46 protein-coding genes, 1 tRNA gene and 1 riboswitch are annotated in these 57,671 nt (G+C 73.9%); of the genes, 15 read left to right on the top strand and 32 right to left on the bottom strand.

Features of this window, described 5'->3' with window-relative positions:
- Positions 1–256 precede the first annotated feature (256 nt).
- Positions 257–700: a DUF4304 domain-containing protein gene (locus tag AB0P35_RS16635; protein ID WP_363511263.1), complete on the top strand. Its 444-nt coding sequence runs from the start codon at positions 257–259 to the stop codon at positions 698–700.
- A gap of 251 nt (positions 701–951) precedes the next feature.
- The gene (locus AB0P35_RS16640) at positions 952–1,359 is read left to right on the top strand and encodes a spore-associated protein A (RefSeq protein ID WP_363511265.1); all 408 of its coding nucleotides are present in this window, start codon (positions 952–954) and stop codon (positions 1,357–1,359) included.
- A gap of 186 nt (positions 1,360–1,545) precedes the next feature.
- On the opposite strand, the gene AB0P35_RS16645 is transcribed toward AB0P35_RS16640, so the two are convergent.
- The 3 genes from AB0P35_RS16645 to AB0P35_RS16655 form a co-directional block, all read right to left on the bottom strand.
- Entirely contained in the window at positions 1,546–2,808 is a 1,263-nt protein-coding gene (locus AB0P35_RS16645) for an Ig-like domain-containing protein (protein ID WP_363511267.1), read from the bottom strand.
- A 222-nt stretch (positions 2,809–3,030) separates the two neighbouring features.
- Entirely contained in the window at positions 3,031–3,357 is a 327-nt protein-coding gene (locus tag AB0P35_RS16650) for a hypothetical protein (protein WP_095873395.1), read from the bottom strand.
- 533 nt (positions 3,358–3,890) lie between these two features.
- The gene (locus AB0P35_RS16655) at positions 3,891–5,291 is read right to left on the bottom strand and encodes a cystathionine beta-synthase (protein WP_363511269.1); all 1,401 of its coding nucleotides are present in this window, start codon (positions 5,289–5,291) and stop codon (positions 3,891–3,893) included.
- Positions 5,292–5,436: 145 nt separating this feature from the next.
- Between AB0P35_RS16655 and AB0P35_RS16660 the strand changes: the two genes are divergently transcribed.
- The 3 genes from AB0P35_RS16660 to AB0P35_RS16670 all read left to right on the top strand — a co-directional run bounded on the left by AB0P35_RS16660 (position 5,437) and on the right by AB0P35_RS16670 (position 9,038).
- Complete coding sequence (locus tag AB0P35_RS16660; protein ID WP_363511271.1) at positions 5,437–6,516, top strand: SGNH/GDSL hydrolase family protein; 1,080 nt, start codon at positions 5,437–5,439, stop codon at positions 6,514–6,516.
- Between the two features lie 82 nt (positions 6,517–6,598).
- Positions 6,599–7,819, top strand: coding sequence for an acetyl-CoA C-acetyltransferase (locus AB0P35_RS16665; protein WP_363511273.1), 1,221 nt, complete (start codon positions 6,599–6,601; stop codon positions 7,817–7,819).
- A gap of 304 nt (positions 7,820–8,123) precedes the next feature.
- Positions 8,124–9,038 (top strand): hypothetical protein, encoded by a 915-nt coding sequence (locus AB0P35_RS16670; RefSeq protein WP_363511275.1) that lies wholly within the window; start codon positions 8,124–8,126, stop codon positions 9,036–9,038.
- A 79-nt stretch (positions 9,039–9,117) separates the two neighbouring features.
- On the opposite strand, the gene AB0P35_RS16675 is transcribed toward AB0P35_RS16670, so the two are convergent.
- From AB0P35_RS16675 to AB0P35_RS16685, 3 genes are all read right to left on the bottom strand, one after another.
- Positions 9,118–9,456, bottom strand: a complete 339-nt coding sequence (locus tag AB0P35_RS16675) for a hypothetical protein (protein WP_363511277.1) — start codon at positions 9,454–9,456, stop codon at positions 9,118–9,120.
- A gap of 82 nt (positions 9,457–9,538) precedes the next feature.
- Positions 9,539–10,426: a Bax inhibitor-1/YccA family protein gene (locus AB0P35_RS16680; RefSeq protein ID WP_363511279.1), complete on the bottom strand. Its 888-nt coding sequence runs from the start codon at positions 10,424–10,426 to the stop codon at positions 9,539–9,541.
- Between the two features lie 109 nt (positions 10,427–10,535).
- Positions 10,536–10,620 (bottom strand) — tRNA-Leu (locus tag AB0P35_RS16685).
- A gap of 308 nt (positions 10,621–10,928) precedes the next feature.
- Here AB0P35_RS16685 and AB0P35_RS16690 point away from each other — a divergent pair.
- Both AB0P35_RS16690 and AB0P35_RS16695 read left to right on the top strand, forming a co-directional pair.
- On the top strand, positions 10,929–11,702 hold the full coding sequence (locus AB0P35_RS16690; protein WP_363511281.1) for an ABC transporter ATP-binding protein: 774 nt from the start codon (positions 10,929–10,931) through the stop codon (positions 11,700–11,702).
- Between the two features lie 50 nt (positions 11,703–11,752).
- Entirely contained in the window at positions 11,753–14,311 is a 2,559-nt protein-coding gene (locus AB0P35_RS16695) for an FtsX-like permease family protein (protein WP_363511283.1), read from the top strand.
- Positions 14,312–14,601: 290 nt separating this feature from the next.
- On the opposite strand, the gene AB0P35_RS16700 is transcribed toward AB0P35_RS16695, so the two are convergent.
- The 7 genes from AB0P35_RS16700 to AB0P35_RS16730 form a co-directional block, all read right to left on the bottom strand.
- Positions 14,602–15,975, bottom strand: a complete 1,374-nt coding sequence (locus tag AB0P35_RS16700; RefSeq protein ID WP_363511285.1) for an FAD-dependent oxidoreductase — start codon at positions 15,973–15,975, stop codon at positions 14,602–14,604.
- Positions 15,976–16,403: 428 nt separating this feature from the next.
- Positions 16,404–17,345, bottom strand: coding sequence for a Ppx/GppA phosphatase family protein (locus tag AB0P35_RS16705; RefSeq protein WP_363511287.1), 942 nt, complete (start codon positions 17,343–17,345; stop codon positions 16,404–16,406).
- Positions 17,342–17,998 (bottom strand): DUF501 domain-containing protein, encoded by a 657-nt coding sequence (locus AB0P35_RS16710; RefSeq protein WP_363511289.1) that lies wholly within the window; start codon positions 17,996–17,998, stop codon positions 17,342–17,344. Before AB0P35_RS16710 ends, AB0P35_RS16705 begins: the two co-directional genes overlap by 4 nt.
- Positions 17,995–18,429: a septum formation initiator family protein gene (locus AB0P35_RS16715; protein ID WP_095873407.1), complete on the bottom strand. Its 435-nt coding sequence runs from the start codon at positions 18,427–18,429 to the stop codon at positions 17,995–17,997. Before AB0P35_RS16715 ends, AB0P35_RS16710 begins: the two co-directional genes overlap by 4 nt.
- A gap of 98 nt (positions 18,430–18,527) precedes the next feature.
- A complete protein-coding gene (gene eno, locus AB0P35_RS16720; protein WP_030270828.1) occupies positions 18,528–19,814 on the bottom strand; it encodes a phosphopyruvate hydratase in 1,287 nt (428 codons plus the stop codon).
- Between the two features lie 204 nt (positions 19,815–20,018).
- Positions 20,019–20,816: a transglycosylase family protein gene (locus AB0P35_RS16725; RefSeq protein ID WP_363511292.1), complete on the bottom strand. Its 798-nt coding sequence runs from the start codon at positions 20,814–20,816 to the stop codon at positions 20,019–20,021.
- A 4-nt stretch (positions 20,817–20,820) separates the two neighbouring features.
- Positions 20,821–21,007: riboswitch (cyclic di-AMP (ydaO/yuaA leader) on the bottom strand.
- Positions 21,008–21,200: 193 nt separating this feature from the next.
- Positions 21,201–22,481 (bottom strand): cytochrome P450, encoded by a 1,281-nt coding sequence (locus AB0P35_RS16730; protein WP_363511294.1) that lies wholly within the window; start codon positions 22,479–22,481, stop codon positions 21,201–21,203.
- 206 nt (positions 22,482–22,687) lie between these two features.
- Here AB0P35_RS16730 and AB0P35_RS16735 point away from each other — a divergent pair, with 206 nt between their 5' ends.
- Positions 22,688–23,116 (top strand): SDR family NAD(P)-dependent oxidoreductase, encoded by a 429-nt coding sequence (locus tag AB0P35_RS16735; protein WP_363511296.1) that lies wholly within the window; start codon positions 22,688–22,690, stop codon positions 23,114–23,116.
- On the opposite strand, the gene AB0P35_RS16740 is transcribed toward AB0P35_RS16735, so the two are convergent.
- The 5 genes from AB0P35_RS16740 to AB0P35_RS16760 form a co-directional block, all read right to left on the bottom strand.
- Positions 23,074–24,066, bottom strand: a complete 993-nt coding sequence (locus tag AB0P35_RS16740; RefSeq protein ID WP_363511298.1) for a MazG family protein — start codon at positions 24,064–24,066, stop codon at positions 23,074–23,076. The genes AB0P35_RS16735 and AB0P35_RS16740 overlap by 43 nt on opposite strands.
- A 65-nt stretch (positions 24,067–24,131) precedes the next feature.
- Positions 24,132–24,770, bottom strand: a complete 639-nt coding sequence (locus AB0P35_RS16745; RefSeq protein ID WP_363511300.1) for a SurA N-terminal domain-containing protein — start codon at positions 24,768–24,770, stop codon at positions 24,132–24,134.
- 131 nt (positions 24,771–24,901) lie between these two features.
- A complete protein-coding gene (locus tag AB0P35_RS16750; protein WP_363511302.1) occupies positions 24,902–26,641 on the bottom strand; it encodes a serine/threonine-protein kinase in 1,740 nt (579 codons plus the stop codon).
- Positions 26,638–27,279 (bottom strand): hypothetical protein, encoded by a 642-nt coding sequence (locus AB0P35_RS16755; RefSeq protein ID WP_363511304.1) that lies wholly within the window; start codon positions 27,277–27,279, stop codon positions 26,638–26,640. The genes AB0P35_RS16750 and AB0P35_RS16755 overlap by 4 nt, the downstream gene beginning before the upstream one ends.
- Positions 27,280–27,389: 110 nt before the next feature.
- Positions 27,390–29,504 carry an N-6 DNA methylase gene (locus AB0P35_RS16760; protein WP_363511306.1) on the bottom strand — a complete coding sequence of 705 codons (2,115 nt, stop codon included), beginning with the start codon at positions 29,502–29,504 and terminating at the stop codon, positions 27,390–27,392.
- Between the two features lie 234 nt (positions 29,505–29,738).
- Here AB0P35_RS16760 and AB0P35_RS16765 point away from each other — a divergent pair, with 234 nt between their 5' ends.
- Complete coding sequence (locus AB0P35_RS16765) at positions 29,739–30,335, top strand: DUF4352 domain-containing protein (protein ID WP_363511308.1); 597 nt, start codon at positions 29,739–29,741, stop codon at positions 30,333–30,335.
- 85 nt (positions 30,336–30,420) lie between these two features.
- Here the strand turns inward: AB0P35_RS16765 and mfd are convergent, their stop codons facing one another.
- A complete protein-coding gene (gene mfd, locus AB0P35_RS16770; protein ID WP_363511310.1) occupies positions 30,421–34,059 on the bottom strand; it encodes a transcription-repair coupling factor in 3,639 nt (1,212 codons plus the stop codon).
- A gap of 499 nt (positions 34,060–34,558) precedes the next feature.
- Here mfd and AB0P35_RS16775 point away from each other — a divergent pair, with 499 nt between their 5' ends.
- Positions 34,559–35,872 (top strand): nucleotide sugar dehydrogenase, encoded by a 1,314-nt coding sequence (locus tag AB0P35_RS16775; protein WP_363511312.1) that lies wholly within the window; start codon positions 34,559–34,561, stop codon positions 35,870–35,872.
- A 19-nt stretch (positions 35,873–35,891) separates the two neighbouring features.
- Here AB0P35_RS16775 and AB0P35_RS16780 read toward each other — a convergent pair whose 3' ends face one another.
- From AB0P35_RS16780 to AB0P35_RS16815, 8 genes are all read right to left on the bottom strand, one after another.
- Positions 35,892–37,049, bottom strand: coding sequence for a hypothetical protein (locus tag AB0P35_RS16780; RefSeq protein WP_363511314.1), 1,158 nt, complete (start codon positions 37,047–37,049; stop codon positions 35,892–35,894).
- Positions 37,050–37,190: 141 nt separating this feature from the next.
- Positions 37,191–39,584 carry an SUKH-4 family immunity protein gene (locus AB0P35_RS16785; RefSeq protein ID WP_363511316.1) on the bottom strand — a complete coding sequence of 798 codons (2,394 nt, stop codon included), beginning with the start codon at positions 39,582–39,584 and terminating at the stop codon, positions 37,191–37,193.
- Positions 39,585–39,606: 22 nt separating this feature from the next.
- Positions 39,607–40,608 (bottom strand): SMI1/KNR4 family protein, encoded by a 1,002-nt coding sequence (locus AB0P35_RS16790; protein ID WP_363511318.1) that lies wholly within the window; start codon positions 40,606–40,608, stop codon positions 39,607–39,609.
- A gap of 122 nt (positions 40,609–40,730) precedes the next feature.
- Positions 40,731–41,834, bottom strand: a complete 1,104-nt coding sequence (locus AB0P35_RS16795) for a DegT/DnrJ/EryC1/StrS family aminotransferase (RefSeq protein ID WP_363511320.1) — start codon at positions 41,832–41,834, stop codon at positions 40,731–40,733.
- The gene (locus tag AB0P35_RS16800) at positions 41,831–43,402 is read right to left on the bottom strand and encodes an MBL fold metallo-hydrolase (protein ID WP_363511322.1); all 1,572 of its coding nucleotides are present in this window, start codon (positions 43,400–43,402) and stop codon (positions 41,831–41,833) included. Before AB0P35_RS16800 ends, AB0P35_RS16795 begins: the two co-directional genes overlap by 4 nt.
- Entirely contained in the window at positions 43,399–44,544 is a 1,146-nt protein-coding gene (locus AB0P35_RS16805; protein WP_363511324.1) for a DegT/DnrJ/EryC1/StrS family aminotransferase, read from the bottom strand. Before AB0P35_RS16805 ends, AB0P35_RS16800 begins: the two co-directional genes overlap by 4 nt.
- A gap of 35 nt (positions 44,545–44,579) precedes the next feature.
- The gene (locus tag AB0P35_RS16810; RefSeq protein WP_095873422.1) at positions 44,580–45,560 is read right to left on the bottom strand and encodes an NAD-dependent epimerase/dehydratase family protein; all 981 of its coding nucleotides are present in this window, start codon (positions 45,558–45,560) and stop codon (positions 44,580–44,582) included.
- On the bottom strand, positions 45,557–46,756 hold the full coding sequence (locus AB0P35_RS16815) for a Gfo/Idh/MocA family oxidoreductase (protein ID WP_363511326.1): 1,200 nt from the start codon (positions 46,754–46,756) through the stop codon (positions 45,557–45,559). The genes AB0P35_RS16810 and AB0P35_RS16815 overlap by 4 nt, the downstream gene beginning before the upstream one ends.
- 364 nt (positions 46,757–47,120) lie before the next feature.
- Here AB0P35_RS16815 and AB0P35_RS16820 point away from each other — a divergent pair, with 364 nt between their 5' ends.
- The 3 genes from AB0P35_RS16820 (at position 47,121) to AB0P35_RS16830 (ending at position 49,408) form a co-directional block, all read left to right on the top strand.
- Complete coding sequence (locus AB0P35_RS16820) at positions 47,121–47,612, top strand: YwqJ-related putative deaminase (protein ID WP_095873424.1); 492 nt, start codon at positions 47,121–47,123, stop codon at positions 47,610–47,612.
- 37 nt (positions 47,613–47,649) lie between these two features.
- Entirely contained in the window at positions 47,650–48,150 is a 501-nt protein-coding gene (locus AB0P35_RS16825) for an SUKH-3 domain-containing protein (protein WP_095873425.1), read from the top strand.
- A gap of 172 nt (positions 48,151–48,322) precedes the next feature.
- Positions 48,323–49,408: a hypothetical protein gene (locus AB0P35_RS16830; RefSeq protein WP_363511329.1), complete on the top strand. Its 1,086-nt coding sequence runs from the start codon at positions 48,323–48,325 to the stop codon at positions 49,406–49,408.
- A 13-nt stretch (positions 49,409–49,421) separates the two neighbouring features.
- On the opposite strand, the gene AB0P35_RS16835 is transcribed toward AB0P35_RS16830, so the two are convergent.
- A complete protein-coding gene (locus AB0P35_RS16835; RefSeq protein WP_363511331.1) occupies positions 49,422–50,696 on the bottom strand; it encodes a histidine kinase in 1,275 nt (424 codons plus the stop codon).
- A 284-nt stretch (positions 50,697–50,980) separates the two neighbouring features.
- Between AB0P35_RS16835 and ppc the strand changes: the two genes are divergently transcribed.
- A complete protein-coding gene (gene ppc, locus AB0P35_RS16840) occupies positions 50,981–53,716 on the top strand; it encodes a phosphoenolpyruvate carboxylase (RefSeq protein WP_363511437.1) in 2,736 nt (911 codons plus the stop codon).
- Positions 53,717–53,792: 76 nt separating this feature from the next.
- Here ppc and AB0P35_RS16845 read toward each other — a convergent pair whose 3' ends face one another.
- Entirely contained in the window at positions 53,793–54,059 is a 267-nt protein-coding gene (locus AB0P35_RS16845) for a hypothetical protein (protein ID WP_144298623.1), read from the bottom strand.
- Positions 54,060–54,184: 125 nt separating this feature from the next.
- On the bottom strand, positions 54,185–54,772 hold the full coding sequence (gene pth, locus AB0P35_RS16850; protein WP_095875478.1) for an aminoacyl-tRNA hydrolase: 588 nt from the start codon (positions 54,770–54,772) through the stop codon (positions 54,185–54,187).
- Positions 54,773–54,912: 140 nt separating this feature from the next.
- On the opposite strand from pth, the gene AB0P35_RS16855 reads away from it, so the two are divergent.
- Positions 54,913–55,650 (top strand): DNA alkylation repair protein, encoded by a 738-nt coding sequence (locus AB0P35_RS16855; RefSeq protein WP_363511333.1) that lies wholly within the window; start codon positions 54,913–54,915, stop codon positions 55,648–55,650.
- A gap of 81 nt (positions 55,651–55,731) precedes the next feature.
- Here AB0P35_RS16855 and AB0P35_RS16860 read toward each other — a convergent pair whose 3' ends face one another.
- Both AB0P35_RS16860 and AB0P35_RS16865 read right to left on the bottom strand, forming a co-directional pair.
- Positions 55,732–56,322 (bottom strand): 50S ribosomal protein L25/general stress protein Ctc, encoded by a 591-nt coding sequence (locus AB0P35_RS16860; protein ID WP_363511335.1) that lies wholly within the window; start codon positions 56,320–56,322, stop codon positions 55,732–55,734.
- A 257-nt stretch (positions 56,323–56,579) separates the two neighbouring features.
- The gene (locus tag AB0P35_RS16865; RefSeq protein WP_095873431.1) at positions 56,580–57,557 is read right to left on the bottom strand and encodes a ribose-phosphate diphosphokinase; all 978 of its coding nucleotides are present in this window, start codon (positions 57,555–57,557) and stop codon (positions 56,580–56,582) included.
- Between the last annotated feature and the right edge of the window lie 114 nt (positions 57,558–57,671).

A 57,671-nucleotide genomic window follows, 5' to 3' on the forward strand; every position in this document is an offset into this window, starting at 1 on the left:
CTCGGACAACGTGATCGACACGGCAGAAGGCCCAGGATGTGACACTCGAAAAGGGTAGCAACTTACCCTCGTGATTTGCGGCGCAAGACACTAGTGCCCGTAAGGACGGCTTCGCGAAGCTTGGGCACCGGCCCTCCCGGCACCTGACCGACGGCCGGACACGCTCGTACATACGGTCACCTGGTACAGGGCGCTCGAAGGCACCGGCGCCTCCTGCCGATCGGCGTGGCCCGGACGAGCGACTGAGCAGGCGACCGTGACAGCCCAGGAGCTGTACCGGGCGATGCTGCGCGACGGCGTCGCCCCGCGGCTGCGGGCGCTCGGCTGGAAGGGGTCCGGGCTGCGTTTCGAGCTCCCGGACCCGAACGCCTGGGTGCAGCTGGGGTTCCAGTCGTCCCGCTTCAACTCGGCCGAGTCGCTCGACTTCACGGTCAACATCTCGGTGATCGGCCGGGCGGCCTGGGAGAACCACCGCGAGGAGCACCCCGAACTCCCGGCCCGGCCCAACCCGGTCGTCCACTACGGCCGCCGCTTCGAACCGGTACGCATCGGCTACCTGCTCGCCGACCGCCGCGACACCTGGTGGAACATCTCCACCGACCAGCCCGGCGACGCCGTCGATCGGACCGCCGACGGCGTGGTCGCGGCGGTGGCCGACCAGGCCATGCCCGAGATCCGCCGCCGCATCGCCGCCATTTGATCCTGCCCACCGGGGCCGACGGACACCTGTCCGTCGGCCCTTCGGCGTTCTCGGGCGCGGGCCCGGCGGCGCTACGGGGGCGCTACGGGGGCGCTACGGCCGGGCGGCAGCATCGTCGGTGCGGGGCGGGGAGGACGGACCGGCGGGACGCCGGCGAGGTCGAGCCGCACCGCATTCGCACCGCATTGCCCGTACCGACCGACCGGCCGTCCCGTTTCTGAGCGGGCGCGGCCATACGATTGGAGTGGAACGTGCACCAGCGTCTCAAGCGGACCGCCACCCGGGCCGGCGTCATGGCCGCCGTCGCAGCGGCCGCCGTCACCGTCATGCCGACCGCCGCGCACGCTGCGACCTACAACGGCGCCTGCGGCTCCGGCTACGGCGTCATCGACTCGGGCGCCGTCACCGGCGGCACCGTGTTCCTCACGTACAACCGCTCCACCGGCAAGAACTGTGTGGTGACCGTCCGCAACACCGCGGGCGGCGCGAAGTACATGGCCGCCAGGGTCTCGAAGGCCAACGACCCGTGGAACTCGGATGAGGGCCAGTACACCACCTACGCGGGTCCGGTCTACGTCTCGGCCCCCGGCACCTGCATCGACTGGGGCGGCGAGATCGACGGCTCCACGTACTACCGCTACGGCGTGCACTGCGGCTGAGCCGCCCCCTGAACGCGTGTGCCGGCGGGAGCTGCCTCCCGCCGGCACACGCGGCTGTGCGGCCGCCCGGCGGCACGGCGCGGCGCGGTGAGCTGCTCCACCGCCCCCGGCCCACCGGCCCCACCCGGTACGGCCGGCCGCCGTCCGCCCGGGCGGCCGCACGGCACCACCCGCGCGGACGCGGCGTCAGAGCGCGCTGCCGGCCTTCCAGGTGGCCCAGTCCATGTTCCAGCCGTTGAGGCCGTTGGCGGGGTCGACCGGCCGGTCGCCGGAGTTCACCACTTCGACGACGTCGCCGACCAGGGATTCCTTGAAGAACGTGGCGCCGTCGGTCTGCGGATCGCCGGCGCCCTTGACGTCCCGCAGGGCGATGCAGCCGTGGCTGAGGTTCTGCTCGCCGAAGGCGCTCTCCGGCGACCAGTAGTTGCCGTGGATGAAGGTGCCGGAGCTGGTGAGGCGCTGGGCGTGCGGGACGTCGGGGATGTTGTACTCGTCGCCGAGGCCGACGGTCTGGGAGTCCATCTTGGTCTGCAGGTACTGCTCGGAGATGACGAGCTTGCCGCCCCAGGTGCGGGTGGCGGGGGCGCCGCCGATGATCGGGTAGGTGCCGGTGACCACGCCGTCGGTGGTGACGGTGAGGGTGTCGGCCGAGAGGTCGGCGACGCTGGTGCGGCTGCGGCCGACGGTGAAGGCGACGTCCTTGGACTGGGTGCCGTAGACGCCCCTGGCGCCCTCGACGTCCTTGAGCCGCAGGCTGAGGGTGACGACGGTGCCCTTGGCCCAGTACTCCTGCGGCCGGAAGTCGAGCCGGGTGCTGGAGAACCAGTGGCCGACGATCTCGACCCCGGGCCGGGCGGTGACGGTGATCGCCTCCTGGACGGCCCTGCGGTTGGTGATCGGCCGGCTGAAGTTGATCGAGACGGGCATGCCGACGCCGACGGTGGCGCCGTTCTCCGGGGTGAAGTGGCCGACGAAGGTGCTGGCGGGGGCGGCGGTGGCGAACGCCGCGTGCACGTCGGTCTCCAGGGCGTCCCGGTCGGTGGCGACCGCGGCGACGGTGTAGCGGGTGCCGCTGCTGAGCGGGGTGGTGGAGGCCCAGCCGAGCCCGTCGGCGGTGAGGGTGCCGGCGACCGCCCGGCCCCTGTCGTCGGTGGCGGTGACGGAGGTGAGGGTGCCCCCGGTGACGGCGACCTTGATCGGCCGGGTGAAGGGGGCCGCGGTGGCGCCGTTGGCGGGGGTCACGGTTATTCGTGCGGCCGAGGTCTTCGGGGTGTCGGCGCCCTTGGTGGTGGGCCCGCCGGAGGCGTTCCCGGCCGCGCCGCCGCTGCTGCCGCCGGTGTCGCCGTTGCAGGCCGCGACGAGCAGGGCGGGTGCGGCGAGCAGGCCGCCCAGGACGCCGCGCCGGGTCCAGTTGCTGCTCCCCGGCTGCTGGCTCTCGGGTGCCGTCACGTGGTTCTCCCTGCTGCTCGGCCGGCGCGGTCGGGCGCCCGGTACGGATCGTGAGCACGGCACAACGGGGCGAATACACCCGTTCGGCGCACATGCTTCAGACCGTACGAGAGTACTTGTCATACCTCCATATCGGACAAAAGGCCCGGTCCGGAAGGGTCCGGACCGGGCCTTGCCGCCGCGCGACGGTGCCGCGCGGGCGTGGCGAGGGCGTGACGAGGGCTACTCGACGCTGTACTCGTCCCAGCTCTCCTCGTCCGGGTCGAAGTCGGTGTGCGCCGACTCCCAGGTGGCCGAGGTCAGCTCGATGCCGGGGACGTCGCCGAGCAGCGCGACCGGGTCGATGAAGTGGGCGAGCGAGCCGGACGGGTCCACCTCGATGGCCTCGACGGACTGGGCGCGCTCCTCGTCGTCGAGGTACTCGTCGTTCTCGACCTGGGCGAGGGCGGCGGCCTTGAGGGCCTGCTCGTCGGTGATCTCGGCGATGAGTTCGATCTTGAGCCGTACGTAACGCGGTTCGTCCTGCGCGGGCAGGTCAGTGCTGGTCATGGCGGCGAGCCTAGGTCAGCCGACGGACGGACCCAAACCGTGCCTGGCCCGGCGGCGCGAGGAGGCGGGTGCGGGAACACGGAGAGGGCCGGCCCCCAGAGGCTGGGGACCGGCCCTCCCGTCTCCGCCGACGCTCCCCCACCCGGGAGCCGCGGAGACGCGCCTTTCGGCGCGATGGGTGCCGCGGGGGCCGCCGCACCCTGTGGATCGGTCGGAACCGAACAGGGGCGGGACGACGGCAACCCCCGCGGGCGGGACACGGAGGGCCGGGTCAGGGCCGACCGACGTGTCCGTGGTGACTGCGGGACCGGGGAGCCGCTCCCGACCTCCGCTGCCACCATGCTCGGCGTCTTGCCGTTGACCAATACGATGCACGACCGTTGTTAACGGGCTGATGCGCCGAGGTGACGTCGGTGTACCAACAGGTGAGACGACGCCCTTTCACCCGGTCGGCCCGCCGGGCCCGGTGACCGCGGATCAGCGGCCCGAGGCCGGCGACCCGCCGCCAGCGGCCCGGGGTCGGCGGTCCTGGGTCAGTGGCCGGCCCGGCTGGTGAGGAACGCCAGCAGGTCCTGGCGGGTGACGATGCCCTGCGGCTTGCCCTCGACGAGCACGACCACGGCGTCGGCCTTCTCCAGCACCGTCATCAGGTTGGTCACCGACTCGCCGGAGCCGACCACCGGCAGCGGCTTGGACATCACCTTGTCCAGGGTGTCGGTCAGCGTGATCTTCTGCGCGAAGAGGCCCTCCAGCAGCTCCCGCTCGACGATCGAGCCGATCACCTCGCCGGCCATGACGTCCGGGTGGCCGGCGCCGGGCGACACGATCGGCATCTGGGAGACGCCGAAGTCGCGCAGCACCTGGACGGCCTCGGCGACGGTCTCGTTGGGGTGCATGTGGACGAACTGCGGGATGCCCTCGTGCTCGAGGGCGTCCTTGCGGGCCAGCACCTCGCCGATGTGCGCCTCGTCGGTGGCGGTGGGCAGGAAACCGTAGTCGGCCATCCAGTCGTCGTTGAAGATCTTGGAGAGGTAGCCGCGGCCGCCGTCCGGCAGCAGCACGACGACCACGTCGTCCGGGCCGAGCCGCTTGGCGACCTCCAGGGCGGCGACCACGGCCATGCCGCAGGAGCCGCCGACCAGCAGGCCCTCCTCCTTGGCGAGGCGACGGGTCATCTGGAAGGAGTCCTTGTCGGACACGGCCACGATCTCGTCCGCGACGGTGCGGTCGTAGGCGGTGGGCCAGAAGTCCTCGCCGACGCCCTCCACCAGGTACGGGCGGCCGGTGCCGCCGGAGTACACCGAGCCCTCCGGGTCGGCGCCGACCACCTGGACCTTGCCATCGGAGACGTCCTTCAGGTAGCGGCCGGTGCCGGAGATGGTGCCGCCGGTGCCGACGCCCGCGACGAAGTGGGTGATCCTGCCGTCAGTCTGCTCCCACAGCTCCGGGCCGGTGGAGTGGTAGTGCGAGGCCGGGTTGTCCGGGTTGGAGTACTGGTCCGGCTTCCAGGCGTTCGGGGTCTCGCGGACCAGCCGGTCGGAGACGTTGTAGTAGGAGTCCGGGTGCTCGGGGGCGACGGCGGTCGGGCAGACCACGACCTCGGCGCCGTAGGCGCGCAGCGTGTTGATCTTGTCAGTGGACACCTTGTCCGGGCAGACGAAGATGCACTTGTAGCCCTTCTGCTGGGCCACGATCGCCAGGCCGACGCCGGTGTTGCCGGAGGTGGGCTCGACGATGGTGCCGCCGGGCTTGAGCGCGCCCGAGGCCTCCGCGGCCTCGACCATGCGCAGCGCGATCCGGTCCTTCACGCTGCCGCCCGGGTTGAAGTACTCGACCTTGGCCAGCACGGTGGCGGTGATCCCCTCGGTGACCTGGTTGAGCTTCACCAGGGGCGTGTTGCCGACCAGCTCGATGATCGAATTGCTGTACCGCACGGGGGTCCTCCCGATAGTGGCGCGTGTGACTGTGGGTGTCTAAAGGGTATGGCCACGGATGGCCGACGGCCGCCGATAGCGGCGCTGTCCGGACGGGTACTACGGGGTTACGAGGACTCTGGAAGACCGCACAAGGGGGTGCAGGATGCCAGGGGCACAGGCGTCGAGGGCCAGGGTGGCCCGCCGGATCGCGACGGCGGCCGCGTACGGCGGCGGCGGGATCGGACTGCTGGGCGTGGGGCTGGCCGGCTTGCTGCTGACCGAGAGCAGGCTGGCGGTCCGGGCGATCGGGCTGCTGGAGGGCGATCCGCCGCGTGCCGACGGCATCTACGGCGACGCGTTCACCGACTCCGGGGCGATCGCCCCGGCCTCGGACGAGCCGCCCCTGGTGCTGGCCTTCCTCGGCGACTCGACCGCGGCGGGGCTGGGCGTGAACCGCGGCCGGGAGACGCCGGGCGCGCTGCTGGCCTCGGGCCTGGCCTCGGTGGCCGAGCGGCGGGTGCGGTTGGTGAACGTGGCCAGGTCGGGGGCGCGCTCGGCGGACCTGGTCGACCAGGCGGCGCTGGCCGTGCCGCACCGTCCCGCGCTCGCGGTGATCATGATCGGCGCCAACGACGTGACCCGGCACAGCCCGGCGGCGCAGTGCGTGCGGCAGCTGGGCGACGCGGTGCGCATCCTGCGGTCGACCGGCTGCGAGGTGGTGGTCGGCACCTGCCCGGATCTGGGCACGATCAAGCCGGTGCGGCCGCCGCTGCGCTGGGTGGCCCGGCGGCTGAGCCGGCAGCTGGCCGCCGCGCAGACCATCGCGGTGGTCGAGGCGGGCGGGCGGACGGTGTCGCTGGGTTCGCTGCTTGGCCCGGAGTTCGCGACCCGGCCGGAGCTGTTCGCGGCCGACCGCTACCACCCGTCGGCGCAGGGCTACGCGACCGCGGCGATGGCGATGCTGCCCTCGCTGTGTGCGGCGGTGGACCTGTGGCCCGCGGAGGAGGACGCGGCGGTCGAGGCGCCGGCGGCGCAGGCGGTGCTGCCGGTCGAGGTGGCGGCGGCGGCCGCGGCGGGCCGCTCGGGCACCGAGGTCGCGGCGGCCGGCAGCGAGCCGGCGGCCCGGCGCTGGGCGCTGATGCGGCACCGGCTGCGGCTGGGTCTGCCGGGCACGCCGGTGCCCGAGGCCGCGTCAGCCAGCTCACACCCGGGACCGGGTGACGCCGGGGCTACTAAGCGGTAATTTTCCTCCCGAGTGTCATTGGAGGCAGACTTGCGGCCTCAAGTGAATACTCGCTAGCCGGTCACTCAGCGAGGAGCCCACCATGCCCGAAGCCGTCATCGTCAGCGCCGCCCGTTCGCCGATCGGCCGGGCCTTCAAGGGCTCGCTGAAGGACGTCCGGCCGGACGACCTCACCTCCCAGATCATCGGCGCCGCGCTCGCCAGGGTGCCGGAGCTCGACCCGCGGCAGATCGACGACCTGATGCTCGGCTGCGGCCTGCCCGGCGGCGAGCAGGGCCACAACCTCGGCCGGATCGTCGCGGTGCAGATGGGCATGGACTACCTGCCCGGCACCACGATCACCCGCTACTGCGCCTCCTCGCTGCAGACCACCCGCATGGCGCTGCACGCGATCAAGGCCGGCGAGGGCGACATCTTCATCTCGGCCGGCGTCGAGACCGTCTCCCGCAGCATCAACGGCACCTCCGACGGCATGCCGAACACCCCGAACCCGCTCTTCGACGAGGCGCAGGCCCGCACCGCCAAGCGCGCCGCCGAGGGCGGCGGCGAGTGGCACGACCCGCGCGAGGACGGCCTGCTCCCCGACGCCTACGTCGCGATGGGCCAGACCGCGGAGAACCTGGCCGCGCTCAAGGGCATCACCCGCGCCGACCAGGACGAGTTCGGCGTCCGCTCGCAGAACCTCGCCGAGCAGGCCATCGCGGCCGGCTTCTGGCAGCGCGAGATCGTCCCGATCACCACCCCGGACGGCACCGTCGTCTCGCAGGACGACGGCCCGCGCGCCGGCGTCACCCTGGACGCCGTCTCCGGCCTCAAGCCGGTCTTCCGCCCCGACGGCACCGTGACCGCCGGCAACTGCTGCCCGCTGAACGACGGCGCCGCCGCCCTGGTGATCATGTCCGACACCAAGGCCCGCGAGCTCGGCATCACCCCGCTCGCCCGGGTCGTCTCCACCGGTGTCAGCGGCCTCTCCCCCGAGATCATGGGCTACGGCCCGGTCGAGGCCACCAAGCAGGCCCTCGCCCGCGCCGGCATGTCGATCAACGACATCGACCTGGTCGAGATCAACGAGGCCTTCGCCGCCCAGGTGATCCCCTCCTACCGCGACCTCGGCATCGACATCGACCGCCTGAACGTCAACGGCGGCGCCATCGCCATCGGCCACCCCTTCGGCATGACGGGCGCCCGCATCACCACCACCCTGATCAACTCCCTGCAGTGGCACGACAAGCAGTTCGGTCTGGAGACCATGTGCGTCGGCGGCGGCCAGGGCATGGCGATGGTCATCGAGCGGCTGAGCTGAGCTGAGCCGAACACGAGCGACACGCCGTACGCGGCACGGGGAACCACCCGTTCGGAGTGACACTCCGTAATTGAGGGCCGGATCACACGCGAAACGTGGTCCGGCCCTCGATTTTTCATTTCCGGGCCGTTTCGTCGACGGAGCGGAATGGCTCGACTCCGCTCCGTCGACAGGTAGTACCTAACAATTTGGGGACAAGGGCGGAAGTTCCCTATAAATGGGACATCCACCACTGCAGTAACGGCCTCGCATGCGGCAATGTGGACGTGCAACCCCGTTCCACTCCTCGCAAGGAGTACATTCCGTGAGCGTCGTCTACATCTCTCTGCTGCTGATCCTGATCGTCGTCGCCTCCGTCGTGCTGCTCCAGGTCCGGGCGCTCTCGCGCCGGTTGGAGGAGCAGCGGACCGCCCCCGCCGGAACCGCCCTCGACGAGACGGCGATACGCCGGGCGGTCACCGCGGCGCTCGCGGCGGACCGGGAGCGGGAGATCACCGAGGCCCGGGCCTTCTGGGCCGAGCAGGAGGCGCGCGCCGCGGAGGACGCCCCGATGTTCGAGGGTCCCTTCCTGAGTGTCGGGGAGGAATGGCCGCTGTTCTTCCCGCGGCCGACCGGCCCGGAGAGCGCCGCGGACAACGGCACGATGGACCCGGGATTCGGCGAGGCGCTGCGGAGCGCGCTGGAGGACATCATCAACGAGGGCGGCCCGGAGGGGGGCGTGCTCCCCGGCCACCCGTCGCAGGGCGGCACCCCGGTGCCGGCCGAGGCCGGTTCCGACGTCCGCGCCCGCCGTGAGGCCGACCTGATCGCGACCGGCCTGGAGGCCGGCCTGCTGGACGCCGAGGTCGAGGCCGAGCCGGCCGTCGCCCCGGACCCGCGCCGTCACCCCTCGCACCCCGACTTCGTGCCGAGCCAGACCCCGTCCCGGGAGTGGACGGACACCCGGCTCGCCGCGCTGGCCGACGAGAAGATCGCCCTCACCGACGTCCGTCCCGGCCCGCTGGGCACCCTGGACGTGTACGCCTTCGCCGACGGCACCACGCTGTGCGTGGCTCCCGGCGACCGCGAGGCGGCCTACCGCCTGGTCGACGCCGTCTCGGCCGGCGAGGACGTCCGGCTGCTCGGCGGGTCCCGGTTCTCCGGCTCCTACTCGCTGACCTTCTCCACCGACGACGACGCGGTGTACGTGCTGGCCGACCGGGTGGTCGCGAGCATCTGAACCGTCCGACGCGTCACCGGCCGAGGGCCGGTCGGGCGACCCCGCGGGGTTGCCCGACCGGCCCTCGGCCGTTCGCGTCTCAGGCGGTGAGCCGCTCGGTCTCCCGGACGGCGGCCAGCGCGGCGGCGACGGCCTCCGGCCGGCCCTGTGCGGCGAGCACCAGGTCGTGTCCGGCCACGGAGAGCTGGTCGCCGACCGCGAACGGGCCGGCGTCCGGCACCTCGCGCGGCGGCTCGCCCTCCAGTTCCAGGGCGGCCGAGGCCAGGCTGCGGGCCAGCGCCAGCCCGGCCCTCGCCCGGGACGGGTGGCCGGGCACCGCGGCGAGCAGCCGGCTCTGCGGCATCGAACGGAACCGGTCCGCGAGGCGGTCGACGGCGTCGACCAGGTCGGCGGCGGACGGCAGGGGGGCTTCGGACATGCAGCGAGGGTATCGGGCCCGGACAGGCCGAAGCCCCCGGGAGCGGGGCTCTCGGGGGCTTCGGTGCGGGTCCGGGACGAGGTCAGTCGTCGCCGCGGAGGATGGCGATCAGGCGCAGCATCTCCAGGTAGATCCAGACCAGGGAGAGGGTGAGGCCGAAGGCGGCGCGCCAGGCCTCCTGCTGCGGGGCGCCGCCGCGGATCGCGTTCTCGATCTCGGCGAAGTCCAGCGAGAGGAAGAACGCGCCGAGGGCGATGCCGATCAGGCCCACCGCGATGCCGAGCGGGCCGGAGCGCAGGCCGAAGTCGGCGCCGAACATCGAGGCGATCATGTTGACCAGCAGCAGGCCGAGGAAGCCCATCGCGATGGCCAGGCCGATCCGGGTGTACCGGGGGGTGACCCGGATCCGGCCGCTCTTGTAGGCGATCAGCATGGCGCCGAAGACCACCGCGGTGCCGAGCACGGCCTGGACGGCGATGCCGGGCCAGATCGTGTTGAAGACCTTGGTGATCGCGCCGAGGAAGAAGCCCTCCAGGGCGGCGTAGGCGAGGATCAGCGGCGGGCTGACGCTGCGCTTGAAGGTGATGACGAGGCCGACCACGAACGCGGCCAGGGCGGCGCCGGCGGCGAAGCCGTAGCCCTCGTCGGGCAGCGCGAACCACGCGAGGGCGCCGAACGCGACCAGGGTGAGCAGCGTGAGCGTCGTCCGGGCGACCACGTCGTCCATGGTCATCCGGCCGGTCTGCAGCGGGCCCGCGGACGGGGCCTGGTACATCTCGACCAGCTGGTCGTCCGTCAGCTGGGTGCCGTCGGGGCGCGCGTACGGGTTGGCGCCGTAGGGGTTGGCCGCGTAGGGGTTGTTGGCGTACGGGTCGCCGGCCTGGGGCGGCCGGGTGGCGTCGAACCCCGCGTATCCGGTGTCGCGGGTGAAGGACCCCTCCCGCGAGAAGACCGGGTTGCTGCTTCTCATCTCATTCCCTCCGGGGCGGCGCGACGCTGCCCACCGAACCAGGGTAATGGTTTGGCAAAGGAATGCGCGTACGCCGTGAGGAGGATCTCCTCCGGCGCCACAGTGGCGCTGGTGCCCGGGGCCGGACTCGAACCGGCACGGCCTCGCGGCCAAGCAGTTTTAAGCTGCCCGTGTCTGCGTTCCACCACCCGGGCGTGAACCGCGCGCCCGTGTGCGGGCTGCCCCTGAGCCTAGTCGCCCGGGTCCCGGTTTCGCATGTTCCACGGGCCGGAAGTTGTCATGTTTCCTTGCCATCTGACGAACAGTCCGTGATTCGGCCACCTGCCCGGCGATATCCGGCCAGCCGCCGTTCTCAGGGTCGGTGTCATACCGCAGGAGGAGGGCGGGAGTTCCGGATACGCCTGGCGGCGGTCGCCGCAACCGTTCGCCGGAGCGACGGATCCCATGATCACGCACGGGAGGATCGAGTAGACCAGCCGTACCCTCCCCGACAGGAGTTCCCGTGACCACGACGACCGCACCCGCCGTCCGCACCGGCCAGGCGGCCGCCCGAGCCAACGGGCTGAGCAAGGTCTACGGGGAGGGCGAGACCCGCGTGGTCGCCCTCGACAGCGTGAGCGTGGCCTTCGCGCAGGGCGAGTTCACCGCGATCATGGGCCCGTCCGGCTCCGGCAAGTCGACCCTGATGCACTGCATGGCCGGGCTGGACACGGTCTCCTCGGGTTCCGCCACGATCGGCGAGACCGAGCTGGTCGGGCTGCGGGACAAGCAGCTCACCAAGCTTCGCCGGGACAAGATCGGGTTCGTCTTCCAGGCCTTCAACCTGCTGCCCACGCTGACCGCGCTGGAGAACATCACCCTGCCGATGGACATCGCGGGCACCAAGGTCGACCAGCCGTGGCTGGACCGCGTGGTCGACACGGTCGGCCTCTCCGGTCGGCTCACCCACCGCCCGTCGCAGCTCTCCGGCGGCCAGCAGCAGCGGGTGGCCTGCGCCCGCGCGCTGGCCTCCAAGCCGGAGATCATCTTCGCCGACGAGCCCACCGGCAACCTCGACTCCCGCTCCGGCGCGGAGATCCTCTCCTTCCTGCGCAACTCGGTGCGCGAGCTCGGTCAGACCGTCGTCATGGTGACGCACGACCCGGTCGCCGCCTCGTACGCCGACCGGGTGGTGTTCCTCGCCGACGGCCGGATCGTCGACGAGCTGACCGCCCCCACCGCCGACTCCGTCCTGGACCGCATGCGCCGCTTCGACGCCAAGGGCCGCACCAGCTGACACGACGTCCGCCGCCCGCCCGCACCCACACCTCCAGGACTCACACACCCATGTACCGCACCGCACTGCGCAATGTGCTGGCCCACAAGGGCCGACTGCTGATGACGGCGCTCGCCGTCCTGCTGGGCACGGCCTTCGTGGCCGGCACCATGGTCTTCTCCGACACGCTCGGCGAGGGCATGAAGAACAGCCTCTCCAAGAGCTACTCGGACGTCTCCGTCCTGGTCACCGACACGGTCGCGGACTCCCCCTTCCGTGCCAAGGACCGGAGCGGCCCGAACCAGGGCAAGCTCACCGACGACACCGTCGCGAAGATCGCCGCGCTGCCGGGCACCGAGCGGGCCCGCGGCACCGTCGGCGGCTTCGTCGGCGTGGCCGACCGCAAGGGCGACCTGATCGGCCAGGGCTGGGCCTCCCGGGGCGGCAACTTCGCCCCGGACGCCTCCGGCAAGGACTCCCGCTACCCGATGGTCGAGGGCCGGGGCCCGCAGGCCGAGCGGGAGATCGCGCTCGACCGCCGCACCGCCGAGAAGGGCGGCTTCCACGTCGGCGACACCGTCCGGATCGCCTCCACCGGCCCCGCCAGCGAGCGCACCCTGGTCGGCGTCTTCACCACCGACGACCCCGAGATCGAGTCGGGCGGCACGCTGACCCTCTTCGACCGGGCCACCGCGCAGCAGCTGCTGCTCGCGCCCGGCCAGTACAGCACCATCACGGTCACCGCGAAGCCCGGTACCTCGCAGAACGAGCTGCTGCAGAAGATCACCGCCGTGCTGCCCGGTAACGGCCAGATGCAGGCCGAGACCGGCCAGGAGCTGACCGACCGCCAGACGAAGATGATCGCCGACGGCACCACCGGCATGAAGACCGCCCTGCTCGCCTTCGCCGGGATCTCGCTCTTCGTCGGCATCTTCATCATCGCCAACACCTTCACCATGCTGGTCGCCCAGCGCACCCGTGAGCTGGCCCTGCTGCGCGCGGTCGGCGCCGGCCGCGGCCAGGTGACCCGCTCGGTGCTGATCGAGGCGCTGATGATCGGCCTCGTCGCCTCGGCGGCCGGTCTCGCCACCGGCATCGGGATCGGCGCCGGCATGCGCGCGGTGCTCGACGCGCTGGACGCCGGCCTGCCGGCCGGCCCGCTCGTCGTCGCCCCCGCCACCGTCGTGGTCTCCCTGGTGGTCGGTGTCGTGGTGACGACGCTCTCCGCACTGCTGCCCGCCGTCCGCGCCTCGCGGATCGCCCCGGTCGCGGCGATGAGCAGCGGCGACCAGCCCGCCGCGCCGAAGAGCCTGATCGTGCGGAACGTCATCGGCGGCCTGATCGCCGCGGGCGGCCTGGGCCTGGTGGCCGTCGGCGCCGCGGCCGGCGACTCCTCCGGCCGGATCCCGGTCGCGGCCGGCGCGGGCCTCGCCCTGATCGGCATCTTCATCCTGCTGCCGCTGCTGTCCCGTCCGGTGATCGCGCTGGTCGGCCCGCTGCTGCGGGCGACCGCGGGCACCGCCGGCCGGCTGGCCCAGCAGAACGCGGTGCGCAACCCGCGCCGCACCGCCGCCACCGCGGCCGCGCTCACCATCGGCCTGGCCCTGGTCAGCTCGCTGACGGTGCTGGGCGCCTCGGTCGGCGACGCCGTCGACCGCTCGGTGACCAGCAGCATGACGGCGGACTACAGCATCAAGACGGCCAACGGCATCTCGCCGGACCCGAAGCTGGCCGCCGCGGTCGCCAAGGTCCCCGGGGTGTCCGCGGTCAGCCCGATGTCGGACGTCTACTGGAAGCTGGGCTCCACCGAGCGCGCGATCAGCGGTGTCGACGCCGACGCGGTCGACAAGGTGGTCGCCCTCACGCTGGACAGCGGCTCCACGGCCGCGCTGAAGCAGGGGCAGATCCTCGTCCAGGCGGAGACCGCGAAGAGCAACAACCTGTCGGTCGGCTCGACCCTGCCGGTCGAGTACCCGGACGGCGGCACCGCCCAGGTCACCGTCGGCGGCGTGTTCCAGAAGAACGAGCTGCTCTCGCCGGTCGTGATGGCCAACACCGAGGTCTTCAAGCACACCGAGGACCCGTACGTCACCCAGATCCTGGTGAAGACCGCGGACGGCCCGACCGATGCCCTGCGCAAGGCCATCAAGGACGCCACCGGCAGCAACCCGGTGATCGACGTGAAGACCAAGCAGGACATCCGGGACGAGTACAGCAAGATCATCACCTTCATGCTGAACCTGATGTACGGCCTGCTGGCGATGTCCGTGCTGGTGGCGGTGCTCGGCGTGGTGAACACCCTGGCGATGTCCGTCTTCGAGCGCAAGCGGGAGATCGGCATGCTGCGCGCCATCGGCCTGGACCGACGCGGCGTCAAGCGGATGGTCCGGCTGGAGTCGGTGGTCATCTCGATGTTCGGCGCGGTGATCGGCGTGCTGCTCGGCTGCTTCCTGGCCTGGGCGGTCAACGGCACCCTGGAGTCCAGCATGCCGGGGCTCGGCACGGTCGTCCCGTACGGCAAGCTGCTGGTCTTCCTGGCGCTGGCCGGGCTGGTGGGCATGGTGGCGGCGATCTGGCCGGCCCGCCGGGCCTCCCGCCTGGACATCCTGGGCGCCATCAAGACCGACTGACGCACCGCCCGTCCACAGGGCCCCCGGCACCCTCCCGGTGCCGGGGGCCCTCGCCGTTCCCGCAGGAGACCGGGGCACACGGCACAGGACACGGGTCAGGACACACGCAGCGCCCGGCGCGGGACACGACGAAGGCCCCTGCCCGGTTACGGCAGGGGCCTTCGGTCACTTCTGTACTCCGCCCGACTCGCACGGCCGGCTGAGCACCACGGAGGTCGTGGTCCGGCGACGTTGCCGGGCGGAGGGCCTCCGACTCATCCCCGGCCTGCTCGCGCCGGGGCCACAGTCGCTTACTTGCTGGTGGCCAGCTCCTTCTCGACGGCCGGCTTCGCCTGGGCCGGAATCGGCTTGGCGGGGCCGGCGGCCTCCTGGAACGCCTCGAACGGCTTCTCCATCTCGGCGAGGCCGACGGTCTCGCGCTTGAGGAACATCGCCAGCGTCCAGTCGGTGAAGACGCGGACCTTGCGGTTCATGGTCGGCACCCGGCTGCCGTGGTACAGGCGGTGGAACCACCAGGCCGGACGGCCCTTCAGCTTGTACTTGCCGAAGAGGATCGCCACACCCTTGTGCAGGCCGAGGCCGGCGACCGCACCGAGGTTCTTGTGCTTGTACTCCTTCTGCGGGAAGCCCCGCATGCCGGAGATCACGTTGTCGGCGAGGACGAGCGCCTGACGCACCGCGTGCTGGGCGTTCGGCGGGCACCAGGCGCCCTCGCCGACGGCGAGGTCCGGCACCTGGGCGTTGTCGCCGGCGGACCAGACGTAGTCGAAGCCCTGCACCTGGAGGGTGGGCGCGGTGTCCACGTGGCCGCGGGGGCCGAGCGGGAGGCCGAAGTTGGCCAGCACCGGGTTCGGCTTGACGCCGGCCGTCCAGACGATGGTGGAGGCGTCGGCCTCGACACCGTTCTTCAGGACGACGTGCTGGTCGACGCAGGAGTCCATCGAGGTCTCGATGTAGATCTCGATGTTGCGCTCTTCGAGCTTCTCCTTGGTCCACAGACCGAGGTCCGGGCCCATCTCGGGGAGGATGCGGTTGGCCGCCTCGACGAGGATGAAGCGCATGTCGTCGCGGCTGACGGTCTTGTAGATCTTCGCCGCGTCGCGCGCCATGTCCTCGATCTCGGCGATCGTCTCGACACCGGCGAACCCGCCGCCCACGACCACGAAGGTCAGGGCCTTGCGGCGGATGTCCGCGTCCGCGGTCGACTCGGCCTTGTCGAGCTGCGCCATGACGTGGTTGCGGAGGCTGATCGCCTCCTCGACCGTCTTCATGCCGATGCCGTGCTCCGCGAGACCCGGGATCGGGAAGGTGCGGGAGACCGAGCCGGTGGCCACGACCAGGTAGTCGAAGGGCAGCTCGTAGGCGTCGCCGGCCGCGGGCTGGATCGTGGCGACCTTGCGGGCGTGGTCCACGCCGGTGACCGCACCGGTGAGCACCTCCGCCTTCTTGAGGGCGCTGCGCAGCGGTGCGACGAGGTTGCGAGGCGCGACGTTGCCGCCGGCCGCCTCGGGAAGGAAGGGCAGGTACGTCATGTAGGACCGCGGGTCGACGACCGTGACGGTCGCCTCCCCGTAGCGCATCTTCTTGAGGATGCGCATCGCGGCATACAGGCCGACGTAACCACCGCCGACAATGAGGATGCGAGGACGCTCCGTGGTGCTCATATCGGAAAGTATCCACCCCCATCTGACGGGCACTTCGTGAGGCCCGTCACAAGCCTCTGGACACCCCCTGCTACACTGCGCGCCCGCATTTCGAGGGTGTGGCCGTCCGCTCACGCGTCGACGGGGGGTCGGGTGAGCCCGGGGGCGGTTATGGCCGCGCTGAGCAGCAACGATCCCGGTGGCGCCCGAGTTCCCGAGCGGAATTTCGAATCCATCGGCCATCGGTGAGCCCTGCCTGCGATCCGCTGGCTGAACACGGAGGGCGACCTTCGGTCCCACATAACGGACGGAGCGGACACCGGGGTGCGTCGATCAGGCGGTCGGCCATGTGAAGAAATTCACGAAGGTTCTCGCGACACGCCGCCCGGCAGGCGGCCCGGGGCGCCGCGGAGGCGCGCCGGGGCCGCTCGGGTAAGCCCCTCAGCAGGTCAGCGGGCAATACTCCAGGCGATGCCGTCGAGGATGTCGTGCTCGCTGACGACCACCTCGGCGGCGCCGGTGCGCTCCATGATCTCCAGCAGGACCAGGGCGCCGGCCCCGATGACGTCGGCCCGGCCGGGGTGCATCACCGGGATCGCCAGGCGCTCGGCGTGGGTGGCGTGCAGCAGCCGCCCGGCGGTCTCCCGGACCTGCGCCACGCTCAGCCGGGCGTGGTGGATCGTCGCGGAGTCGTACTCCGGGAGGTCGAGGGCGATGCCGGCCACCGTGGTGACGGTGCCGGCCAGGCCGACCAGGGTGGCCGCCTCGGTGAGCGGCACCGTCTCGGCGGCGGTGTCCAGCGCGGCCAGGATGTCGGCCTTGGCACGGGCGATCTGATCGTCCGTCGGCAGCTCGGCGCCGCCGAAGTGCCGCTCGGTCATCCGGACGCAGCCGATGTCCACCGAGCGGGCGGCCTGCACCTCCTCGCCGCCGAGCACGAACTCGGTGGAGCCGCCGCCCAGGTCGAAGACCAGGTACGGGGGCTTGAGGGAGCCGCCGGTGAGCTCCTTGGTGGCGCCGGTGAAGGAGAGCCGGGCCTCCTCGTCGCCGCTGACCACCTCGGGGACGACGCCGAGGATGCCGCGCACGCCCTCGGTGAACTCGGCGGCGTTCTCGGCGTCCCGGGAGGCGCTGGTGGCGACGAAGCGGATCCGCTCCGGGCCCACGCCGTGCGCCGTGATGATCTCCGCGTACTCGCGGCAGGCGGCGAACGTGCGCTCCAGGGCGTCCGGGTGGAGCCGGCCGGTGGAGTCGACGCCCTGGCCGAGCCGGTTGATGACCATCCGGCGGTCGAGGTCGGTGATCTCCCCGGTGGCCGGGTCGAGGTCGGCGATCAGCAGCCGGATCGAGTTGGTGCCGCAGTCGATCGCGGCGACCCGGGTGGCGGTCACTGGCCCTCCTCCTCTTCGCGGGCGCGCTTGGCCGCGCGCTCGGCGGTCTTCTGCTCCTTGGCCGCGATGACCGCGGCGTGGTCCTGCTCCTTGGCACGGTTGCGGGCGACCCGCTCCCCGGCCGCCTCGACCTCGGCCGGGGAGACGCACGGGCCCTTGGCCCACCAGTCCTCCAGCATGCCGATCGCCTCGTCGCCGAACGGGTTGACGCCCGGGCCGGCGGCCAGCGAGTGGCCGACCAGCACGTGCAGGCACTTCACCCGGTCGGGCATGCCGCCGGCGCTCGGGAAGCCCTCCAGCACCTCGATGGCGTCGCGGCGGGCGATGTAGTCCTCGTGGGCGGCCCGGTAGGCGGCGGCGAGCTCCGGGTCCTCGGCGAGGCGGGCGCTCTGATCCTTCATCACACCGTCGGCCTCCAGGGTGCCGATCAGCGAGGCCGCCTTGGGGCAGGTCAGGTAGTACAGCGTGGGGAAGGGCGTGCCGTCGGGCAGCCGGGGTGCCGTCTCGACCACGTCGGGGTTGCCGCAGGGGCAGCGGTGGGCCACCCCGCGCAGCCCGCGCGGGACCCGGCCGAGCTGGGCGGCGATGGCGGCCACGTCGGCGTCCGGCACGGCGCTGTCGGGGGTGGTGGCAGGGTGCTGTTCAGAGGTCATGGCGTGGCGTCTTCGTGAGGAGCGGGCGTCGAGTCGGCCAGGTCGACCGATTCGAGGACGGTGGTGTACCAGGGCTTGGCCGCCCGGACCGGGCCGGTGGGCAGCGCGCCGGCGGAGGCCGGGCCGGGGGGTGCGGACGGGTCGACCGAGACGAACGGGGTCTCACCGGGCATCGCGAAGTGCAGCCGCTCGCGGGCCTGCGCCTTCACGTACTCCGGGTCCTGCCAGCGGGCCTTCGCCCGCCGGAGCTCCTCGACCTGCTGCCGGGCGTGCTCCGCCCGGGCCCGCTGGTCGGCGATCTCCGAGCGCTGCGTCAGGAACTGCCGGGTGGGGTAGGCCAGTATCGCCACCAGCGAGCACAGGACGAGCACGAGCACGGTCGCGCGGCTGGTGAAGCGTGGCCGCCCCGCCAGTCCCGGGATCTTCCACATCGCTCGTACCCCTCCTGCTCGCGCCGGTGCCCCGGCCCCCACCCTACGGGGTGGTTGCCGGGGCACCGGTCCAGCGGCCGTGTGTCAGCCCGCGGGTGTCAGCCCTCGTACTTGTACCGGGGGAAGGCACCGCGGCCGGCGTACTCGGCGGCGTCGTCGAGGATCTCCTCGATGCGCAGCAGCTGGTTGTACTTGGCGACGCGCTCGGAGCGGGCCGGGGCGCCGGTCTTGATCTGGCCGCAGTTGGTGGCGACGGCGAGGTCGGCGATGGTGACGTCCTCGGTCTCGCCGGAGCGGTGCGACATCATGCAGCGGTAGCCGTTGCGCTGGGCCAGCTCGACGGCGTCCAGGGTCTCGGTGAGCGAGCCGATCTGGTTCACCTTCACCAGCAGCGCGTTGGCGGTGCCGGTCTCGATGCCGCGGCGCAGGCGCTCCGGGTTGGTGACGAACAGGTCGTCGCCGACCAGCTGGACCTTGTCGCCCAGCTTGTCGGTCATGGCCTTCCAGCCGTCCCAGTCGGACTCGTCCAGCGGGTCCTCGATGGAGACCAGCGGGTACGCGGCGACCAGCTCGGCGTAGTAGTCGATGAGCTCGGCGGAGGAGATCGCCTTGCCCTCGAAGGTGTAGGCACCGTCGTTGTGGAACTCGGAGGAGGCGACGTCCAGGGCGAGCGCGACGTCCTTGCCCGGGGTGTAGCCGGCCTTCTTGATGGCCTCGACGATCAGGTCGAGGGCCTCGCGGTTGGAGTCCAGGTTCGGCGCGAAGCCGCCCTCGTCGCCGAGGCCGGTGGACAGGCCGCGCTCCTTCAGCACGCCCTTGAGCGTGTGGTAGACCTCGACGCCCCAGCGGACGGCCTCGGAGAAGGACTCCGCGCCGATCGGGGCGATCATGAACTCCTGGATGTCGACGTTGGAGTCCGCGTGCGAGCCGCCGTTGAGGATGTTCATCATCGGGACGGGCAGGACGTGCGCGTTCGGGCCGCCCAGGTAGCGGAACAGCGGCAGGTCGCTGGCCTCGGAGGCGGCGTGCGCGACGGCGAGGGAGACGCCGAGGATCGCGTTGGCGCCGAGCGAGGACTTGTCCGGGGTGGCGTCCAGGTCGAGCATGGCCTGGTCGATCAGGCGCTGCTCGGTGGCGTCGTAACCGACCAGCTCGGGGCCGATCTGCTCGATGACGGCGAGGACGGCCTTCTCCACGCCCTTGCCGAAGTAGCGGTTCTTGTCGCCGTCGCGAAGCTCCAGGGCCTCGAAGGCACCGGTGGAGGCACCGGACGGAACAGCGGCACGACCGGTGCTGCCGTCGTCGAGGCCGACCTCGACCTCGACCGTGGGGTTACCGCGGGAGTCGAGGATTTCGCGGGCTACGACGACATCAATGGACGGCACGAGGCATCTCCTAGCGGAAGCGGATGAGGGTCGTTACGACCAGAGCCTAACCGCACGGGCCCGCCGGGCCGTGCCACGCACGGCCCTGTCTCACCGTGTGACCGGTCTACTCGTCGGTAGTTCACCTGAAGGACCACAGAACCGGCCGCCCGCCCGCGGGTGCCGCCCCACGGGCGGACGGTCCGTTCGTACCGTGCCGGTCCGTCAGACCAGCCGCAGTTGCTGGCCGGGCAGGATCAGGTCCGGATCGGCCCCGACGACCTCCCGGTTGTTCGCATACAGCTGGTCCCAGCCGCCGGGAAGTTCGAGCGCGGCGGCGATGCCGGACAGCGTGTCGCCCTCGCGCACGGTGTACGGCTCGCGGCCGAGCGCGGGCACCGGGACGGCCTGCAGGGTGCGGCCGCCCTCGCCGGCCGCCACACCGTCGTCCGGCTCGGCCGGTTCGGTCGGAACGGGGGGCAGATGGCGCTCGTAGATCTCCTTGTGCGCCGTCCAGTACCACTGGTCGCCCTTCTGGTACCAGTACACGCCGGAGTCGGCGTCGAAGCCGCCGCGGCCCGGGAACTTCGGCGACGGCGCGCCCTGCCCGGTACTACTGCGGGTCTCGCCGGTACTCCCCGCGGAGGTGCGGGTCAGGCCGGCGCGTTTGGAACACACCGGCCACGCGCCGGGGCCCTGGGTGGCCAGCACCTTCTCGGCGACGGCGATCTGCTGACTCTTGCTCGCCTGGTGGGCGAGCGGGGCGTACCGGGCGCCGCCGAACCCCTTCCAGGTACGGGCGGTGAACTGCAGCCCGCCGTAGAAGCCGTTGCCGGTGTTGATCTTCCAGTTGCCGCCGCTCTCGCACTGGGCGACCTTCTCCCAGATCGAGACCGGGGCGGCATGGGCTCCGCCCGCGGTGAGCAGCGGCATGGCGAGGCCGACACCCGCGACACCCGCGACGGCGACCGCCTTCTGGGCGGTCGTCCTGCGGCGGTGGCGGCCAGGTCCGGTGAAGAGCATGGGTTTTCCCTCTCCGAACGCCTGCGAGGTGAGCTGTCGGGTTCGGACCGGGAGGCTTGGCCCGGCCGCGGCCGCAGGAGGGGCCCTGCTGACGCGGCTTCACCCCTAGCCGTGGGGACGGCGACGAACGTGGTTCCCCCGCCCCTGTCCTTGGTCTCGGTCGTGAGGCCCGGGTGCGGCGGACAGGATTCGGCGTTGCCGCACGCGGGGTCCGCGGCTGCGGACTGTTCGGGAGAGTAAGCAGATCGAACGGACGATCACAAGCTCATCTCGCTGATATCACGTGGGAATTACGGAGAGCCTATTATCGCCCACGAACGATGCCGGTATTTCCTGATTGATGAGTGTTCAGATCCGATCACTCCCGATCGGCGCGACACACCGTCAGACCGGGTCGCACCGCCCGGACGGCTCCGCCGCGGTCTCCGGGGTGAAGGCGACCGGGAGCTCGCGCAGGCCGCGCATGATGAGGCCGCCGCGCCAGCGCAGGTCGGCGGGGTCGGCGTCCAGGGCGAGATCGGGGAGGCGGGTCAACAGGGTGGCCAGGGCCGCGCGGCCCTCAAGCCGGGCCAGCGGGGCGCCGATGCAGTAGTGGATGCCGTGGCCGAAGCCCAGGTGCGGGTTGTCGGTGCGGGCGAGGTCCAGGGTGTTCTCGTCGGCGAACCGGGCCGGGTCGCGGTCGGCGGCGGCCAGCACCACCAGCACCGGGTCGCCGACCGGGACGTCCACCCCGCCGATCGTCAGCGGACGGGTGGCGAACCGCCACGTGGCGAGCTCCACCGGTCCGTCGTAGCGCAGCAGCTCCTCGATCCCGGTCTCCAGCAGGCCGCCCTCGCCGCGGGCCAGCGACTCCTGCAGCAGCGCCCGCTGGCCGGGGTTGCGCAGCAGCGCGTACAGGCCGTTGCCGATCAGGTTGACGGTGGTCTCGAACCCGGCGAACAGCAGGATGAAGGCCATCGCGGCGGCCTCGTTCTCGGTCAGGTGCTCGCCGTGGTCGCTGGCCCGGATCAGCCCGGAGATCAGGTCGTCGCCGAGGTCGGCCCGCTTGCGGTGGATCAGCTCCGCCAGGTAGGTCCGCATCCGCTTCACGGCCCGGCCGACACCGCCGCGCTGCCCGCCGTGGTGTCGGATCATCATGCCGGCCCAGTCGCGGAAGTCGTCCTGGTCCTCGGCCGGCACGCCGAGCAGGTCGCAGATCGCGTAGATCGGCAGCGGGAAGGCGAACTCGTGGATCAGGTCGGCGGTGCCCCGCTCGGCGAAGGAGTCGATCAGCCGGTCGGTGAGCTGCTGCACCCGGGGCTCGAACTCCGCCACCCGGCGCGGGGTGAACGCCTTGGACACCAGCCGCCGCAGGCGGGTGTGGTCCGGCGGGTCGATGTTCAGCAGGTGGGTCATCAGGTCGGCCTGGCGCTCCCCCGGGATGCCGACCCGGCCGGAGCGGTGCGCCTGCTCGCTGTGGTGCACCGGGTTCTTGGAGAGCCGGGAGTCGGCGAGCGCCTGCCGGGCGTCCGCGTACCGGGTGACCAGCCAGGCCTCCACCCCGCTCGGCAGCGTGGTGCGGTGCACCGGCGCGTGCTCGCGCAACCAGGCGTACGCGGGGTACGGGTCGGCGGCGAACTCCCAGGTGAAGAGTTCCGGCTGGTCGGGGCGGGAGGTGTCCGGCATGCCCCGACGGTATCCGCTGCCGGCCACCCGATCGGGGGTGCCCGCGGCACGGCCGGATCCGATCGGCCCGAACGGGCGTGAGCCTGGTCACCTGGGGGGTAATCCCTGTTGCGGGGGGTCGCGAGGTGCCTACGATCCTCCGATAGCCGTGGAGGGCGGACGTGCGGAGCCGCCCACGGGGTGTCGTGCTCAGAGAGGAGCAGGCCGTGCGAGTAGCCGGGGCAGTGGTGGTCATCGCCGTACTCAGCGGGGGCGAGGGGGCCGATCTGGCCCGCCGCTTCGCCGCCGCGGGTGCCGCGGGCATGCTCGTGGCCGACCTGCGCCCGGGTGTCGCGGAGGACCTCGCGGCCGAGCTCGACCGCCCCGGCTGCCCGGTCGTCGGCGTGAGCGGCGACGTCCACCAGCCCAGCGACGTCGCCGCCCTGGTCGACACCGCGACCAAGCACCTCGGCCGGATCGACCTGTTCGCGGTGGCCGGCCCGCACGGCGAGCGGATCGTCTCCTTCGCCGACCTGCCCGACCACCTCGCCCCGCTGGCCGAGCTGCTCGAACTGGTCGGCGAGGCGATCAGCGAGGTCGTCCCGCCGCAGCGTCAGTCCGACAGCCCCTCGGCCGTCCGCACCGCCGTCCGGTAGCGGCGCGCGGCACCGCGCAGCGCCGCGTCGACGTCCACCCCGGCGTCATAGGCGCGCTGCGCCACGGCCAGTAGCAGCTCGCCGGCGCTCTGCGCGGTCAGCTCGTCCGGCAGCTCGTACGGGGAGTCCGGCACGGCGGTGAAGCCGGCCCGGCGCACCCGCGAGACCAGCTTGGCCGCGTACGCCAGTGCGGGCAGCCCCGACGGCACCCCGTCCAGCACCGAGTCGCGCTGCTTCTCCGCGGCCTTCAGCTGCTCCCAGTTGGCCTCGACCTGCGCGGAGCCGGCGGCCTCCACGTCGCCGAAGACGTGCGGGTGGCGGTACATCAGCTTCTCGACGATGTCGCCGGCCACGTCGTCGACGGAGAACGGGTCCTCCGGGTGCTCCTCGGCGATCCGGGCGTGGAAGAAGACCTGCAGCAGGACGTCCCCGAGCTCCTCGCGGAGCGTCTCCCGGTCGCCCTCCTCGATCGCCTCGACGAGTTCGTACGCCTCCTCGACCAGGTACTTCACCAGCGACTCGTGGGTCTGCTCGGCGTCCCAGGGGCAGCCGCCGGGCGAGCGCAGCCGGTCCATCACCGAGGCCAGGTCGAGCAGCCGTGCGCCCGGCAGGTCGTACGAGCCGGGCAGCAGCTCGATCTCGGGGGCGGTGCCGGCCTCCTCGACGGCGAGGCGGGCCAGTGCGTCGGTGAGTCCCGGGTCGCCGTCCGGGCTGCCCAGCCAGACCACCGGGGCGGCCCCGGCAAGCAGGCGGGCCAGCGCCGGCGCGGACGTCCGCTCGATGATCTCCGCCTCGACGCCGGCCTGCCGCAGGGCGGGCAGCTGCGGGTGCCCGGGGTCGCCGGCCAGCACCCGGCCGGCCGAGCGCAGGGCCTCCCAGGCCGGCCAGGACAGCAGGCCGGGGGCGACCCGGTGGGTGGTGGTCAGCAGGATCAGCTTCGGAGTCTCCACACCCCGAACCTACCGCCCCGCGGTACCGGCCCTGCGCGGCCCGACCAGGGCTGACGGCCGTGCGGTCAGGCGGCGGGCGCCCGCTGCAGCAGCCAGTCGGTGGCGGCGTCGACCAGGGCGATCTTCTGCGGGTCCCAGCGGCCGTAGCGGGGGTTGACCTCGACCTTGAGTGCCCGGCCGGCCTCGGCGAGGGCCTTGCGCACCGCGGCGTCGCCCTGCTCGGTGCGGGCGTCCTGGCCGGCCGCGGCGGCGATCTTCCGGATGCCGATCTGCTGCCGGTAGAAGACGGGGACGTCCTCGGCGGCCACGCCCTGACGGAGCAGCAGCTGCCGCTCCAGGGCGGCGTCCCCGCCGAGCAGCTGGGCGTCGTTCCGCCGGGCCTCGGCGATCTCCCCCTGGGTGACGGAGAGGCCGCGGTCGGCGAGGGCGCGGGCGATCACCCGGTCGAGGACGAGTTCGGCGACCGTCCGCCGGACCAGGCCGGCCTGCTCGGTGCCGGTGCCGCCCGGGGCGGCCGCGGCGGTGGCGTCCCGCAGCGCGCTCACCTTGGCCTGCACCTCGGCGATCGGGATCCGCTCGTCGCCGACCACCGCCGCCGCTCCCTGGTGGGCCGGGGAGCCGCCGCACGCGGTCAGCACGGCGGCCGCGAGCAGGATCCCGGCGGCCGTCCGGGCCGGGCGGAGGGCGGAGCTGGTGCGGATCACGTGGGGCCTCCCGTGCGGTGGGTGGGGCTATGGCGTCCGGTGGTTCTCCTGACTGGAGTGAACAATAGGGAGCCGCCCGCGGCTTGCCCAGACCCCCGCCGCCGGGCCCCGCACCCGGTGCCCGTCCGGCCTCAGCCCCCGGCGGCGTACGGGTTGCCGGGCACCGGGGTCGGCGGCGGTGTGGCCGGGGCGAACAGCCGCGGGTCGGGCCGGGAGGTGCCGGCGGGCGGGGTGGCGGCGGGCGGCCGCACCGGGGTGCCGCCGGGCAGCGGGGTGGCGGTGCGCAGCCCGCCGATCCGGTCGAGCAGGGCGCGCAGCCGGCGGACGTCGGCGTGGTGCGGGCCGCGGCGGCGCTCGGTGTCCAGCAGGAGTTCGAGCAGGGTGTGCCAGGCGCCGTCGTGGTCGCCGGCGGCGGTGAGCAGCCGGCCGGTGCGCTCGCGGACCTCCAGGGCCTGGTCGGAGTCGGGCGGCAGCGCGGCGGTGAGCCCGCGGTACTCGGCGAGCGCCTCGGTGGTGCGGCCGAGGCGCTCCAGGCATTCGGCGGCGCGCTGGCGGTGGTCGAGCGTCGCGGGGTCGTAGGGGCCGCGTTCGGCGGCGGTGGCGGCGGCGAGCAGCCGGTACTCGGCGAGGGCCTCCCGGGCGCGGCCCTCCTCCAGCAGGGTGCGGGCGTGGATGGTCCGGACGGTCTGCAGCAGCGGGGCGCCGTCGCCGAGCGCGGCGGCGATCCGGGGCAGCAGCCGGGCGGCGAGGTCGACCACCTCGGCGTGCCGGCGGGCGGCGACCAGGTCGGAGAGCCGGGCGCAGGCCGCGGTGAGTTCCTCGTCCGGTTCGGCGGCGCGCGGTGCGACGGCCGCGATCAGCACCGGGGCGGGGTCGGCCGGGGGTGCGGGGGCCGGCAGCGGCAGCCGCAGCCGCGCGGCGGCCGGGGCGGCGGCGCGGGCGGGGAGCGGCTGGTGCGGGTGGCGGTAGGGGCGGGCGGTGTCGGGCAGCGGGCCGTACGGCGGCTGCGGTTCGGCGGCCGGGGCCGGTAGCAGCGGCAGCAGCGCCGCGTACACCTGCTGGGCGTCGGCGGGGCGGTCGGCGGGCTGCTTGGCGAGCAGGTCGAGGACCAGCCGTTCCAGGGCGGGCGGGACGTCCGGGCGCAGCTCGCGCAGCGGGGGCGGTGGCTCGTCGACGTGCCGGCGGAGCACGCCGAGCGCGGTGGGGGCGGTGAACGGGGCGTCGCCGGTGAGCATCTCGTGCAGCAGGCAGCCGAGGGCGTAGAGGTCGCTGCGCGGGTCGACACCGGCGGCGAGGGCCTGCTCGGGAGCCATGTAGGCGGGGCTGCCGATCGGGGTGCCGGTGAGGGTGAGCCGGGTGGCGTCCGGGTCGAGGGCGGTGGCGATGCCGAGGTCGAGCAGGACGGTCCGCCCGTCCGGACGGATCATCACATTGCTGGGCTTCAGATCCCGGTGGACGACCGGGACGGCGTGCACGGCGGCGAGCGCGGAGCAGAGCTGGGCGGCCGCGGCGACCGCGCGGTCGACGGTCAGCGGGCCGTCCTCGGCGAGCAGGTCGGCGAGGCTGACGCCGGGCACCCGCTGCATGACGAGGTAGAGCTCGCCGCTGTCGGTGCCGGCGTCGAAGACGGTGACCAGGCCCGGGTGGTCGAGGGCGGCGCTGATCCGGCTCTCGCGCAGGAAGCGGCGGCGCAGTTCGTCGCCGCGGCTGCGGGTGGCGTCCTCGGGTCCGAGCAGGTCGGTGCGGAGCAGCTTGACCGCGACCCGGCGGTCGAGCCGCTGGTCGTGGCCGGCCCAGACCTGGCCCATGCCGCCGTGCCCGATCTTCTCGGTGAGCCGGTAGCGGCCGTCGACGACCCGGGCGCCGGTCACGGGCGGCCGTCCCCGGCCTGACGGCGCAGCAGTTCACCGAGCTGCTGCAGGTCGTCGCCGCCGGGGGCGGCCCGCACGGTGGGGGTGTGCGGGGCGGACGGCTGCGGCTGCGGGGCCTGCGCCTGCGGGTGGACCTGCGGCTGCGGCTGCGGCTGGGCGTACGGCTGGGGCTGGGGCTGCTGGTAGCCGGGGGCCGGGGCGGGCACGGCGAGCATGGGCGCGGGCGGGGTCTGGGCGCCTGGCGGGTACGCCGTCGGCAGGTAGAGGCCCTGCGGCGGCCAGGGGGCGGCGGGCCGGCCGCGGTTCCAGATCGAGGCGCTGTCCATGATCAGGAAGTGGGCGGGTGCCACGATCCAGAGCACGATCGCGGTCAGGCCGGTGACGTCCGCGTACCAGGTGCCGGTGGTCTCCTTGGGCGAGAGCCCGAGGACGACGTACATGGTGAGCTGGACGAGGCCGAAGACCACCGCGCCGATCACGTCCGCCGCCCGACGGCGGCGCGCCGCGAGCAGGACCGACGGCGCCATGCCGAGCAGACCGAAGGTCAGCAGCGGCATCAGGCAGACGAGAATCCTGTGGAGCAGGCTGAACGGGCCGCCGGCGGTGTGGCCGGGCTGCCCGTACAGGGGGCCGGACATGCGCGCTCCTGTGCGGGGTCGAGGGTGTGTCGCACACCGTACCGTCACACCGGCCGGGCGAGCAGAGCCTTTCCGCCCGTGGCGCCCGACGCCCGTCGGATCCGCCGCTCCTACCGCTCCGTCAGGCCGCCGGCGGCGAGGCCGTCGGTGAGCCCCCGGGCGAGTTCGCGGCCGAGCGCGGCGGCCCGGTCGAGGGCGGCCTCGAAGTCGGCGATCCGGCGGAAGGCCGCGCCGAGCTCGCGCTGGCGCGCGGGCGGGACCCGGGGCAGTTCGACCCGGCGGACGTCCAGCCGGGTGGTGGTGGAGGCGTAGCTGCTGGCCCGGCGGGCGCTACCGGTGGCGCGCAGCACGCCGGCCAGGAAGTCCGGGTCGAGCTGGGCCGGGTCGGGGCGCAGCAGGTGCAGGCGGGGGCCGAGGGCGACCCCGTCCAGCGGGCCGCCGGCCCGCACCACGCGGGCGGTGCCGCCGCCGAGGGCGGGGACGAGGACGTCGCCGGGGCGGGTGGTGAGCGGGGCGTCGACGGCGGCCGCAGTGCCGCCGGGGGCGGCGCCGGCGAGCAGGTCCTGGTCGGTGAGGACGGGGATGTCCGACGGTCCGTCACCGGTCGCGCGGATCGGGACGCCCTGGCCGCTGGAGTGCACCTCCAGCGCCCCCGCGCGGGCGAGTTCGCCGACGGTCACCAGCGGCGGCTCGGCGGTCGACGGGCTGTCGGCGACGGCGGGCAGGGCGCCCGCCGGGTCGGCCGGGCCGGCGAGCAGCTCACCGAGCCGGGCCTGCAGGTGGTGCAGGGCGGCGGCCCCGCCGTCGGGGGCGGCGGCGGGCAGGTGGCGGGCCGGGGAGAGGTCGGTCTCGTCGTCGAGCAGGTCGAGGGCGGGCACCGCGCGGTGGACTCCGGGGCGGTCGACGGGCAGCGGTGCGCCCTCGCGGGCGGCGGTGTCGAAGGCCTGCCAGGTGTCGAGGACGGTGCGGTGCAGGGCGGGCCAGTCGATCCGGTCGCGGCCGCCCTCGGCCGCGGGGTGCGCCGCGGCGGCGTCGAGCAGCAGGACCCGGCGGAAGTCGTCGCCGTGGCGGGGGCCGCGCAGCAGCCACAGGTGCAGCGGGACGCCGTACGGCGGGGCGGTTCCGGCGGGCAGCGCGACGACGGCGCGCAGCGCGCCGGAGCGGACGAGTTCGGCCCGGATCCGGCGGCCGGCCCGGCGCGAGGCGACGGTGGGCGGCAGCAGCAGGGCGGCGAGGCCGCCGGGGCGGGTGTGCGCCAGGCAGTGCAGCACCCAGGCGAGTTCGGACTCCCCGCGCGGCGGGACGAGGCCGCCGGGCCAGCGGGAGTCGTACTGGAGCTCGTCGTGGCCCCAGTCCCGCTCGTTGTAGGGCGGCTGGCAGAGCACGGTGTCGGCGGCGAGGCCGGGGTGGGCGTCGGCGCGCAGCGAGTCGCCGGCGCGCAGGTCGAGGGCGAGCGGGGCGGGGGTGCCGGGCGGGGTGTGCAGGGCGAGCCTGAGCAGGGTGAGGGCGGTGTGCACCGGGTCGAGGTCCTGCCCGTGCCGGGCGGCCGCCGGGCCGGCGGCGAGCAGCAGGGCGCCGAGGCCGCACGCAGGGTCGAGGACGGTACCCCCGGCGCCGCCGGGGCCGGCCAGGTCGGCGAGGAGGGCGGCGGCCTCGGGCGGGGTGGTGGCGGCGGGCCGGGCGGCGGCCTCGGTGTGCCGGGCGAGCAGCTGCTCGAAGGCGCCGGCCGGGCCGTGCTCCTCGGCGAGTCGTACCAGCAGGCGGGCGAGGTCGAGGTAGGTGGCGCCGGCGAGCCGGGGCAGGGCGAGCCGGGCGGCGCCGTCGGGGCCGAGGACGGAGGCCGCGGTCTGTTGCAGCAGGCGGGGCAGTGCGGTGGCGAGCCGGGTGTCGGGTTCCTCGCGCAGGGCGTCCCAGCCGGCCGGGTCGCGGTGCAGCTGGAGCAGGAGGGCGCCGGCGGCGAGGAGCGGGGCGGCGGGGTGGCCGTCGGGGTCGCGGAGGGTCTCCAGCTGACGGCGGACGCGTTCCAGCAGCGGCAGTTCGGCGATCTTTCCCTGGGCGCGGAGCCAGCGCTCGACCTCGTCGAGGCGGAAGGTCGGGCTGGTGTCGGTACCGCCGGCGGGCTGCGGGAAGTCGACGTGGCGGCGGCGCCAGTTGCTGACGGCGGCCCGTCCGACGCCGGCCAGGCGGGCGATCTCGACGGCGGTCACCTCGGGACGGTCCGGCATCGGGGGCTCCTCGGTCGGGCGGCGGCGGGGCGGGTCGCGGGGGTGTTCTCCTGCGGTCCGCGGCGCGTGTGACCGCCCAGCATAGCCATGGGCGCCCCAGCCTCGTTCACACGTGAACAGAGGCGTTTCATGAATCACCGTTGACAGTGTTCACAGTACATGGTGTGATCTGGTCATCGCCGAATCGGCCCGATGCCGCGGCGAATCCACCTGCCACCTTGGGGAGTTCACGTCATGACCCGCAGCACCGTCCGCCGCTCCGCCGCCGTCCTGCTCGCCGCCTCCCTGGTCGCCCTGGGCGCCGCCGCCTGCAACACCGGCGCGTCCTCCGTCTCCACCGAGGCGAAGAAGCCGGCCTCCGGCGCTCCCGCCTCCGCCGCCGGCACGGCCGGTACCGCCAAGCAGGGCGCCGCCGCCCCCGCCAAGGTCGGCGACACCATCGCGCTGAAGGGCTTCGAGAAGACCACCACCGCCGACGTCACCGTGGTCAAGGTCGTCGACAACGCCGAGGGCGAGGACGAGTTCAGCAAGCCGGCCGACGGCAAGCGCTTCGTCGCCGTCCAGTTCCGGATCAAGGCCACCGGCAAGGCCTACAGCGACGCCCCCGCCAACAGCGCCAAGCTGCTGGACGCCCAGGGCCAGTCCTTCTCCACCGGCTTCTACGACACCAAGGCCGGCCAGGGCTTCTCCGGCTCCGTGAACATCGCCCCCGGCGAGAGCGGCCTCGGCTTCCTGACCTTCGAGGTGCCCAAGGACGCCGTGCTCGACAAGGTCCAGTTCACCCTCGACAGCGGCATGGCCGACCAGACCGGCCAGTGGAAGCTCTCCTGACCTGCGCCGCTCCACGTGGAACGAGTGGAACAAAAAGGGCGGCCTCGGGCACAGGGCCCGAGACCGCCGATCGGAGCCGGGGGCGCTACCGCTTCGCGCCCGCCAGGTCGTCGAACATGGTGGTGAGGAACTCCGTGCTCCAGGCCAGGAGTTCACGGCCGAGCAGCGGCTTTCCGCCGATCCGTCCGCCGCTCACCGGGCGGGGCACGAGCAGCTGCGAGGTGGCCGCCTTGATCTGGGTGCGGGGGTAGAGGCGGTTGAGCCGCAGCTGCTGGGACTCGCGGAGCTCCACCGGGCCGAAGCGGACGAAGTTGCCCTGCAGGGTGATGTCGGCGACGCCGCAGCGCCGGGAGTACAACCGGAGGCCCGCCACCATCAGCAGGTTCTCCACCGGCTCGGGCAGCTTGCCGTAGCGGTCGGTGAGCTCCTCCCGGACATGGACGATGTCCTCCTCGGAGTTGACCGCGGCGATCGAGCGGTAGGCCTGCAGGCGCAGCCGCTCGCCGGGCGCGTAGTCGTGCGGCACGTGGGCGTCGACCGGCAGCTCGATCTTCACCTCCAGCGGCTCCTCCTCCGGCGCGCCGCCGCCCTCCAGCGACTCGCGGAACTCGGCCACCGCCTCGCCGACCATCCGCATGTAGAGGTCGAAGCCGACCCCGGCGATGTGGCCGGACTGCTCGCCGCCGAGCAGGTTGCCGGCGCCGCGGATCTCCAGGTCCTTCATGGCGACGTACATGCCGGCGCCCATCTCGGTGTGCTGGGCGATGGTGGCGAGGCGCTCGTGCGCCGTCTCGGTCAGCGGCTTCTCCGGCGGGTACAGCATGTAGGCGTAGCCGCGTTCGCGGCCGCGGCCGACCCGGCCGCGCAGCTGGTGCAGCTGGGAGAGGCCGAAGGTGTCGCCGCGTTCGACGATCAGGGTGTTGGCGTTGGAGATGTCGATGCCGGACTCCACGATCGTCGTGGACACCAGGACGTCGAACTCCTTCTCCCAGAAGTCGACGACGACCTTCTCCAGGTGGGTCTCGCCCATCTGGCCGTGCGCGGTGGCGACCCGGGCCTCGGGCACGAGCTCCTTCAGCCGGGCGGCCGCCTTGTCGATCGACTCGACCCGGTTGTGGATGTAGAACACCTGGCCCTCGCGCAGGAGTTCGCGGCGGACGGCGGCGGCGATCTGCTTCTCGTCGTACGGGCCGACGAAGGTCAGCACCGGGTGCCGCTCCTCCGGCGGGGTGGTGATGGTGGACATCTCGCGGATGCCGGTGACGGCCATCTCCAGGGTGCGCGGGATCGGCGTCGCCGACATGGTCAGCACGTCGACGTTGGCCCGCAGCTTCTTCAGCTGCTCCTTGTGCTCGACGCCGAAGCGCTGCTCCTCGTCGACGATGACCAGGCCGAGGTCCTTGAAGCGGGTCTCCGCGGAGAACAGCCGGTGGGTACCGATGACCACGTCCACCGAGCCTTCGAACAGGCCCTCCAGGACGGCCTTCGCCTCGCTGTCGGTCTGGAAGCGGGAGAGCGCCTTCACGTTGACCGGGAAGTTGGCGTACCGCTCGGCGAAGGTGGAGAAGTGCTGCTGGACGAGGAGCGTGGTGGGCACCAGCACGGCGACCTGCTTGCCGTCCTGCACCGCCTTGAAGGCGGCCCGCACCGCGATCTCGGTCTTGCCGTAGCCGACGTCGCCGCAGATCAGCCGGTCCATCGGGACGGACTTCTCCATGTCCCCCTTGACCTCGCCGATGGTGGTGAGCTGGTCCGGGGTCTCCGCGTACGGGAAGGCGTCCTCCAGCTCGCGCTGCCACGGGGTGTCCGGGCCGAAGGCGTGGCCCGGGGCGGCCATCCGCGCCGAGTACAGCTTGATCAGGTCGGCGGCGATCTCCTTGACCGCCTTCTTCGCCCGCTGCTTGGTCTTCGCCCAGTCCGCGCCGCCGAGCCGGTGCAGGGTGGGCGCCTCGCCGCCGACGTACTTGGTGACCTGGTCGAGCTGGTCGGACGGCACGAACAGCCGGTCGCCGGGGTGGCCGCGCTTGGCCGGCGCGTACTCCAGCACCAGGTACTCGCGGGTGGCGCCCTGCACGGTGCGCTGCACCATCTCGACGTACTTGCCGACGCCGTGCTGCTCGTGCACCACGTAGTCGCCGGCCGCCAGGGCCAGCGGGTCGATGGCGTTGCGGCGCCGGGACGGCATCCGCCGCATGTCCTTGGTGGAGGACTTCTGGCCGGACAGGTCGGTCTCGGTGACGACGGTGAGCTTCAGCGCCTCGTCGACGAAGCCGTGCTCGATCGAGCCGCAGGAGACGTACACGACGTCCCGGGTCGGCGCCTCGGCGAGGTCGGCGACCAGACGCGCGGGGATGCCCTCGCCGGAGAGCACCTCGGCCAGCCGGGAGGCCGGGCCGTGGCCCTCCGTCACCATGACGACCCGCCAGTCGGCGTTCAGCCGCTCCTTGGCGTCGGCGATGGCCCGGGCGGTGTCGCCGCGGTACGCCTCCACGGCGTGCATGCCGAGCGTCAGGGTGTCGGCGTCGCCGCGCCGATCGGCGGCTCCGCCGCGGGCGAGGATGCTGCTGACCGTGGAGTCGCTGGTCGCGAACGGGCTCACCGACCACCAGGGCAGCCCGATCTCCGCCGCGTGCTCACGGACGTCCGCCAGCGACCACAGCGAGGCCGCCGAGACGTCGATCTCCTCGATGTCGATCGGCCGGTCGCCGCCGGCCGCCGCGGCCACCCAGGACGCCTGCAGGAACTCCTGGCTGGTCGCGACCAGGTCGGCCGCCCGGGTGCGGACCCGCTCCGGGTCGCAGACCACCGCGATCGAGCCCTTCGGCAGCACGTCCAGCAGCAGCTCCATGTCGTCCACCAGGACGGGGGCCAGCGACTCCATGCCCTCGACCGCGATGCCCTCGGCGATCCTGTCCAGGATCTCGGCCAGCCCGGGCTGCCGGCCGGCCAGCTCGGCGGCCCGCGCCCGCACCTCGTCGGTGAGCAGCAGCTCCCGGCAGGGCGGCGCCCACAGGCCGTGCTCGGCGATCTCCAGCGAGCGCTGGTCGGCCACCTTGAAGTAGCGGATCTCCTCGACGTCGTCGCCCCAGAACTCCACCCGCAGCGGGTGCTCCTCGGTCGGCGGGAAGACGTCCAGGATGCCGCCGCGCACCGCGAACTCGCCGCGCTTCTCGACCAGTTCGACCCGGGCGTAGGCGGCCGCGGCCAGCCGACGGGCGACCTCGTCCAGGTCGTGCTGCTCGCCGCGCTGGAGGGCCACCGGCTCCAGCTCGGCCAGGCCCTTCACCTGCGGCTGCAGCACCGAGCGGACGGGGGCGACGACCACCTGCACCGGGCCGGCCGTGAGGTCGTCGGCCCGCGGGTGGACGATCCGGCGCAGCACCGCGAGCCGGCGGCCCACGGTGTCCGAGCGCGGGGAGAGCCGCTCGTGCGGCAGGGTCTCCCAGGCCGGGAACTCGGCGACCGCGTCCGGGGGCAGCAGCGAGCGCAGGCTCGCCGCCAGGTCCTCGGCCTCCCGGCCGGTGGCGGTGACGGCCAGCACCGGGCGGCCGCGCTCGCCGGCCTTCGCCGCGAGCGACCGGGCCAGGGCGGCGATCGCGAAGGGCCGTGCGGCCGGTGGTCCCACCAGATCGAGGTGCTGCCTGTGGCCCGTGGCCGCCGCTTCGATCGCCTCGGCGAGGGCGGCGTCCCGTACGACGACATCGAGCAGTCCGGACAGGCTCATGCTTCTTGGCTCCACGGCTGGAGTGGCCCGGCGCCGAGCGGTCGGCCGGGCAACGCGAACGGCCCGGAACGCGGAACGCCCCGGGGGTGTCCAGCCTACGCCGCGCCGCACCCGGACACCCCGCACACCGGCCGGGGTGGACGGCGCACAGCAGGGCAGAACGTCAAGAACTCGACATACTCCTGTCACTGCCCGTCCATGGACGCCGCGCAGGATGGTTCACGTGCCCGCCGCACCCAACCGTGGGGGATGGCTGCAGCGGCGCCGTCGCAGCCCGATGGGGGTCGGGAGTGCGAAGGCCGGACGGCCCTGGGTGGGGGCGGCCGGCAGTTGTGGAGGCCCGGGCCGCCCCTCACGGGGTGGCCCGGGCCTCGCCCTTTCCCGCGTTTGGGCGAAGCCGCCCGCGCACGGGCGCGCTCTCCGTACCCTCGTGTGAAGAAGGTGTGGGTCCGCCCCGCAGAGGGTGTGCGCACCGCCGCGATGGAGGGGGTACTTCGTCATGCGCGTGGTCATCGCAGGGCAGGGCTACGTCGGGCTGCCGCTGGCCGTCCGGGCCGCCGAGCTGGGGCACACGGTGGTCGGGTACGACGTCGACGAGCGGCGCATCAAGCGGCTCGCGGTCGGCGAGTCCTACGTCGAGGACATCCCCGGCGAGCGGCTGCGGCCGCTGCTCGACAGCGGTGCCTACCTGCCCTCCGCCGAACCCTCCGACGTGGCCGCCTTCGACATCGCGGTGATCACCGTACCGACGCCGCTGCGGGACGGCGCCCCCGACCTGTCGTACATCGAGGCCTCCGCCCGGCTGCTCGCCCGGCACCTGCGGCCCGGGGCGACCGTCGTCCTGGAGTCCACCACCTACCCGGGGACGACCGAGGAGCTGCTCGCCCCGCTGCTGGAGGAGGGCTCCGGGCTGCGGGCCGGCGCCGACTTCCACCTCGGCTACTCCCCGGAGCGGATCGACCCCGGCAACCCGCAGTGGAAGCTGGAGAACACCCCGAAGGTCGTCTCCGGCACCACCGCGGAGGGCCTGGCCGCGGTCGACGCCTTCTACGGGCAGCTGGTGGAGCGCACCGTGCCGGTCTCCTCCTGCAAGGAGGCCGAGCTGACCAAGCTGCTGGAGAACACCTTCCGGCACGTGAACATCGCCCTGGTCAACGAGCTGGCGATGTTCGCCCACGACCTCGGCATCGACGTGTGGGAGGCCATCGACGCGGCCTCCACCAAGCCCTTCGGCTACCTGCGCTTCACCCCGGGCCCGGGGGTCGGCGGGCACTGCCTGCCGATCGACCCGTCGTACCTGTCCTGGCGGGTGGAGCGGACCCTCGGCCGGTCCTTCCGCTTCGTCGAGCTGGCGAACGACGTCAACAGCCACATGCCCGACTACGTGGTGCGGCGGCTGACCGAGGCGCTCAACGAGCGCCGCCGCTCGGTGAACGGCTCCCGGGTGCTCGTCCTCGGCCTGGCCTACAAGAAGAACACCGGCGACGCCCGGGAGACCCCGGCGGCCCGGGTCGTCGAGCTGCTGACCCGGATGGGCGCCGAGGTCCGCGCCGCCGACCCGCACGTGGTGGCCGGCGTCCACGTCGCCGAGCCCACGATCCCCGGCCAGCGCACCGCCGCGCCCGACCACGAGGGCGACCCGCTGGCCACCGTGCGCCGCGTCGAGGCCACGCCCGAGGAGCTGGCCGCCGCCGACGCCGTGGTGCTGCTGGCCGACCACGACGAGTTCGACTACACGGAGATCACCGAGCACGCCCGGTACGTCCTGGACTGCCGGCGCAGGCTGACGGGCGCCGCCGTCGAGGTGCTCTGACCGGGGCCGGGCGGGTCGGTCAGCCGCGGCGGGTGACGCGGTTGGGCCGGGTGTCGTGGTCGATGCCGTCGTCCACGATGACGATCTTGGGGACGATCTTCGGCTCGGCCTCGGGCTCCTCGCCGGCCTCCGCCGGGGCCGGGGCCTCGGCGGGCGCGTCCGCCGCGGGCACGTCCTCGGCGGCCGGGGCGGCGGGGGCGTCCAGCGGCTTCTTCAGCAGCAGGTCGAGCGTCAGCTCGGGCTCGTTCGCCTCCTTGGCCGCGGCCTCCAGGGCGGCCGGGCGGCTGCCCGGCTCGATCCGGCCGAGGGCGGTGCCGGTGAGCTCGGCGAGGGTCGTCTTGACGGTGTCGAGGCGCTCCTGCATCTCGGCGTGCCGGCCGGCGAAGTCCTCCTGGTCGCGCTCGCTGTTGGCGCGGATGTTCTCGGCCTTGCGGCGGGCGGCGGAGAGCAGGTCCTCGGAGCGCTTCTGGGCGGCGCCCTCGATGGTGCGGATCTCCGCGAGGATGTCCTCGCGGTGCTGCTCTGCCTCCCGCAGCCGGCGCTCCGCACCGGCGGTGATCTTGGCTTCCTCGGCGTCCGCCCGGGCCTCGGCCTCGGCGAACATCTCGTCGGAGCGGCGCCGCAGCTCGGCCAGCTTGGCCTCGGCGCGCTCCTCGGCCTCGGCGGCGGCGACCCGGGTGCGGGCGGCGTCCGCGGTGGCGGTGTCGCGGGTGGTCCGGGCGTCCTGCTCGGCGGCCGCGACGAGCGCGTCCGCCTCGGCGCGGCTGCGGTCCTCGGTGCCGCGGGCGGCCTGCTCGGCCTCGCCGCGGACGGTCGCGGAGTGGGTCTCGGCGGCGCGGGCTGCGGCCCGGCCTGCCTGCTCGGCGTCCGCCTCGGCCTGCGCGGCGTCCCGCCCGGCGTTGTCCCGGACGGCGGCGGCCTCGTTCTCGGCGATCAGCATGAGGGCGCCCGCCTGGGCGCTGAGCCGTCCGTAGTCGGGCTCGGGCGCGTCCTCCCTGGCCTGGCGGATCTCGGCGAGCCGCTTCTCCATCTCCCGCAGACCGGCCCCGAGCACGCTGAGCCGCTCCCAGGCCTCGTCGCGGTCGGCGGTCAACGCCCGGAGGGTCGCGTCGACCTGCTCCATGGCGTAGCCGCGCCGGGCCACCGTGAAGCCGTGCTGGGAGACGGCGTCGCTCATCGGCTCTTCCCCTTGTGCTGTGGGTGTGCATCTGTTCGCGGACGCCCCAGAGGGCGCCCACTTGACCTATTTTGCGCAGGTACGGTCGAAAGCCCAACAAGGCGAGGCCGGGGGCGGGACCGTCCGGCCCGCCCCCGTCCGCTACATCAGGCCGTCCCAGAGCTGCTCCAGGAGCACCGCCCACCAGCCCTCGGGGGTGTGCAGCGCCGCCGGGTCGACCGCCAGCAGCTGGGCCTGCAGGTCGGCCGTCCAGCGACCGGCCTGCTCGGGCGTCAGCCCGTACCGGAGCCGCCACATCCGGCCGAGGACGGCGAGGCTGCGGACGAACTCCGGCACGCCGGTGTTGACGAAGCGCGGCGGCTCGCCGGTTCCCTCCAGGTCGACCGCGACCACCGCGGCGGTGCCGTACTGGACGCACAGCTGCCGACCGTAGTCGTTGCCGAGCACCAGGTAGCCGCCGAAGTCCGGGCCGGCCGGGCGGCCGCGCTCGGCGGCCAGCTCGGCCAGCGTCGGGATCGGCCGGCCCTCCTGTGCCTGCGCCCAGAAGAACGGCGGGAACTCGCGCGGCAGGCCCGCCCACATCAGCGTCTGTGCGACCGGCTCGGGCACGCCCTGCCGCGAGACGGCGCGCTGCTCGAAACGGAACACCGATGCGCCGAACGCCTGCCCGAGCTCCGCCGCGAGCTGCTGCGGGGCGATCGGCGGCAGCTGCGGGACGGTCCCGGGCGGGGGCAGCGGCGCGGCCACCGGGCGGGGCCGCCGGGGGGCGGCGGCCAGCTGGTGCAGCTGGTCGAGGTGGTCGAACAGCATCGCCATACCGGCCTGCCGGGCCTGCCGGTCCCGGCCGTACGGGACGGTGTGGGTGATCCGCACGTTCGGCCAGGAGGACTTGACCATCCGGGCGCAGTAGCCGCCGGGCAGGTCGCACAGCTCCAGCTCGGTGTGGAACTCCAGCACCTGGTCCGGCGGCACGCCGAGGCGGCGCATCTCCTGCAGTGCCTTCCACTCCGGGTGCGGGGTGCCGGGCTCGCTGGCCATCACCAGCGACTGCTCGGAGCCGTCCGGACGGCGGTAGCTGATCACGGCCTGGGTGCCCGGGCCGATGGTCGGCACACCCGCGGCGGGCGGCGGCACCGGCGCGGCCTGCGGGGCCGGGGCGGGCGGCGCGGGCACGGCCGGCGGGGCGCCCGCCGGGCCGGTGCCCGGGTAGCCGTAGCCGGGCGGCGGCGGGCCCGGGACGGGGGCCATGCCGACCGGCGGCGGAGGCATCGCCGGGCCGGGCGCGGGCGCACCGGCGCCGGGGCCGCCGGGCAGGTCGACGGCGTGCGCCAGCTGGGTGGCGGCGTGCGCCACCCCGGCGTCCGGGGCGGCCGGTGCGGGGGAGGCCGGGCCGCCGCCGGCGGCGAGCGAGGCCGGGGCGGGCGGCGGCGGGACGGACGGGGCCGAACGGCCGGAGCCCGCGGCGGCCGGGCCGGTGCCACCACGCAGCTCGCCCGGCGGGGGCGGCGGCGGGACGGACGGGCCGGAACGGCCGAGCTGGACGCCCTGCGGCGGGGTGCCGGGGGCGCCGGGCAGACCCATCAGCCCGGGCGGGCCGTCGGTGGCCAGCATCGTCGGGGCGTACTCCACGCCCGGGCCGGACGCACCCGGGCCGGACGGGCCGGGGCCGGGCAGCGGGGGCACCGAGTCCGGGGTGGCGAGCATGGTCGGGGCGTGCTCGACGGAGACCGGCGGCACCGGCGTGCCGCCCGAGGGCGTGCCGGGGCCGGGGAAGGGCGGTGCGGCGGTCGGCGCCGCCGGGGGCACGGCCGGCGGCGCCGCGGGCGGCGGGCCCGCCGGGAAGAGCTCCGGCATCGGGACGGTGGCGTTCGGCGGCAGCGCCGAGCCGACCGGCATCGGGACGGTGAGCCCCTCCGAGCCTGCGGCACCGACCGGCATGGGCACGGTCAGGCCCTCCGAGCCCGGGGCGCCGACCGGACCCGCCGGGGCGGCCTGCCGCGGCGGGAAGGCGTCCTGGCGCGAGGGCGGGGCGAGCATGGTGGGCGCGTCCCCGGCCGGCCGGTCGGAGGCCGGCGGCATGGTCTGCACGGCCGGAGCGGGCTCCGGCGCGGCGGGCGCCGGCGTCGCGGCGGCGGGTTCGCCCAACCGGGCGTTCTCGGCGGCGATCGCGGCCGCGCCGGCCTCCTGCAGCCACTGCGGCGGGCTGAGCAGGAAGGAGGTCGCCTCGACCGCGCCGGGCACCGGCCGCGCCGCGCCCGCCGGGTTGGGCTCCGCCCGCCCGCCGTACGCCTCCTCGAACTGGCGGACCACCTCGTTGACCGGCAGCGGCGGCCAGAGCGTGCTGGCCCCGCTGTCGCGGGCGATCACCAGCCGCACCTCACTGCTCTCCGAGGGATCGCCCTCGGTCTCCTCCACGGCCCAGCAGACGAAGCCCAGGTCGAATTCCCGCACCCGCACCTCGCGCTGCCGGGAGCGCGGTACGCCGGCGTTGATCCAGTCCTCGGCGATCTCCTGCGCCTGCGCGTACGTCACCACGCCCGGCTCACCCCTCCGTTGCTCAGTTCACCGGGACGGCCCGGGCGAACCCGCCGTCCACCATCAGCTCCGCGACCGTCTCCAGCTCCGGCGGACTGCCCGCCAGCCGGAGCAGGAACGCGTCGAAGCTCTCCCCGCAGGGCAGCAGCAGCCGCGCCACCCTCTCCTCCGGCGGCTCGGCGCCGCCGCTGTCGCGCGCGTCGTCGTACGGGCAGAACCAGACCGAGCCGGTCCGCTCCCCGCGCACCTTGATCGCGAGCAGACCGCCCTGGACGTAGGCGATGCCCAGGTAGTCCTTGGTGAGGTGGTCGCGCAGACACTTGTTGGCGTACACCAGGTCGTGCACGCCGTACTCCTCACTCAGCGTCAGGAACGGCTGGTCGAGGAGGATTCCGTACTCGGCGTCCAGGGCGACGCCGGCCGGGCCGCGGCCGCCGGCGATCTTCAGGAAGCTCCGGTAGGCGCCCGGCAGCGGGTGGCCGAGCCGCTGCTCGGCGCGCTGCACCAGGTCCTCGGAGACGGCCACCGGGTCGCTGCCGTCCTTCGCCAGCGGGAAGTGCACCGGCCGGTGCTCCTGGAGCGGGCGGGTCCCGCGGCGGGCGTGGTCGGCGGACGAGCGGGCGAGGCCGCCGTGGTGCCGCAGCAGGGCCTTGACCTCGACCGGGACGAGCTCCATCCGGCGCCAGCCGGGCGCGGCCCGGCCGACCGCGTGGTGCCAGGTCCAGCCGGGCGGGGTCGCGACGGCGGTCTCCAGGTCCGCCCAGAGCCCGTGGCCCTGGGTGAACAGCGCGGCGTTGGCGGACACGTAGTCGGTGAGCCGCAGTTCGTCCACGCCGAATCCGTCCGGCGGGTCGGCGACCTCGGCGGCCGCGGCGGCGTACGGGCCGAAGTCCGGCAAGCCGTACTCGTCCACGCGGACACCGGCCGGGTGCTTCTCGGCCCGGATCGGGTCCGGGAACTGCACCACCTGGCCCGCGTACGCCGAGTTGGGCGCGGCGGCGGCGCCGGGCCGACCTGTCGTCATCAGGGCTCCCCCACTGGCTCTGCACTGTTGCGGGCACCAGCGTAGGGGAAGGGACACCCCTGGAGACCAGGGGCGTCACTCCCGTTCCGGGCCGGGGGTCGCCGCGAGCCCGGCCCGGGCGGTCAGCGGCGCACCGCCTTGGCCAGCACCTCCGCGACCCGGGTCTGCTGGTCCTCGGTGATCTGCGGGAAGAGCGGCAGGGTGAGCAGCTCGGCGGCGGCCCGCTCGGCGACCGGGAAGGCGCCCTCGCCGTGGCCGAGGCCGCGGAAGGCGGGCTGCAGGTGGACCGGCACCGGGTAGTGCACGCCGGCGCCGATCCCGGCCGCCTGCAGGTCGGCGAGGACGGCGTCGCGGCCGCGCGCCACCCGGACGGCGTACAGGTGCCAGACGTGCTCGTTGCCGGGCAGGGTGCGCGGCAGGGTGATGCCCTCGACGCCAGCGAGCAGCGCGTCGTAGCGGGCGGCGGCGGCCCGGCGGGCCACGTTCCAGGCGGGCAGCCGGCGCAGCTTGGCGCGGAGCACGACGGCCTGCAGGGTGTCCATCCGGGAGTTGAAGCCGAACCGCTCGTGGACGTACTTGCGGCCGGAACCGTGGTCGCCGATCAGCCGGACGGCGGCGGCGAGTCCGTCGTCGTCGGTGACGACCGCGCCGGCGTCGCCGTAGGCGCCGAGGTTCTTGCCGGGGTAGAAGCTGGTGGCGGCGATCCGGCCCCAGGAGCCGGAGACCCGGCCGTCCTGCCGGGCGCCCTGGGACTGGGCGCCGTCCTCGACCACCGGCCGGTCCCCGGCGATCTCCAGCAGCGGGCCCATGGGGGCGAGTTGGCCGTTGAGGTGGACGGGCAGCAGCACGGCGGCGCCGGGCAGGGCGTCGGCGGCGGCGGCCGGGTCGATCAGCAGGTGGTCGGGGTCGACGTCGACCAGGACGGGCCGCAGGCCGGCCCGGACGACCGCCTCGGCGGTGGCGACGAAGGTGTTGGCGGGCAGCACGGCGCCCGCGCCGTCCGGCAGGTCGAGGGCGCGCAGGGCGATTTCGAGGGCGTCGGTGCCGTTGGCGGTGCCGACCGCGTGCCGCACCCCGGAGAAGGCGGCGTACTCGGTCTCGAAGGCGGCCACGTCGGGGCCCTTGATGTAGGCGCCGCCCGCCAGGACAGCGTCGAAGCCCGCGCGCACCTCCTCGGCGACCTCGGCGTGGGCGGCGTGCAGGTCGACGAGCGGGATGTCGGTCATGGGATACGCCCCTCGGCGGGTTCGGTGGACAGTGCGGGCACGGGCACGGGGTCGGTCGGCAGTGCGGGCCCGGATGCGCCGGGCGCGGGTTCGACGCGCAGCGGCAGGCTGCCGCCGGAGAGGCAGGCGCCGGTCTCGGCGCTCCACCGCCAGTGGTGGCGGGGGCACTCGACGACGCCGTCGGCGATCACGGCGTGGCCGAGGTCCTCGCCGGCGTGCGGGCACCAGCGCTGCAGCCGCAGGCCGTCGCGCTGGATGGTCTCGTCGGAGGCGGTCCGCTCGCGGACCAGCCGGCGGGTCTGCGCGGGCTGGTGGCCGTAGCGCAGCAGGGAGAGCAGGGTGACGTCGAAGACGTCGGGGTCGCGGTGCAGGCCGAGGCGCATGGAGAGCAGTGCCTCCTCCCAGCCGGCCCGGCCGTCGAGGACGGCGCGCAGGGCGCGCGGCGGGACGCGGATGGTGTAGGCCGGGTCGACCGGCTCGTCCTCCAGCTCGACCCGGGCGGCGAGGTCACCGAGGGCGATCCGCCAGGCCTCGCCGCCGGCCTCCAGGGCGAGCCGGCCGCGGTAGTCGGCGAGCAGCGGGCGGTTGAGCCGCCGGAGCCGGTCGAAGTGGGCGTCGACCTCCCGGGCGGTGGGCGGGGCGGCCTCGCCGCGGTGGTAGGCCTGCCACTCCTCGCGGCGGCGCTCGCGGTAGTCGGCGAGGTAGCCGGCCGGGTCGGTGAGCCAGCGGCCGGGCGTGGCCGGGGGCACCTCCCGGCCGTCGGGCCGGGGGAGGGCGTCGACGGTGTCGCCGGGGGCGGTGCGGACGACCTTGGTGCCGGGGCAGGCGGCGGCGAAGTGCGCGGCGACGTCCTCCCAGTGCGGGAAGATCGTCCGCTCGCGGTCGTTGAACCGGTCGAGCTCCGGGTCGAGGAAGCAGGCCGGTCCGGCGGAGGGCAGGTAGCGGCGGGCGCCGGTGAGCCGGACCTTGCGGACCAGGCTGTCCATCAGGTCGGCGCGGACGGCGGCGGTCTTGGCGGCCATCGAGGCCGGCGGGTAGTCGTAGGCGTTGGGGTACCACATGGCGCCGGAGTACTGGGCGGCCAGCAGGTCGACGCCGCCGGGCAGGTCGGAGAGCGGCGGGTTGCAGTCGTTGAGGTCGAGGAAGCGGAGGTCCCCGAGGTCCAGCAGCAGGCCGCTGTCCTCCTTGTGGCTGGTGTCGAGCAGCATGGTGGCGGTGGCGTCGGGCCCGAGCCGGTGGGTCTCCAGGTGGCCGAGCGTCACCTGCCGGGTGAAGCCGAGGGCGGCGAGCCGGCGCTGCAGCGAGCGGGTGCGGTAGGCGGGCACCAGCACGGTGGTGTCCTTGGGCAGGAGCGCCAGCAGCCGCTCGTCGAGGTGGTCCTCGTGGGTGTGCGAGATGTAGAGGTGGTCCCAGGGGCCGGCCAGGACCTCGGGCAGCAGGTGCCGGTTGTCGGGGTACGGGAACCAGGCGTCCAGGAACGCCGGGTGGAACCACGGGTCGATCAGCAGCCGCAGGCCGGCGTGCTCGACCGCGAAGCCGGCGTGCCCGAGGTGCCTGATCGACGTCACCCGGCGGCCTCCCGGAGGGCCGCGACGACGCGGTCCTGCTGCTCCTCGGTGAAGGTGTGGAAGAGCGGCAGGATCAGCGAGCGGTGGGTGATCAGCTCGGTGGCGGGCAGCGGGACGCGCGCGCTGCCCTTGTACGGGGCCTCCAGGTGGGCGGCCATGATGCCGCGGCGGGCGGAGACGCCGGCGGCGGCGAGCCGGGCGAGCACCTCGGTGCGGTCGGGGGCGCCGTCGGGCAGCAGCAGCCAGCAGGCCTGGTAGTTGCCGGTGCCGTGGGCGGGGTCGGCGACCAGGCCGTCGGCGAGCGGGCCGAGCAGGGTGCGGTAGCGCTCGGCGAGGGCGCGCCGGCGGGCCACCATGGCGGGCAGCTTGCCGAGTTGGACCAGGCCGACGGCGGCCTGGATGTCGGTCATCCGGTGGTTGAAGCCGATCTCGTCGTAGGTCTCGACGACGGCGGCACCGCCGGCGGCGCTGTGCCGGTCGGCGGCGGACACGCTCATCCCGTGTTCGCGCAGCCGGCGCAGCCGGGCGGCGAGTTCGGCGTCGTGGCAGGTGACCATGCCGCCCTCGCCGGTGGTGAGCAGCTTGCGCGGGTGGAAGGAGTAGACGGCGATCTCGGCGCCGGCTCCGACCGGGCGTCCCCAGTAGGTGGAGCCCGCCCCGCAGGCGGCGTCCTCGACGACGGTGGCACCGCGCGGTTCGACCAGGGCCCGGATCGGGTCGAGGTCGACCGGGATGCCGCCCTGGTCGACGGCGATCACGGCCCTGGTCCGGTCGGTGAGCACGGCGGCGACGGTCTCGGGGGTGAGGTTGCCGGTCGCCGGGTCGACGTCCGCGAAGACCGGGACGGCGCCGACGTAGGTGACGGCGTTGGCGGTGGCGATGAAGGAGAGCGAGGGCACCACGACCTCGTCGCCCGGGCCGACGCCGGCGCCGATCATGGCGAGGTGCAGGGCGGTGGTGCAGGACGAGACGGCGACGGCGTGCGGGACGCCGAGGTGCTCGGCGAAGGCCCGCTCGAAGGCGGCCACCCGGGGGCCCTGGGCCACCCAGCCGGAGCGGACGGCCTCGGCGGCGGCCTCCGCCTCCTCCTCGCCGAGCCACGGCACCATGACGGGGATGCCGGCCACGGGAGTACTGGACACGGGGGTGCTCCGAACTGCTCGCTGGTCGGTCGGGGTCACTGCTCGCGCCACCAGGCGACGAGCCGGCGCAGGCCCTCGTCGAGGCCGAGGCCGGGCTTCCAGCCGAGGTCCCGCTCGGCGGCGGAGATGTCGGCGAGCCGACGGACCACGCCGCCGGCGGTACCGCGGGCGGGGCCGTGCTCGACGTCGAGGTCGGTGCGGTCCATGGCGGCGAGCAGGGCGTCGGCGAGGCCGCGCAGCGAGACCTCGCTCGCGGAGGCGATGTTGTAGACCCGGTCGGTGACGGGGGCCTCGGCGGCGAGCAGGTTGGCCCGGGCGATGTCCTCGGTGTAGACGAAGTCCATGGTCTGGGTGCCGTCGCCGAAGATCAGCGGGGGCTGTCCGCCGGCGATCCGCTCCATCCAGCGGATGAAGACCTCGGTGTACTTGCCGTGGACGTCCATCCGGGGCCCGTACACGTTGAAGTAGCGCAGCGCGACGTAGTCCAGGCCGGTCATGGCGTGGAAGCTGCGCAGCATGCCCTCGTTGAAGGCCTTGGCCGCGCCGTAGAAGGTGTCGTTGTTGTAGGGGTGCTGGGTCTCCGGCGTCGGGAAGGTGTCGGCGAGGCCGTACACGGACGCGGTGGAGGAGGCGATCAGCTTGCGCACGCCCTTCTCGGCGGCGGCCTCGACGACGTCGAAGGTGCCGTCGACCATGATCTCCAGGGCGAGCCGGGGTTCGGCGGCGCACTGGGTGATCCGGATCGCGGCGAGGTGGAAGAGCAGGTCGGTGTCGTCCCCGAGGAGTTCGCGCAGCAGGGCGCGGTCGCGGATGTCGCCGTCGACGACCCGCAGCTGTCCGGGGGCGGCGAGTTCGCGGGCCCGGGCGAGGTTCTCGGTGCGGCCGCGGACGAAGTTGTCGAGCACGACGACCTCGCGGGCGCCGGCCCCGATCAGCTGGTCGACGACGGTGGAGCCGATGGTGCCGGCGCCTCCGGTGACCAGGCAGCGGGAGCCGGGGACGGGGACTGCGTTCATCGGGCGGCGGCCCTCTCCTGTGCGGGGTTCTGCGGTGCGGTGACGAGTTCGACGTCGGTGGCCGGCCCGACGGGCACGGTGGCGCCGCCGAGTTCGAGGCTGCGGGAGGCGGCGTGCAGCAGCCGCAGGACCCGCAGGCCGGAGCGGCCGTCGGTGAGCGGGGCCCGGCCCTCGGTGACGGCGGCGGCGAACTCGGCCATCACGTTGCGCAGCGCCTCCTGTTCGACCAGCGCGGGGGCGACCATGTCGCCGACCCGGTAGGAGATCAGGGCGCGGTGCCGGATGGCGTCGGTGAGCTCGTCGGGCGGGGTGAGGTCGACGCCGCGGTCGTGGATCGCCAGCCGGGCCTGCGGGTTGAGGTCGTCCCAGACCAGGGTGCGGCGGGAGCCGCCGATCAGGGTGGTGCGGACCTTGGTCGGGGAGAGCCAGTTGACGTGGCAGTGGGCGAGCGCGCCGTTGCTGAGCCGGACGGTGAGGTAGGCGACGCAGGCGCGGCCGGTGCCGAGCGGGTCGGCGCCCTGGGCGCTGACGCCGACCGGTTCGACGCCGGGCGGCAGGACGAAGTCGAGGATGGAGAGGTCGTGCGGGGCGAGGTCCCACAGCACGTCGACGTCGGGCTGGACGAGGCCGAGGTTGATCCGCACCGAGTCGAAGAACTGGATGTCGCCGATCTCGCCGCCGTGCACCAGCTCGCGGATCCGCCGGACGACCGGGGTGTAGCAGAACGTGTGGTCGCACATCAGCACCAGGCCGCGGTTTTCAGCGAGTTCGCACAATTCGGCGGCCTCGTCGGCGGTGGTCGTGATGGGCTTCTCGACCAGTACGTGGCGGCCGGCCTCCAGCGCGGCCCGCACCAGTGCGTAGTGGGCGGCGGCGGGGGTGGCGATGGCGACGGCCTCGACCCGGTCGTCGGCGAGGACTTCGTCGAAGGAGGTGGTGGTGCGGACGGTGCTGTACTCGCCGAGCACCCTGCGGGAGCGCTCCTCGTCCAGGTCGCACAGCCAGTGCAGCCGCAGGGCGGCCGTCTGCTGCGCGTTGCGGACGAGGTTGGGGCCCCAGTACCCGGCGCCGACCACGGCCAGCCCGATCCGGCGGCCGGGCTCGGACCCGGCCGCACCTGGCGTGGGGATGTGCTCGCCGGGCGCCTCGTGCGCCTCCTGCGCCGGCGCGTGCCCCGGCCCGTGCTGCGTCGACATCGACAAGACCCCCCTTGTCCGGTGCCGGAGCGTCACTGCCCCGGATGCACCCCGCGTCCGTGCGGCGGCCCGGGTCGGATCACCACCGCCGGCCCTGCGGCCGCCGGCGCCCCACGATGTGCCCAGGTGGCCCCGCCGCTGGAACGGTACCGGCCGCCGTACGCCCCCGGGGGCCGAATGCGCAAACCCGCGGCGCGCCGTGACGGCCTTCGCAACGCTCCGTACACCCCGGGTCCGCGGCGCCGCGAAGGGTTTGACAGTCTTGAGGCCCACAATGAGGGACGGGCGGGTGTCAACCGCCCATCGGCCCGCCGGCCCGGCTCCCGACCGGGCAGGGCCGGGTGGAACGCGAACGAGGAGAACCATGGCAGCGAGCCCGTCGGCCGAGCGGGAGCCGGCCGTCGCCGAGCAGCCGGCCGTCCCGCGGCTGCTGCACCTGCGGGACAGCGTGCTGCCCGCGGTGGCGGCGGCGCTCTCGCTGAAGAACGGCGAGGTCCACACGCTGGCCGGTGACAAGGCCGACCTCGCCCCGCTGCTGCACCCGCTGGTCGGGGACTTCCTCGCCGGCCTGCCGATCGAGCACCGCGAGCGGTTCACCGGCCGCTGCCCGGAGGCGGTGCTGCTCTCCCAGTACCTCACCACGGTGGACGGGGCACGCTCCAAGCGCGCCGCGCGCAAGCCGCTGACCCTGCACGACGCCCGCAAGGCGCTGAAGGGCGCGCGGCTGACCACCCTGCGCATCCGCGAGGAGGGCGACCCGGCGCACGGTACGCACGCGCCGCCGTGCCGCTCCTGCGCGGCTCTGCTGGACCACATGAACGTCGCGAGCGTCGCCGTCGGGCCCACCACCCGCTGACGCCCGCCGTCTCTGTCCCCGAACCACGGAGCAGACCCTGAACGCGACCACCGTACGAACCCAACCGCGCTTCCCGGCCGACGTGGCCGCCGCCCTCAAGCAGGCCGGCTGGCACCCCGGACGCTGGGAGATCCGCCAGGCCGAGGCCTGGGCGGACGTGCTCGCCGTGCACGGCGGGCCCCTGGACACCCCGCACTCCGTCTTCCCCGCCGCCGTCGAGGCCTGGGCCGAGTTCGGCGGGCTGGCCTTCGACCTGGACGGGGCCGGCCGGGCGCTGGCCCGTACACCCTTCCTGCTCGACCCGCGCTGCGGCCTGCACCTGCCGCGCACCCTGGCCGACCTCGGGCGGGCGCTCGACACCCGGCTCGCCCCGCTCGGCGAGGAGCGGTTCGGGCAGGCGGTGCTCGCCATCGACGAGCTCGGCCGGGTCTACAGCCTGGACCACACCGGCGAGTGGTACCTCGGCGCGACCGTCGACCAGGCGCTCGCCACCCTCGTCATGGGCCTCGCCCCGGAGCGGCTGCGCGCCGGCGCCTGACCCGGCCGCACCGACCGTTTCCCCCGCACCGGCTGACGGATCGTCGGCCGGTGCGCCCGGCCCGCGACCGTTCGTGCGCGGCCGCCCCGCTTTCGCCCGAACCCCTCCCGCCCCGCCCGCCCCGGGTCCACACTGTGTGGCAATTCCGAGGAGAAGACCGGGAGGAATTGCGATGAGCGCCCCCACCGCCGCCGCGGCCCGCACCGAGGACCGCCCTGTCCCCGAGCCCGCCGCCGAGCCCGCCGCCGGGCGGCAACCGCTCTTCGACCACGCCAAGTTCGCGGCGGTCGCGCTGGTGGTGTGCGCGCACACCTGGATGCCGCTGGTCGGCGCGGACCGGACGATCGCCGCCGCGGTGCTCACCGTGGCGGCCTTCGCGATGCCGGTGTTCGTCACGCTGTGCGGCTGGTTCGCCCGGCCGCGGCCCGGCCGGCCGGCGGTGGACGGCCGCCGCCTGGTGACCGGTGTCGCGGTGCCCTACCTGGTCTTCCAGGTGCTGTACAACGTGGTCGGCATGGTGCTGGAGCGGCGGTTCGCCCCGTTCTCGCTGCTGGAACCGCGCTGGCTGACCTGGTTCCTGCTGTCGCTGTTCGTCTGGCGGCTGACGGTGCCGCTGTGGACGGCGCTGCGGCATCCGCTGGTGGTGGCCCTGCTGATCGCGGCCGGCTCCGGTGCCGTCCGGGTGCTGCCCGCCGAGCTGGCGCTCAGCCGCACCCTCGCCTTCCTGCCGTGGTTCGTGCTCGGCCTGGTGCTGCGCCCGCACCACCTCGCCGCCCTGCGGCGCCCGACCGTCCGCCGCTGGGCGCCGGCGGCGCTGGCGGCGGTCTTCGCGGCGCTCTGGCTGGCCTCGCCGAAGCTGCTCAACCCGGGCTGGGTGGAGTACACGGACAGCGCGGCGCAGCTGCACGTGTCCTACCCCGTCTGGTTGGCCGTCCGGGCGGCGCTCGGCGTGCTGTCGCTGGTCGCCGCGGCGGCCTTCCTCGCCCTGCTGCCCGAGGGCCGGACCCGCTGGACGGGGCTGGGTGCGGCGTCGCTCCACGTCTACCTGCTGCACGGCCTGCCGCTGAAGCTCGTCCAGGCGTCCGGGATCTACCACGCGCGGGTGCTGCACCACGCCTGGACGGCGCTGCCCGTCCTGGGCGCCCTCGCCCTGGCCCTGGCGGTGGTGCTGTCCCTCCCGCCCGCGGTCCGCCTCTTCACCCCCCTGGTCAGGCCGAAACTCGCCGGCCGCCTGCTGAGTGCCCCCAGCACCCCCTGAATCGGCCTCTCCCTCAGACGAGCCGCTCCGACGGCACCGCCAGGCGTGAGGGCAGCACGGCCTCCACCCGGAAGCCGCCGTCCGGTTCGGGGCCGGCGTCGAAGGTGCCGCCGAGGGCGACGACCCGCTCGCGCATGCCGACCAGCCCGTTGCCGCCGCTCGGCAGCCGGACGGGTTCGGCGCCGCCCGGGCAGTCGTTGACCACGGCCACCCGGACGCCGTTCGGCACGAAGGCCAGCAGCACCGACACCCGGGCCCCGCCGGCGTGCTTGTGCGCGTTGGTCAGGCCCTCCTGGACGACGCGGTAGGCGGTCTGCTCGGCGTCGCCGCGGTACGGCCGGCGCTCGCCGCTGACGGTCAGCGAGACCGCCATCCCGGCGGCCCGGGACTGCTCGACCAGGCCGGACACCTCGGTCAGGCCGTCCGCGATCTCGACCGCCGCGGCCGGCTCGGACATCCGCAGCACGCCGAGGATCTCGCGCAGCTCGTCCAGGGCCTGCCGGCCGACCTCGCCCATCAGCCGTGCGCTGGCCTGCGCCTTGTCCGGGTCCTTGGTGATGATCCGCTCCAGTGCGCCGGCGTGCACCACCATCAGGCTGACCCGGTGCGCGACCACGTCGTGCATCTCGCGGGCGATCCGGGTGCGCTCCTCCAGGCGGGCGCGCCGGGCCCGTTCGCTGGCCTGCTCGGCGAGCAGGTCGAGTTCGGCCTCCAGGCCGAGCGCCCGGTCCTTGAGCGACTCGACCAGCCGGCGGCGGGCGCCCACGTAGAGGCCGGTGACCACCGGCGGCACGGTCAGGCCGACCGCCACCAGACCGGCCAGCACGACGAACACCCAGGTCGGCGGGGTGTCCTCGGCGGGCACCTGGGAGGGCGCGAGCATGTACACCAGCGCCATGCCGAAGGTCTCGGCCAGGGCGATCGCGGACAGCGCCACCACCCGGCGCCGCCGCGAGGGCCACTCCCACGTCGCGGCCAGCGTGTAGAGCGACACGACCAGCAGCACGATGCCGAACAGCCCGGGTACGAAGACCAGCGCGACCAGCACCGGTACGGCCGGCCAGCGCCGCCGCACCACCAAGGTCGCCCCGGCGAGTGCCCCCAGCACCGCCGAGACCACCGCGGCCGGCAGACCGAGGTGCAGCCGGTCCCCCACCATGCCGTACGCCCCCGCGGCGCACTCCAGGCCGGCCAGGCCGGCCAGCCCCACATCCAGCAGCGCACTGCGGCGCCGGGGCCACCACCCCAGGGTGTGGACCGGCCCGCCCCCCTCCGGCGACTTGCTCATGGGGGACAGCGTAAGGCCGCCCCCGGGGCCCTCCCCAGCGAGTTACCCGACACCCCGCGGGAGCGGCGTGCTGTCCGGCATCCGGCCACTTCTCGGACGCGGCACCCGGTGCCACCTATGCTGTTCGGGTCGGACAGCGCGGTCCGCACACATCGCCGTTACAAAGGTGATGAGAGCCGTTGCCGAACCCCCACCACCACAGGGAGAAAGCCGTGACCGCTCCGGTCCCCGCCTCGGCGGACAACCCGTCCGCGACCGCCGGCCCCGACGCCGACAACGCCGCCCTGCGCGCGGACATCCGTCGCCTCGGCGACCTGCTCGGCGAGACGCTGGTCCGGCAGGAGGGCCCCGAGCTGCTGGGCCTGGTGGAGCAGGTCCGCCTGCTCAGCCGCACCGACGGTGAGGCCACCGCCGAGCTGCTCGCCGGGATCGACCTGGAGACCGCCGGCAAGCTGGTCCGCGCCTTCTCCACGTACTTCCACCTCGCCAACGTGACCGAGCAGGTGCACCGCGGCCGCGAGTTCGCCACCCGCCGGGCCCGAGAGGGCTCGCTGCTCGCGCAGACCGCGGACCAGCTCGCCGAGGCCGACCCGAAGCACCTCCAGGACACCCTGGCCCATCTGGCCGTCCGGCCGGTGTTCACCGCGCACCCCACCGAGGCCGCCCGCCGCAGCGTCCTCAACAAGCTGCGCCGGATCGGCGAGCTGCTGGAGCGCATCCACCGCGAGCACGTCGCCTCCGGCCTGTCCGAGGCCGACCCCGTCCGGCACTCCTCGGCGAAGCGCCAGGCCGACCGCCGGCTCGCCGAGGTCATCGACCTGCTCTGGCAGACCGACGAGCTGCGGATCGCCCGCCCGGAGCCGACCGACGAGGCCCGCAACGCCGTCTACTACCTGGACGAGCTGTACCGCGAGGCCGTCCCGGCGGTGCTGGAGGAGCTGCACGAGGAGCTCGCCCGGGTCGGTCTGACCCTGCCCGACGGGGTGCGCCCGCTGACCTTCGGCACCTGGATCGGCGGCGACCGCGACGGCAACCCGAACGTGACCCCGCAGGTCACCTGGGACGTCCTCAACCTGCAGCACGAGTACGGCATCAAGGACGCCCTCGCCACCGTCGACGACCTGCGCAACTCACTCTCCACCTCGGTCCGGCTGGCCGGCGCGAGCGAGGAGCTGCTGGCCTCGCTGGACGCCGACCTCAGGGCGCTGCCCGAGCTGAGCCCGCGCTACAAGCGGATGAACGCCGAGGAGCCGTACCGGCTGAAGGCCACCTGTGTGCGCCTCAAGCTGGAGAACACCCGCGACCGGCTGGCCGCCGGCACCCCTCACGTCGAGGGCCGGGACTACGTCGGCACCCGGGAGCTGGTCGCCGACCTGCGGCTGATCCAGGACTCGCTGCGCGCCCACCGCGGCGAGCTGATCGCGGACGGCCGCCTCGCCCGGGCGATCCGCACCGTCGAGGCGTTCGGCCTGCAGCTGGCCACCATGGACGTCCGCGAGCACGCCGAGGCCCACCACCACGCGCTCGGCCAGCTCTTCGACCGGCTCGGCGAGGAGGCCTGGCGCTACGCCGACATGCCGCGCGAGTACCGGCAGCGGCTGCTCGCCAAGGAGCTGCGCTCGCGCCGCCCGCTGGCGCCCGTCCCGGCGCCGCTGGACGCGGCCGGCGCCAAGACCCTCGGTGTCTTCAACACCATCCGCGAGGGCTTCGACCGGTTCGGCGACGAGATCGTCGAGTCGTACATCATCTCGATGTGCCAGGGCGCGGACGACGTGTTCGCCGCCGCCGTGCTGGCCCGCGAGGCCGGTCTGATCGACCTGCACGCCGGTATCGCCAAGATCGGCATCGTGCCGCTGCTGGAGACCACGGACGAACTCCAGCAGGCCGACCGGATCCTCGACGAGATGCTCTCCGACCCGTCGTACCGGCTGCTGGTGTCGCTGCGCGGCGACATCCAGGAGGTCATGCTCGGGTACTCGGACTCCTCCAAGTTCGGCGGCATCACCACTTCACAGTGGGAGATCCACCGGGCCCAGCGGCGGCTGCGCGACGTCGCGCACCGCTACGGCATCCGGCTGCGGCTCTTCCACGGCCGGGGCGGCACCGTCGGCCGCGGCGGCGGCCCCTCGCACGAGGCGATCCTCGCCCAGCCGTGGGGCACCCTGGAGGGCGAGATCAAGGTGACCGAGCAGGGCGAGGTCATCTCCGACAAGTACCTGCTGCCGTCGCTGGCCCGGGAGAACCTCGAACTCACCGTCTCCGCGACGCTCGCCGCCTCGGCGCTGCACACCGCCCCGCGCCAGGCCCCGGAGGAGCTGGCCCGCTGGGACGCCGCGATGGACCACGTCTCGGAGGCCGCGCACACCGCCTACCGGGCCCTGGTCGAGCAGGAGGACCTGCCGAAGTACTTCTTCGCGGCCACCCCGGTCGACCAGTTGGCCTCGCTGCACCTGGGCTCCCGCCCGTCCCGCCGCCCCGACTCGGGCGCCGGCCTGGACGGCCTGCGGGCCATCCCGTGGGTGTTCGGCTGGACGCAGTCCCGGCAGATCGTCCCCGGCTGGTACGGCGTCGGCTCGGGCCTGGCCGCCGCCCGCGAGGCGGGCCTCGGCGGCGTGCTGGACGAGATGTACGGCCAGTGGCACTTCTTCCGCAACTTCCTGTCCAACGTCGCCATGACGCTGGCCAAGACCGACCTGCGGATCGCCCGCCACTACGTCGAGCAGCTGGTGCCCGCCGATCTGCACCACGTCTTCGACCAGATCACCACCGAGCACCAGCGGACCCTGCGCGAGGTGCTCCGGCTCACCGGCGAGGACGAACTCCTCGACCACAACCCGGTGCTGAAGCAGACCTTCGCGGTCCGCGACGCCTATCTCGACCCGATCTCGTACCTGCAGGTGGCGCTGCTGCGCCGGCAGCGCGACGAGGCCACCAAGGGCCTGACCGAGGACCCGCTGCGGGCGCGAGCCCTGCTGCTGACGGTCAACGGCATCGCGGCGGGCCTGCGCAACACCGGCTGACCCGCCCAGGACGCCGAAGGGCCGGCCCCCTCCGCGGGGGCCGGCCCGTTGCTCTTCCGGCGGTCCGGACGGGGTGTCAGTCCGCCGTCCGGTCGGCGCGCCTGCGCCGTACCCAGGTCGCCGCGCCGCCCGCGACCACGACCAGGCCGCCGGCCACCGCGTACAGGCCGGCCGAGCCGCCGACCGAGCCGCTGACCGGCGGGACCATCTGGGCCGCGGCGGGCTCGGGCTCGGGGCCCGCCGTCGCGTCCGCGGCCGCTGCGGCCGGGGCGACGGCCCCGGTGGCGGCCAGGCAGAACGCCGCGCCGCCGACCATCCGCGCCACCCGGTAGGACCGAATCACGTCCCTTACCCCCAGATCGAACCCCTCAACCCCTTCGTACGGGACAGACCGTATCCGATGGAGTGCTTCGATCTGACCGGGATTCAGGTCTCAGCGCCCAAGCGTTGCAGGACCGTTGTGTACCGTCAGGAGTTGTAGGAACTCTGTGCCCGCTCCAGGCCCTCGGAGACGAGAGCCTCCACGGCGTCCGCCGCTCGGTCCACGAACCAGTCGAGTTCCTTGCGCTCCGCGGCGGAGAAGTCCTTCAGCACGAAGTCCGCGACCTCCATCCGGCCGGGCGGGCGGCCGATGCCGCAGCGCACCCGGTGGTACTCCGGGCCGAGCGACTTGGTGATGGACTTCAGCCCGTTGTGGCCGTTGTCGCCGCCGCCGCACTTCAGGCGCAGCGCCGCGTAGTCGACGTCGAGTTCGTCGTGCACCGCCACGAGCGCGGAGACCGGCGCCTTGTAGAAGTCGCGCAGCGCGGTCGTCGGCCCGCCGGAGAGGTTCATGAACGTCATGGGCTTGGCGAGCACCACCCGCTGCCCGGCCAGCCGGCCCTCGGCGACCTGCGCCCGGCTCTTGTGCGCCTTGAACTTCGCGCCCATCCGCTGCGCCAGCAGATCGACCACCATGAAGCCGATGTTGTGCCGGTTGCGGGCGTAGCCCTCGCCGGGGTTGCCCAGGCCCACCACCAGCCAGGGGCCCGTGTACTCGTCCGCCACCGCGCTCATCACCGATCTCTGCTCGCCCAGTTCCTGCGGATCCATTATCCGCGGCGCCGGCGCCCCCGGCCGGGGTGGGGCCTCGCGGGCCCGTGGCGGCGTACCGTCGGCCCTGACGCCGAACGCCGCCGAGAGCCGAGGGACCGCCCGTGACCGCACCGACCGCCGCCGGCCTGGCCGCCGAGCTCACCGCGGAGCTGGAGGGCGCCGTGGTGCCCGGCCGCGCCGAGCAGGAGAAGGCGTACCTGAAGAGTTCGCTGCGTCACCTCGGGGTGCCGCAGCCGGCGATGCGGGCGGCGGTGCGCGGCCTGCTCCGCCGGCACCCGGAACTGGACCGGCCGGCGGTGCTGGCGCTGGTGGAGGAGCTGTGGGCGCCGCCCGTCCACGAGTCGCGCAGCTGCGCGGCGCTGCTGCTGGAGGCGCGGGCGCAGCTGCTGGTACCGGCCGACACGGCGCTGCTGGAGCGGATGCTGGAGCAGTGCGGCACCTGGGCGCACGTGGATCTGATCGCGCCGAAGGCGGCCGGGCCGCTGCTGCTGCGGTACCCGGAGACGGCGGCGGTGCTGCTGCGCTGGAGCCGCCGGGAGGAGCTGTGGGTGCGGCGGGGCGGGGTGCTGGGGCATCTGCCGGCGCTGCGTTCGCCGGAGCACTTCCCGGTCTTCTTCGGGGACTTCGGGCGGCTGGCGGATCCACTGCTGACGGATCCGCGGTTCTTCGTGCGCAAGGCGCTGGGCTGGTCGCTGCGGGAGGGCGCGAAGCACCACCCGGAGGAGGTCTGCGACTGGCTGGCCGGGCGGCTGCCGCGGGTCTCCGGGCTGACGCTGCGGGAGGCGCTGAGGCCGGTGCCGCAGGACGTCCGGCTGCGGCTGCTGCCCGGGCAGGTGTGAGCGGCGCCCGGGAACGCCGCCGCCCCGGCCGCTCCTGGTGACGGGAGCGGCCGGGGCGGCGGAAGCGGGGATCCGGCGGGATCAGGCCTCGCCGGCCTCGGCCTCGGCGGCCTCCTCCTCGGTGGCCTCGGGGGCCTGGGCGCCGATGACCTGCAGCACGACGGTGTCGGCCTCGACGGCGAGGGTGGTGCCCTTCGGCAGGACGATGTCGCCGGCGGTGATGGAGGCGCCGGCCTCCAGGCCCTCGACGGAGACGGTGACCGACTCGGGCAGGTGGGTGGCCTCGGCCTCGATCGGCAGGGCGTTCAGCACGTTCTCGATCAGGTTGCCGCCGGGGGCCAGCTCGCCCTCGGTGTGGACCGGGATCTCGACGGTGACCTTCTCGCCGCGCTTCACGAGGAGCAGGTCGACGTGCTCGATGCTGCGCTTGATGGCCTCGCGCTGGACGGCCTTCGGCAGCACGTACTCGTCCTTGCCGTCGATCGGCACGACCAGCAGGGCGTTCGGGGTCTTGAGGGCCATCATCAGGTCGTGGCCGGGCAGGTTCAGGTGGACCGGCGCGTGGCCGTGGCCGTAGACGACACCGGGGACGAAGCCGGCGCGGCGGGCGCGACGGGCCGCGCCCTTGCCGAACTCGGTGCGGGACTCGGCGGCAAGGCGGATCTCGGACACGACTGCACTCCTCGGGAAGAAAGACTGGCGCGGGTGCAGGAACGACAAAAACCGCCGGGCCACACCCTCAAGTACCTTGGGGGTCGCTCGGCGGCAGACGACTACTGGAAGCAGCGCGTCGATCACGGTTGCGGTGCCCGTACGGGCACACGGCATCCCTCGCCGAGCAGTCCCACGAGTCTAACCGGTGGCCGCGTCAACCGTGAAATCGGCCCCCGCACGCGGCGCGTGCGGGGGCCGGGTGTCCGTGCGGACGGTCAGTGCACGCCCTCGAAGAGGCTGGTCACCGAGCCGTCCTCGAAGACCTCCCGGATCGCGGCGGCGATCGAGGGGGCGATCGAGAGGGTGGTCACCTTGTCCAGCTGCAGCTGCTGCGGGGTGGGCAGGGTGTTGGTGAAGACGAACTCGCTGACCCGCGAGTTCTTCAGGCGGTCCGCGGCCGGGCCGGAGAGCACGCCGTGGGTGGCGGCGACGATGACGTCGGCCGCGCCGTTCGCGTAGAGCGCGTCGGCGGCGGCGCAGATGGTGCCCGCGGTGTCGATCATGTCGTCGACCAGGACGCAGACCCGGTCCTTGACGTCCCCGACCACCTCGGCGGAGAGGATGGTGTTGGCCTGCGACATGTCGCGCCGCTTGTGGATGATCGCCAGCGGGGCGCCCAGGCGGTCGCACCACTGGTCGGCGACCTTCACCCGGCCGGCGTCCGGCGAGACGATGGTGAGCTTGTCGCGGTCGACGCGCCCGCCCACGTAGTCGGCCAGCATCGGCAGCGCGAACAGGTGGTCCACCGGGCCGTCGAAGAAGCCCTGGATCTGCGCGGTGTGCAGGTCGACGGCCATCAGGCGGTCGGCGCCGGCCTGGCGGAGCAGGTCGGCGACCAGGCGGGCCGAGATGGGCTCGCGGCCGAGGTGCTTCTTGTCCTGGCGGGCGTAGCCGTAGAACGGCAGGATCGCCGTGATGCTCCGCGCGGACGCCCGCTTCAGCGCGTCGATCATGATGAGCTGTTCCATGATCCACTGGTTGATCGGAGCCGTGTGGCTCTGGATCACGAAGCAGTCCGCGCCACGTGCCGAATCCAGGAAGCGGACGTAGATCTCGCCGTTCGCAAAGTCGAGGGCCTTGGTGGGAACGAGTTCGGTACCGAGCTCCCGGGCCACCTCCCCCGCCAGCTCGGGGTGGGCACGGCCGGAGAAGAGCTTGAGCTTCTTCTCACCCGACGTCGTGATCCCGCTCACTGCACCGTCTCCTCGTATTGCTGCCGCACATGGACCCGCCACGGCGTGCCCGGGCAGCGGTGCTCGGGACGTCGGTCGGCGGGGGATTAGGGGTACGCCGAGACGAGGACGGTC

Source organism: Kitasatospora sp. NPDC085879 (assembly GCF_040686255.1).
Taxonomy (GTDB): domain Bacteria; phylum Actinomycetota; class Actinomycetes; order Streptomycetales; family Streptomycetaceae; genus Kitasatospora.

Coding starts and splice junctions, on each gene's coding strand:
- AB0P35_RS16650 (WP_095873395.1), bottom strand. CDS start 3,357: ATGACCAGCACTGACCTGCCCGCGCAGGACGAACCGCGTTACGTACGG.
- AB0P35_RS16660 (WP_363511271.1), top strand. CDS start 5,437: ATGCCAGGGGCACAGGCGTCGAGGGCCAGGGTGGCCCGCCGGATCGCG.
- AB0P35_RS16665 (WP_363511273.1), top strand. CDS start 6,599: ATGCCCGAAGCCGTCATCGTCAGCGCCGCCCGTTCGCCGATCGGCCGG.
- AB0P35_RS16675 (WP_363511277.1), bottom strand. CDS start 9,456: ATGTCCGAAGCCCCCCTGCCGTCCGCCGCCGACCTGGTCGACGCCGTC.
- AB0P35_RS16680 (WP_363511279.1), bottom strand. CDS start 10,426: ATGAGAAGCAGCAACCCGGTCTTCTCGCGGGAGGGGTCCTTCACCCGC.
- AB0P35_RS16695 (WP_363511283.1), top strand. CDS start 11,753: ATGTACCGCACCGCACTGCGCAATGTGCTGGCCCACAAGGGCCGACTG.
- AB0P35_RS16700 (WP_363511285.1), bottom strand. CDS start 15,975: ATGAGCACCACGGAGCGTCCTCGCATCCTCATTGTCGGCGGTGGTTAC.
- AB0P35_RS16710 (WP_363511289.1), bottom strand. CDS start 17,998: ATGACCTCTGAACAGCACCCTGCCACCACCCCCGACAGCGCCGTGCCG.
- AB0P35_RS16715 (WP_095873407.1), bottom strand. CDS start 18,429: ATGTGGAAGATCCCGGGACTGGCGGGGCGGCCACGCTTCACCAGCCGC.
- AB0P35_RS16725 (WP_363511292.1), bottom strand. CDS start 20,816: ATGCTCTTCACCGGACCTGGCCGCCACCGCCGCAGGACGACCGCCCAG.
- AB0P35_RS16730 (WP_363511294.1), bottom strand. CDS start 22,481: ATGCCGGACACCTCCCGCCCCGACCAGCCGGAACTCTTCACCTGGGAG.
- AB0P35_RS16755 (WP_363511304.1), bottom strand. CDS start 27,279: ATGTCCGGCCCCCTGTACGGGCAGCCCGGCCACACCGCCGGCGGCCCG.
- AB0P35_RS16760 (WP_363511306.1), bottom strand. CDS start 29,504: ATGCCGGACCGTCCCGAGGTGACCGCCGTCGAGATCGCCCGCCTGGCC.
- AB0P35_RS16765 (WP_363511308.1), top strand. CDS start 29,739: ATGACCCGCAGCACCGTCCGCCGCTCCGCCGCCGTCCTGCTCGCCGCC.
- mfd (WP_363511310.1), bottom strand. CDS start 34,059: ATGAGCCTGTCCGGACTGCTCGATGTCGTCGTACGGGACGCCGCCCTC.
- AB0P35_RS16775 (WP_363511312.1), top strand. CDS start 34,559: ATGCGCGTGGTCATCGCAGGGCAGGGCTACGTCGGGCTGCCGCTGGCC.
- AB0P35_RS16780 (WP_363511314.1), bottom strand. CDS start 37,049: ATGAGCGACGCCGTCTCCCAGCACGGCTTCACGGTGGCCCGGCGCGGC.
- AB0P35_RS16790 (WP_363511318.1), bottom strand. CDS start 40,608: ATGACGACAGGTCGGCCCGGCGCCGCCGCCGCGCCCAACTCGGCGTAC.
- AB0P35_RS16795 (WP_363511320.1), bottom strand. CDS start 41,834: ATGACCGACATCCCGCTCGTCGACCTGCACGCCGCCCACGCCGAGGTC.
- AB0P35_RS16810 (WP_095873422.1), bottom strand. CDS start 45,560: ATGAACGCAGTCCCCGTCCCCGGCTCCCGCTGCCTGGTCACCGGAGGC.
- AB0P35_RS16815 (WP_363511326.1), bottom strand. CDS start 46,756: ATGTCGACGCAGCACGGGCCGGGGCACGCGCCGGCGCAGGAGGCGCAC.
- AB0P35_RS16820 (WP_095873424.1), top strand. CDS start 47,121: ATGGCAGCGAGCCCGTCGGCCGAGCGGGAGCCGGCCGTCGCCGAGCAG.
- AB0P35_RS16830 (WP_363511329.1), top strand. CDS start 48,323: ATGAGCGCCCCCACCGCCGCCGCGGCCCGCACCGAGGACCGCCCTGTC.
- AB0P35_RS16835 (WP_363511331.1), bottom strand. CDS start 50,696: ATGAGCAAGTCGCCGGAGGGGGGCGGGCCGGTCCACACCCTGGGGTGG.
- pth (WP_095875478.1), bottom strand. CDS start 54,772: ATGAGCGCGGTGGCGGACGAGTACACGGGCCCCTGGCTGGTGGTGGGC.